Origin of the sequence: Streptomyces sp. NPDC006314 (genome assembly GCF_040613075.1) — a bacterium.
Lineage (GTDB): Bacteria > Actinomycetota > Actinomycetes > Streptomycetales > Streptomycetaceae > Streptomyces.
In genome coordinates, this window is the sequence record NZ_JBEXRL010000005.1 from 286,832 (window position 1) to 343,659 (window position 56,828).

Genomic DNA, 56,828 nt, shown 5'->3' on the forward strand with positions numbered 1-56,828 from the left:
CGGCCGCGGGCCGCGCGCCGGGAGGGACCTGCGCCGGGCCCGCAGCCACATCGGCATGGTCTTCCAGCACTTCAACCTGCTGTCCTCACGGACCGTTCAGGACAACGTCGAGCTGCCGCTGGAGATCCTCGGCAAGTCCGGCGGGGAACGCTCCCGCAAGGCGCTGGAGTTGCTGGACCTGGTCGGCCTCGCCGACAAGGCCAGGGCCTACCCCGCCCAGCTCTCCGGCGGTCAGAAGCAGCGCGTCGGCATCGCCCGCGCCCTCGCCGGCGACCCCGAGGTGCTGCTCTCCGACGAGGCCACCAGCGCCCTCGACCCCGAGACCACCCGCTCCATCCTCCAGCTGCTGCGCGACCTGAACCGGCAGCTGGGCCTGACCGTCCTGCTCATCACCCACGAGATGGATGTCGTGAAGTCGATCTGCGACTCCGCCGCCCTGATGGAGAAGGGCCGGATCGTGGAGTCCGGCACGGTCGGCGAGCTGCTGGCCACCCCGGGCTCCGAGCTGGCCGCCGCGCTGTTCCCGGTGGGCGGCCAGGCCTCCGGTGCCGACCGGACCGTCCTCGACGTCACTTTCCACGGCGAGGCCGCCACCCAGCCGGTCATCTCCCAGCTCTCGCGCACCTACAACATCGACATCTCGATCCTCGGCGCCGCTATCGACACCGTCGGCGGCCTCCAGATCGGCCGCATGCGCATCGAACTGCCCGGCCGCTACGAGGACAACGTGGTCCCGATCGGCTTCCTGCGCGAACAGGGGCTGCGGATCGACGTCGTCGGCCGCGAGGGCGAGGAGCCCGTGCTGGTCAAGGAGGGTGCGAAGTGACCTGGTCCGAGAAGTGGGAGCTGCTCCAGCCGGAGTGTTGGAACACCCTCTACATGGTCGGGTGGTCCACCTTCATCGCCGTCATCGCCGGTCTGCCGCTCGGCATCCTGCTCGTCCTCACCGAGCGCGGTGGCCTGCTCCAGAACGTCGTGGTGAACAAGGTCCTCGGGCAGGTCGTGAACATCACCCGCTCGATGCCGTTCATCATCCTGATGGTCGCGCTGACGAACTTCACCCGGCTCGTCACCGGGACCAGCATCGGCCGTGACGCCGCCATCGTGCCGCTGGCCATCGGCGCCATCCCGTTCTTCGCCCGGCTCGTCGAGACGGCTGTCCGCGAAGTGGACGGCGGGCTCGTCGAGGCCGTGCAGTCGATGGGCGGCAATACCCTCACCATCGTCCGCAAGGTCCTGGTCCCGGAGGCCCTGCCCTCGCTGATCGCCTCGACGACCACCACCGTCGTGGCCCTCATCGGCTACTCCGCGATGGCCGGCACCGTCGGCGCCGGCGGCCTCGGCGACCTCGCCGTCCGCTACGGCTACCAGCGCTTCGAGACCGGGCTGATGTGGGTGATCGTCGCGATCCTCGCCGTCGTCATCACCGTCATCCAGTTCGCCGGCGACCTCGCGGCGCGCTCGCTGCACAGCCGCGGCGCCCGCTCCGGTCCCGCGCCCAGGCTCCGCCTGCTCAAGGCCAAGGAGCCCGCGGCGGCCGACATCGGCAAGGTCGCGTAAGCACCTCACGGACTCCCCGTACGCCCACCCGGCGCCCGGCCACCACCCCCCAACGACGGCGCTCCGCGCCGACGCCCCGAGATCCGGGGTCGCACCACCCTTAAGGAAAGGCACTTTTCGTGCGTAACACCGCCAAGCTCGCCACCGCCGTCCTCGCCGCCGGAGCCCTCACCTTCGGGCTGACCGCCTGCGGCTCGGACAAGGACTCCGGCTCCTCCGACACCAGCGGCCCGCTGGTCGTCGCCGCGAGCCCGACCCCGCACGCCGAGATCCTGGACTTCGTCAAGAAGAACCTGGCGAAGAAGGCGGGCCTCGACCTGGACGTCAGGGAGTTCACCGACTACATCACGCCGAACACGGCGACCGAAGACGGTGACGTGGACGCCAACTACTTCCAGAACCAGCCCTACCTGGACGACTTCAACAAGAAGCGCGGCACCCACATCGCGCCCGTCGTCACGGTGCACCTGGAGCCGCTCGGTCTCTACTCCCACAAGGTGAAGAAGGCCGACGCCCTGAAGAGCGGTGCGACGATCGCCGTCCCGAACGACTCCGTCAACGAGGCCCGCGCCCTGAAGCTGCTCGCCGCCGACGGGCTCATCACCCTCAAGGACGGCGTCGGCACCGAGGCCACCCCGCGGGACATCGCCAAGAACCCCAAGGACCTCAAGTTCAAGGAGGTCGAGGCGGCCCAGACCCCGCGCTCCCTGGACGACGTGGACGCGGCCGTGGTCAACGGCAACTACGCCATCTCCGCGGGCCTGAAGCCCGCCAAGGACGCCCTCGTCCTGGAGTCCGCGAAGAACAACCCCTACGGCAACTTCCTCGCCGTGAAGAAGGGCGACGAGAAGGACCCGCGGGTGACGAAGCTCGCCAAGCTCCTCACCTCGCCCGAGGTCAAGAAGTTCATCGAGGACAAGTACCAGGGCTCGGTCATCCCGTCGTTCTGATCCGGACGGGAGACCGAACACCTGCGCACGTCCGTCATCGCGACAGCGGCCCCGGTCCTCGGGCTGACCGACTGCGGCTCGGCAGGATCGGTGGCAAGGACGACACCCTCGTCGTCGGCGCCACCGCCGTTCCGGCCGGCCTGAAGCCGGGGACCGGGGAGTTCACGGACCACGTCCCCTACACGGCGTTTCACGACGCACGGGGTCCACTCCCTCAGCGGGTGCGGGGCACCCCCACGCCCTTCGGGCAGTGGGGGAGGGCCCCGTCGTGCGATTCAGTGGTTTCATGCTGCATGCTGGGCAGTTCAGCAGGGCCGGCCCCGAGGTCCTGATGGACTATCAACGTTTTCCGAAGGTTACGGAGCGGCGCATGACTAGCACCTTCCCCAACATCTCCATCAGCACGGAGCGGTTGGTGCTGCGTCCCCTCGACGAGGACGACGCGCCCGCCCTGGCCGAGATGATGAACGACGAGCAGGTCGGTGCCTGGACCGAGGTGCCCCAGCCCTTCACCCAGGACCAGGCCCGCCACTGGATCACCGAGTACGCCCCCGCCGAGCGCACCGCGGGCCGTGGCCTCGACCTGGCGGTCACCGAGTTCCTCACCCAGCGCCTGGTCGGCATCGTCCAGCTGGCCAAGACCAACTGGCACGTACGGTCCACCGAGATGTCGTACATCATCGCCCCCTGGGCCCGCGGCGAGGGGTACGCCTCCGAGGCCGCCCTCGCCACCGCCCAATGGCTCCTCGGCGACCAGAAGTTCGAGCGCATCGAACTGCGCACCGCCGCCGACAACACCGCCTCCCAGCAGGTCGCCCAGAAGATCGGCTGTATCAGCGAGGGTGTCCTGCGCAACGCCTGCATAGCGCACCACCGCACCGAGGACGGCACCTGGACCGACGTGCGCACCGACTACATCGTGTGGAGCCTCCTGCCGGAGGACCTGGAAGGCGCCGACGAGCAGCTCGCCGACACCGGCGGTTTCGCGTCGTACCGCGACTGGAACTGACGCCCACCGGAACGCGGGCTCGGCCCCGGCGCGCGTCCGGCAGTCCCACCGGGTAGTCTCACGGAGCCAGCCCAAGGGCTCCTGCCCCTGACGACCTGCGGAATCCTGGAGACACACGACGATGGCCGACCGGGTCACGGTGATCGGCTGGGACGGCTCGCCGCTGACCGCCGCGGCACGCTCCGCCCTCGGCGCCGCCACACTCGTGGCGGGCGCGGCCCACCACCTGGCGCTGCCCGAGATCCCGCCCGCCGCCGAGCGCGTCCGCCTCGGCAGTGTCGCCCTGGCCGCCCGCCGCATCGCCGCCCACCGCGGCACCGCCGTGGTCCTCGCCGACGGCGACCCCGGCTTCTTCGGCGTCGTACGCACCCTGCGCGCACCGGAGTTCGGCCTGGAGGTCGAGGTCGCCCCCGCCGTCTCCTCCGTCGCCGCCGCCTTCGCCCGCGCCGGCATGCCCTGGGACGACGCCCAGGTGGTCGTCGCCCACCCGCGCACCCTGCGCCGGGCCGTGAACGTCTGCCGCGCCCACACCAAGGTCGCCGTCCTCACCGCACCGGGCGCCGGCCCCGCCGAACTCGGTCTCCTCCTGGAGGGCGTCCACCGCACCTTCGTCATCTGCGAGGAACTGGGCACCGACCGCGAGCAGGTCACCGTCGTCACCTCCGACAAGGCCGCCGACCACAGCTGGCGCGACCCGAACGTCGTCATCGTCATCGGCGGCCCGATGGGCGCTGCCGAGGGCGGTGGCTGGTTCGCCGGGCGCGACCCGGGCGCCGGCCCGCGCGGCTGGGTGCAGCCCGACGAGACGTACGGGGGCGGTCTGGGCGAGGGCGAGACCGAGCTGCTCCGCGCCGCCCAACTCGCCCGTCTCGGTCCCCGGACCGGTGATCTCGTCTGGGACATCGGCTGCGGCGGCGGTGCGTTCGCCGCCGAGGCCGCGCGCGCCGGAGCGGCCGTCATCGCGGTCGACCACGACCCGGGTGCATGCGCCCGGACCGAGGGCGCCGCACGCCGGTACGGCGTACAACTGCACGTGGTGCGGGGCACCGCCCCGCACGTCCTCGAAAACCTGCCCGAGCCGGACGTCGTCAGGGTCGGCGGCGGGGGAGCGGCCGTCGTCTCCGCGGTCGCCGACCGGCGCCCGCAGCGCATCGTCACGCACGCAGCGACCCGTGACGCGGCCGAACTCGTCGGCCGCGACCTGACCGAACACGGATACCGGGTCGAGTGCGCCCTGCTCCAGTCCGTCGAACTCGACACCCGGGCCTGGACCGAGACCGAGCGGAACGTAGCGTTCCTGCTCAGCGGGGTTCTGCCGGATCGCGCCCCGTGATCCTGTTGTCGTACCGCGCGCGGTAGGCTGGCCGATCGTTGTACCGCACCGGTGGCCCGGAACTTCGTTCGCCAATGTCCGGAACGCGCGCCCGTTTTGGGGTGGGTGTGGTACGGCGGAACCGGAGGACGCGCAACGTGGCGCAGTCCACAGCGGGCTGTCGCGGATCATGCTGTCGCGATGGCCCAACGGCCGGGACAATGCCACTGAATGGCTTTGTCGCCTTTTCCGGGCGGGTCGTTCGTGCCGCTGGGCGCGGACGCTCGTTCTTCACTACGGGGCGGTCGGTGCGCCGTTCCGGGTGAGCTGGTCGTAGAAGCACTAACCAATGGGCGAGGGGTACGCATGACGGACACCGGCCAGGTCCCAGGCGAGGGGCAGCCGGAGAGCGCAGGCATGGTGGAGCAGCCGGGCGTCCCCGCGCACGGCGCGTACACCTACCTCTCCGAGGCGCCCGCCGAGGACGAAGACCTGCTGCTGCCGGGTGCTCAGGGCGCATGGGGCAACGAAGTGCCGCCACCCGCCCCGGAACCGGTCGTCGAGGCCGTCCACGAGCCTGGCCCGCACGAGACGGCCGGCCGGGACAGCGGCTCGGTCGACCTCAGCGGCGTCCGCCTGCCCGACCCGGCCCCGGCGTCCGTACCGCCGTCGTCCGTCCCCCCGGCCGCGCACGACCCGGCGGTCGCCCCGCAGCCGCCGCGCCGTCCGCTGCACCTCGGCCCGCCGATCCCCGACGCCTCCGCGAGCCCGGTCCGCTCCCTCGCCGACCGGGGCCCCGCCGGAGCGCCGGTACGGCAGCCCGGTCCGCCGGCCCCCGGCCCCGAGTACCTCGACGCGCAGCCCCTGTACGACATGGCCCCGCAGAGCGCGGCCCCCTGGGGCGCGACGCCGGCCGCGGTGGCGCAGGCCGGTGCGCCGGCACCGGCTGCCGAAACGGTTGATCCGGCCAGCGGTCCGGTGGCGGACACCTTCGCCGAACCGGTCGATCCGTCCGGCGCCGCCCAGGCCACCCTCGCCCGCCTGGCGACCCAGGCGGCCGCGCAGGCGCCGGCCCCGGTTCAGGTGGTGCACGGTCACGACGGTGTGCAGCCGGCGCACGGCCACGACGGGGTGAACGCGGCTCCGGCGGAGCAGGGACCCGAGAGCACCCAGGAGGCAGCGCAGGCGGCCGGGAGTGCGGCTGCCGAGGGCGCCCCGGTGGCCGAGGCTTCGGCAGCGGCTGAGGCCGGGCAGTCGGCCGACGGTGCCGTGGCGGCCCCGGAGAGCGGGGAGCCCGGACAGGGTGCGGAGGTTCACGGCCAGGAGACGGACGCGGTCGAGCCGGGTTCCGTTCAGGAAACGGTGGTCCAGCAGGCTCCGGGTGGTGCCCTCGCGGACCGGACGCCGGACGCCGGGCAGGTCACGGACAGCGCCGAGGCGGCCGGGTCCGCTCAGCAGCCCGAGGCGGCTCCGGAGGCGGCTCAGCCGGGCGAGGGCCCGGAGCAGGGCGGGACCGCGCAGGAGGCCGCGGGCGCGGAGACCGCCGACGCGGCGCAGGCTCCTGCGGTCGCCGAAGGGGCTGTGCCGGGCCAGGACGCGGCCGAGACCGAAGCCGCCGTTCCCGCGGAAGCGGTTGCGGACGCGGTTACGGACGCCGCCCAGGTTGCGGCCGAGACCGAAGTCGCCGTTCCCGCCCAGGGTGTGGACGAGGACGCAGCCCAGCCGCAGTCCGACCCGCACACCGGCGGCGTGGCGCAGGCTCAGCCCGGCGTCGCGGAAGCCGAGACCGGAGTCCCGGAGGCTCAGCCCCCGGCTGCGGAGACGGCACAGCCCGGTGCCGCGGATGCTTCGTCCGTCGCAGCGGATGCTCCGCCCGCCGACGCTCAGGTGGCGACCGGCGCCGAGGCTCAGCCCGGCGATGCTCGGTCCGTGCCCGGCGAGGCTCAGGTGGTGCCCGGCGCTGAAGCCCGGGCCGCCATGCAGGCCGCCCCCGCTGACGTGCAGGTGACCCCCGTCTCCGAGGCCCAGCTCTCCGCTGCTCAGACCGCGCCCGACGCCGGGGGCCAGTCCGCCGACGCTCGGTCCGTGCCCGCCGATGCTCAGGTGGTGCCCGGCGCTGAAGGTCAGCCCGCCGCCATACAGGCCGCCCCCGCTGACGTGCCGGTGACCCCCGTCTCCGAGGCCCAGCTCTCCGCGGGGCAGGCGGTGCCCGGCGCCGAGGGCCAGTCCGCCGACGCTCAGTCCGTGCCCGCCGATGTTCAGGCCGCGCCCGGCGCCGCCCAGCTCTCCGCGGCGCAGGCGGTGCCCGGCGCTGAGGCCCAGGCCCCCGCCGCTCAGTCGGCGCCCGCCGATGTTCAGGCGCCCGGCGCCGAGGCCCAGCCCGCCGCCGCGCACGCCGCGCCCGGCGATGCTCAGGCCGTGCCCGGCGCCGAGGCCCACATCGCCGACGCTCAGTCGGTGCCCTCCGACGCTGAGGTGGCGTCAACCGCCGAAGCCCAGCCCGCGCCCGACACCGAAGCCGTGCAGGCACCCGTGGCGTCAACCGCCGAAGCCCAGCCCGCGCCCGGCACCGAAGCCGTGCAGGCACCCGCGTCGGCAGAGGCTCCCGAGTCCCTCACCCCCGGTGCCGTACCGGACGCGGCGGAAACCGGGGCCTCCGCGGCCCAGGACGGCGTACAGGCCCCGGCCGCCGCTGAAGGCGACCACACGCCTGAGCCGCACCTCCCGGCTCAGGGCCCGCAGTTGGCCGGGCCCGCACTGTCCGCCGAGTCCGTACCCGGCGCGCCGCAGGCCCAGCCGCCGGCCCACCCGGAGCCTCAGGCCCAGGCCCAGCCCGAGCCGTCGGTCCAGGACGGCCCCCACCAGACGGCCCCGGAGGCCGAACCGGCCCCGGCCACCGGACCCGGCGTACCCGCGGGTCCGCAGGTGCAGCCCGCCGAGCCCGCCCCCGGGCCGGCCGGTGCCGAAGCCGCGGCCACGCAGCCGGAGACGGCGCCGGCCGGCGCGGCCACCGGACTGCCGGGGGCAGCCGGGCAGCCGGCCTCCGCCGGTACCACCGAGACGCTGCCGTCCGGCGTTCCGCTGGAGCCGCACCCGGAGCAGCCGCTCGGGCAGTTCGTGCCGGTGGACGGCCAGGTGCCGACCACTCCGCATCTCGCGCCGACCCCGCCGCAGCCCCTCGTCCTGCCCGCGGAGGCCCTTCAGGGCCCCCAGGACCCGCAGGGGCCGCAGGCCTCCCGGGAACAGCCCGAGCCGGTGGCCACGGTGCCCGCCCCGCGCGAGGCCGAGCCGGCCACCGTACCGGCCGCGAGCCCCACCCCCGATGTCGTACAGCACGCGGAGGACCTGCAGACCAGGGCCGCCGACCAGGAAGAGAGCACGGCCGAAGTGGCAGAAGCACAGCAGTCCACCGGCCCGGCCGCGCCCGGCTACGCCGACGCCGAACGCGAGGCCGTCCTGAAGGTCATGCGCGAGCGCCGCGACATCCGCAACGGCTTCCGCGGCGACCCGATCCCGCACGAGGTGCTGCTGCGTGTCCTGGAGGCGGCCCACACCGCGCCCTCCGTGGGCCACTCGCAGCCCTGGGACTTCGTCGTCATCCGGTCCGCCGAGACCCGGCGCGCCATGCACGAACTGGCCATGCGCCAGCGCGAGGCGTACGCCAAGTCGCTGCCCAAGGGCCGGGCGAAGCAGTTCAAGGAACTGAAGATCGAGGCCATCCTCGACACCCCGGTCAACATCGTCGTCACCGCTGACCCCACCCGCGGCGGCCGTCACACCCTCGGCCGTCACACCCAGCCGCAGATGGCGCCCTACTCCTCGGCGCTCGCGGTGGAGAACCTCTGGCTCGCCGCCCGCGCCGAAGGCCTCGGCGTCGGCTGGGTCAGCTTCTTCGACGAGCGCGAGATGGTCCGCACGCTCGGCCTGCCCGAGCACCTTGAGGTCGTCGCGTACCTGTGTGTCGGGTACGTCGACGAATTCCCGGACGAGCCCGAGCTGATGCAGGCCGGCTGGTCCAAGCGGCGCCCCCTGTCCTGGGTGGTGCACGAGGAGACGTACGGCCGCCGCGCCCTGCCCGGAGAGGACCCCCACGACCTGCTTGCCGAGACCGTCGCACAGATCCGCCCGCTCGACGCCAAGGCGCTCGGCGAGGCCTGGGAGCGTCAGAAGCGCATGACCAAGCCGGCCGGCGCGCTCGGCATGCTGGAGATCATCTCCGCGCAGCTGTCCGGGCTGTCCCGGCAGTGCCCGCCGCCGATCCCCGAGCCCGCCGCCGTCGCGATCTTCGCGGGGGACCACGGTGTGCACGCCCAGGGCGTCACGCCGTGGCCGCAGGAGGTCACCGCCCAGATGGTGGCCAACTTCCTGGGTGGGGGCGCGGTCTGCAACGCCTTCGCCAACCAGGTCGGCGCCGAGGTGTGCGTCGTGGACGTCGGTGTCGTCGCCGACCTGCCGGCCACACCCGGTCTGCTGCCCCGCAAGATCCGCGGCGGCACCTCCGACATGACCACCGGCCCCGCGATGACCCGCGAGGAGGCCAAGGCGGCCATCGAGGTGGGCATCGAGACCGCCCGTGACCTGGTGGCGGCCGGCAACAAGGCGCTGCTCACCGGTGAGATGGGCATCGCCAACACCACGGCGTCCGCCGCGCTGATCTCCGTCTTCACCGGCGCCGACCCGGCGGAGGTGACCGGTCGCGGCACCGGCATCAACGACGAGACCCTGGCCCGCAAGACCGAGGTCGTCCGCCGGGCCCTGGAACTCCACCAGCCGGACCCGGCCGACCCCATCGGTGTCCTCGCGGCCATCGGCGGCTTCGAGCACGCGGCCATGGTCGGACTGCTGCTCGGCGGCGCCTCGCTGCGTACGCCGGTCATCCTGGACGGCGTCAGCGCCGGCGCCGCGGCCCTCGTCGCCCGGGCGATCGCCCCCGAGGTCCTCGCGGCCTGCATCGCGGGCCACCGCAGCGCCGAGCCCGGCCACGTGGCCGCCCTCAACAAGCTGGGCCTGCGTCCCCTGGTCGACCTCGACCTCCGCCTCGGCGAGGGCACGGGCGCGCTGCTCGCCCTGCCGTTGGTGCAGAGCACGGCGAGGGCGATGCACGAGGTGGCCACGTTCGATTCGGCGGGTGTCACCGAGAAGTAGGCGTCCCGAAAGGGGTGGTCCGGTGTCCAGCCGCCGGACCACCCCTGCCGTCCGCCCTGCTCACCGCTTAAAATCCGCACGTCAGGGCCGCTCCGAAGGTGCAGCGTGCCCACCGCACAGCTGCACGAGGAGTCGCCCCTCATGGCCGAACACCCCGCCTACCCCGTAGGCCTCCGCCTCTCCGGCCGTCGCGTGGTCGTCCTCGGCGGCGGTCAGGTGGCCCAGCGCCGCCTCCCCGCACTGATCGCGGCAGGCGCGGACATCGTCCTCGTATCACCGGAAGCGACCCCGTCCGTCGAGGCGATGGCGGACGCCGGCGAGATCACCTGGCAGCGGCGTCCGTACACCGACGGTGACCTCGCCGAGGCCTGGTACGCGCTCATCGCCACCAGCGACGCCGAGGCCAACGCACAGGCCTCCGCCGAGGCCGAGCGGCAGCGCGTCTGGTGCGTGCGCTCCGACGACGCCGACCAGGCGACCGCCTGGACCCCGGCGACCGGCCACAGCGAGGGCGTCACCGTCGCCGTGCTCACCACGGACGCGCGCGGCCGCGACCCCCGCCACACCGCCGCCATCCGGGACGCGGTCGTCGAGGGCCTGCGCGACGGCACCCTCGTCGCCCCGCACCACCGCACCCGTACCCCTGGCGTCGCCCTGGTCGGCGGCGGGCCCGGCGACCCGGACCTGATCACCGTCCGCGGCCGCCGGCTGCTCGCCGAGGCGGACGTCGTCATCGCCGACCGGCTCGGCCCCCGCGACCTGCTCGCCGAACTCCCGCCGCACGTCGAGGTCATCGACGCGGCGAAGATCCCGTACGGCCGTTACATGGCCCAGGAGGCCATCAACAACGCGCTGATCGAGCACGCCAAGCAGGGCAGGTCGGTCGTCCGGCTCAAGGGCGGGGACCCGTTCGTCTTCGGCCGCGGCATGGAAGAGGTCCAGGCGCTCGCGGAGGCCGGGATCCCGTGCACGGTGGTCCCCGGCATCTCCAGCTCGATCTCGGTGCCGGGCGCGGCCGGTGTCCCGGTCACGCACCGGGGCGTGGCCCATGAGTTCACCGTGGTCAGCGGTCATGTCGCCCCCGACGACGCGCGCTCCCTGGTCGACTGGCCGTCGCTGGCCAAGCTCACCGGCACGCTCGTGATCCTGATGGGCGTCGACAAGATCGGGAAGATCGCCGAGACGCTCGTCGCGCACGGCAAGTCCCCCGAGACCCCGGTGGCCCTGGTCCAGGAGGGCACCACGGCCGCCCAGCGTCGGGTCGACGCCACCCTCGCCACGGTCGCCGAGACCGTGCGCGCCGAGGACGTGAAGCCCCCGGCGGTCATCGTCATCGGCGCGGTGGTGAACGTCGGTCCGGACACCCCCGCCTGATCGCGCCTGGCTTGATCTCGCGTAACCCGGGGTAACACACCCGTTCCCAGCCGTTGGCACCACACCCAGGACAAGGCAGTATCACCCTGTGGCCGATCTCATCACCGTCGAGGACCCCGACGACCCCCGCCTCTCCGACTACACGGGCCTGACCGACGTCGAGCTGCGCCGCAAACGCGAGCCCGCCGAGGGCCTGTTCATCGCGGAGGGCGAGAAGGTCATCCGCAGGGCCAAGGAAGCGGGCTACGAGATGCGCTCCATGCTGCTCTCGGCCAAGTGGATCGACGTCATGCGCGACGTCATCGACGAGCTCCCGGCCCCGGTGTACGCCGTCAGCCCGGAAATCGCCGAACGGGTCACCGGCTACCACGTCCACCGCGGCGCCCTCGCCTCCATGCAGCGCAAGCCGCTGCCGACGGCCGCCGAGCTGCTCCGCTCCGCGCGCCGGGTCGTGGTGATGGAGTCGGTCAACGACCACACCAACATCGGCGCGATCTTCCGCTCGGCCGCGGCCCTCGGCATGGACGCGGTCCTGCTGTCACCGGACTGCGCCGACCCCCTGTACCGCCGCAGCGTCAAGGTCTCCATGGGCGCGGTGTTCTCGGTGCCGTACGCGCGACTCGAGTCCTGGCCCAAGGACCTGGAGTCGGTCCGCGAGGCGGGCTTCACCCTCCTCGCGCTCACCCCGGACGAGAAGGCACGCACCCTGGACGAGGCCGCCCCGCACCAGATGGACCGGGTGGCGCTCATGCTCGGCGCCGAGGGCGACGGGCTGTCCACGCAGGCCCTGGTCGCCGCCGACGAATGGGTCCGCATCCCCATGTCCCACGGCGTCGACTCACTCAACGTGGGCGCGGCGGCAGCGGTGGCCTTCTACGCGGTGGCCACCGGCCGGCCGATGTCCTGAGCCCCCCGCTCGGCGCTCACTTCCCGACGGCTCAGCGACGGCTCGTGCCGGTCGGCCATCGGCTTGCCGCTGGCCAGCGGCGTGAGGTCCGGCTGCGCGTGCCGCTGTCGCTGGACGCCGTCGTCACCGCCGAGCCCGCGTGCCGGACCCTGGCAGCCCTGCGCCACCGCGATACCGAGCGCCACGAGCAGCGTCACCACCACGAAGACGAACAGCCGCTGCCGCAGCAGCCGCGGATTGGCCGGCCGCCGTCCGGTCCCCGTCGCACGCTGCCCCGGCCGCCCGGAACCGCCGCGCGGAGCGGGCCGGCTCCCGCTGCCGGAGCGCGGGGCACCGCCGCGCGGCACCGGGGTCGGGCGTGCCGTACCCGGCCGGGAGGCGACACTCCCGCCGCGCGAGCCGCTGCCGCCCCGCGAGGGCACCCCGCCGCGCGACGGCGCACCACCACGGGAAGGGGCACCTCCCCGCGGCACCGGTGTGCCGGGGGAGGCGCGCCGCTGGATGCGCTGCTGTTCGGGGTAGGTCTCGACGAGACGTCCGGTGGGTCGGTCCGCCTCGGCGGCGCGCGGCACCGGCGGTCGTACGTCGGGCAGGCCCTGCGCCTCGCGGGCGGCGATCTCCTTGAGCCGCAGCGACAACTGCAGCGTGCTGGGCCGGTCCTCGGGGTCCTTGGCCAGGCAGGCCCGGATCAGCGGGGCGAGCGCGTCGGGTACGCCGTGCAGTTGCGGCTCCTCGTGCACCACCCGGTACAGCATCACCTCGGAACTGCCGTGCCCGAAGGGCGAGTCGCCGGTGGAGGCGTACGCCAGGGTCGCGCCCAGCGAGAAGACGTCCGTCGCGGGGGTGACCGCCGCACCGCGTACCTGCTCCGGGGCGAGGAAGCCGGGGGAGCCGACCGCGGTGCCCACATGCGTGAGCGTGGAGGCGCCGGTGGCCCAGGCGATGCCGAAGTCGATGATCCTCGGTCCCTTGGGAGACAGCAGGATGTTGGACGGCTTCAGGTCGCGGTGGACGACGCCGGCCTCGTGCACGGCGACCAGCCCCTCGGACAGGGCCGCGCCGACCGCAGCCGTGTCCGCCGCACCGAGCGGGCCCTCGTCGGCGACCTTGTCGTGCAGGGACGGCCCGGGCACGTACTGGGTGGCGAACCAGGGCCGCTCGGCCTCCAGGTCCGCGGCGACCAGCCGGGCCGTGCACCCTCCCCGGATGCGCCGGGCCGCCGAGACCTCGCGCGCGAACCGGGACCGGAACTCCTGGTCCTCCGCGAGGTCGGGCCGGATCACCTTGAGCGCGACCCGCTGGCCCTTCTTGTCGGAGCCGAGATAGACCACGCCCATCCCGCCCGCGCCGAGCCGTCGGTGAAGCCTGAACGAGCCGACGACGCGCGGGTCCTCGCGCCTCAGGCGCATCATCGCCATGTTCATCCCCGCTGCCCGGTCCCTGTGACGTGGCCCAGCTTACGTTTCCACGGCCGCCTGCGCGCAGAGGCCGCGCCCTCTCGGGCGGATGGATTGTGCGGGCCGGGCGCAGGAGGTGAAATAGGGTCAGGAACCCGTGGCGGGCGACGCCTTTGAACCACCGGTGCCCTCAACCAGGCGACAGAAAAGGCCGGTTGGGCTCGGGAAGGGTGCACGCGGGCCGGGCTCCGTGTCCGCCGTGCCGCCGCCGCGAACGGCCAGCGGGGCCCGGCGCGGAGCGGATCACCCACCGCACGCGGCACCCCTCCCGCCGGCGGCGAAGGTGATCGAAGTCACTCCGCCCGACCTGTCGGACGCTTCCGAAATGACGGGACACAGCGGGCGTCCCCTCCGGGAAGACCCCGAGACGTAGGACCGTTTCTCCACCCAGGGGAGTAGTCCGCAGGTCATGGCTCATCCTCCGGGAGGCCCGGCAATCGGTACGAGGGCATGACGCCCGCCGCCCGCCCCACGCCTAGATTTGAGGTCAAGCGGCGGGTGCAGCACTCGTCCCCCGAGGTCAGACACTCGCCGCTGCAGAACGGCAACCGACACGGTCAGGAGAGGGACCATGGCCCACACGGCACCGCGACGCACGGCGTTCGCCCCCCGCCGCACGGGCCGTCGCCACCCGCTGGTGGCGACGCTCATGGCCCTTCCCCTGGCGGGCCTGCTCCTGGTCGTCTTCGACGGCTGGGAGACGGTGGCGACACAGGCGTCGTCCGTGGGTGTGATGCTGGGGCGCTGAGCGGCGACCCCAGGCCCGGAAGAGCGGTCCGGGCGGGAACATCCATCCATGAAACCCCGTGGGGACGGGGGTGCGGCGGACGGCACAGATGCCGGCGCAGCTGGGGAGCTGCGCCGGCATTGCGCCGTGTACGGGGGACTGTGCACCGTGGCCTTGTCGGTGGCGGGTGCGACACTGCGGCGCATGTCCCTTGCTGATCTCACGCTCGCCGAGTGGCGGACCTTCGACACGGAGACCGCGCAGCGCGTCGCCCGGGAAGCCGGGGACCTGGTGAGCGGCCGCCTCACCGGCGTCGACACCGTCGAGCACCTCGGCGCTCCGCTGCACCGGGTCCGCATCGAGCGGAACGGGCAGGAGTTCGCCCTGATACCGGGAGGCCGGGTGTCCGTCGGCTTCGACCTCGACGGCTGGCAGCCGACGCCCGGGCAGAGCGCCGACTACGCGCGCAGTGCCGAATGCGGCTACGGATACGGCAAGGATCTGCGGGACCACCTCGCGCGGGTGCTCAGTCCCCGCCGGGACGTCGTCCTGGAGACCGTCCTCATGGCCGTGGAGAGCGAGGCCCTCACCGAGCCGCCCGCCGGCATGCCGGCCGCCCTCGCGGCCCGCGGCCTGCGCCTGCCGACCCCCGACGAGTGGGAGCACGCCTGTGGTGCCGGCGCCGGCACCCTGTTCCGCTGGGGCGACACGTGCCCCCTCGACCGCGTTCCCTACGACGACCGCACCGGACCGCATCGCGAGCGCAACGCCTTCGGCCTGCACATCGCCTACGACAGCTACAGCACCGAGCTGAGCACCGACCCCCACGCGGTCCACGGCGGAGACGGCGGCGAGTCGGTCTGCGGCGGCTACGGTCACCTGCTGGGCTGGCTCCCCCTGGCCACCGCCAACCGCAACCCCTCCATGGCGGAGTTCGTCCACGGCCCCGACGGCGAGGACATGTCCGAAGACTTCTCGACCCGCCCCGTCCTGCCCCTACGCCCCTGCCCACCCCAGCCCACCCGGTGAGCCCACGATGACCACGGGCACACCTTGCCACTGGGGCGGCACCCACCCGGCAGCGGCAGCCGTGCCGCAGGGGCGGCGCCCGTCCGGCTACGGCCCCGCATCCGCCGTAGCCGCGGGCCGCCCTGCTCGCCTGGTTGCGGGCAGTAGTGCTGACAGGGCCGAAGCTCGCCCGGCAGCGGCCCCGCATCCGCCGTAGCCGCGGGCTGCCGTGCCGCTGGAACGGCAGCCCTCCCAAGCAGGGCGGCGCCCCGCCGGCGCGGGCGAGCGAGCCCACCCACCGCCCGGCCCCGGTGCCGAGCACCAGCGCGACCCCGAACCGGCAACCAGCGACCCGGCGGTCCCCACCCGGCCCGAGGACCCGGGGGCTGCGACCAGGACCCGCAGCCCACCCGCGTACGCTCAGCCCGCGCCCCCGACCCCCCGAGGCCTCTCGTGAACCTCCTCCCCGCACTCACCGCGAAGGTCAGAGCCGCCGCCCACCCGGAAGCCGGCGGAGCTGCCTGCGCGTGCGGCACGCCCACCCCCCTCGCCGACCGCTCCGACGCCACCGTCGTACGCCACGCCGGCACCGTAGCGAAGGCCCACGCCCCCGGTACCGACCCCACCGAGCTGAGCCTCCGCCTGGCCACGGCAGCACGCCTCCCCGGCATCCTCCTGGCCCCGCTCACCCCGGCTCCCACGCCTCTGCACGACCGCCTGGTGACCTTCTGGCCGTACGGCACCCCCGTGGACCCCGACGACCCGGACGCGGTCCCCTGGGAGGCCGCCGCGACACTCCTGGCCCGACTCCACAGCGCTGACCCCCTCCTCGGCGGCGGCCCCCTCCACAGCGTGGCTCCACCCCCCAGCGAAGAAGTCCTTCACAGCGTGGCTCCGCCCGGCACCGCGGCCCGGCTCTCCAGCGCACAGCCCATTCCCAGCGTGGCCCCGCCACACGGCGCAGAGCCCCTCCCCAGCGTGGCGCTGCCCCTCCCCAGCGGGGCCCCGCCCCACAGCGCGGCCCCGCTCGGCCCCCTGCCCCCCATGCGCGGTCCCGCCAAGGCCGCCCGGGCCGTCGCCCGGCTCCACGCGGCCCTGGACGGTTCGCCCCACCAAGCCGCCCGCTTCGTTCTCCGGGCCTGGGCCGCGCTCCCCGCCTGGGCACGCGCCGAGGCCCCCATGCCCGGGCCACCGGTCCTCTGCCACGGTGACCTGCATCTCGGCCAGCTCGTCCGGTACCCGGCGCCGGACGGCCCCTGGCTGCTGATCGACGTGGACGACCTCGGCGCCGGCGTCCCGGCGTGGGACCTCGCCCGCCCCGCCGCCTGGTACGCCTGCGGACTCCTGCCGCCCGACGAGTGGTCCCGCTTCCTGACCGCCTACCAGCGGGCCGGCGGCCCGGCCGTGCCCCCGGACGGTGATCCCTGGCCGGCACTGGACGTCCCGGCCCGCGCGCTCACCGTGCAGACGGCCGCCCTGGCGATCACCAAGGCGCTCGCCGCGGACCGCCCGCTGGACGAGGTGGAGCAGGCCCTGATCGACGCCTGTGCCCGAATGACATCCGCCCCCGACCAGTTGGCGTGCGGTTTCCCGGACTAGGCTGCAACCGCCCGGGGCCGGACGGAGTCTGTCCTGGGGAAACGCGAAGCAAGACCGACCGGCGAGGAGTTGAGCCGACCATGCAGTGTCCGAAGTGCCATGCGCCGATGCACACCTACAACCGCAATGGCGTCCAGATCGAGCAGTGCAGCGGCTGCCGCGGCATCTTCCTCGACTACGGCGAGCTGGAGGCGCTGACCCGCCTGGAGTCCCAGTGGTCCCAGCCGGCGCCGCCGCCCCCGCCGGCCCCGCAGGCCTACCCGGCTCAGCCCGCGCCCGCCTGGGGCGCCCCGCAGGGCGGCCACGGTCACCACGGGCACCACCGTCACAAGAGCTTCGGTCACATGCTGTTCTCCAGCTGAGCACGAGCGCACGAAGAAGCCCCCGGCCGTTCGAGACGGCCGGGGGCTTCTTCGGTGTGTGGACGATACTGGGATTGAACCAGTGACCTCTTCCGTGTCAGGGAAGCGCTCTCCCGCTGAGCTAATCGTCCGCGGGCTGTGACCCGAAGACCACAGTCTGTGCGCGATACTGGGATTGAACCAGTGACCTCTTCCGTGTCAGGGAAGCGCTCTCCCGCTGAGCTAATCGCGCGGGTGCGGATCTTCGAAGAAGATCCTCGGACCTTCGAAGAAGATCCAGTGGACGATACTGGGATTGAACCAGTGACCTCTTCCGTGTCAGGGAAGCGCTCTCCCGCTGAGCTAATCGTCCTTGGAGGTGGAGACGGGATTTGAACCCGTGTAGACGGCTTTGCAGGCCGTTGCCTCGCCTCTCGGCCACTCCACCAGGAGTGTAGGGGATCGGGATGACCCCTTCTTCCTACGAGCGGACGACGAGGCTCGAACTCGCGACCTCAACCTTGGCAAGGTTGCGCTCTACCAACTGAGCTACGTCCGCCTGTCGTTTCGGCCCGCTTCCGCGGCCCGGCGACGTGTTGAACTCTAGCGGATTCCCGGGCCAGTACAAAAACGCGTTTGCGCAGCGTGCTGCGGTGCGCCTGGCGGACCCGGTGGTCAGGGGCCCCTCCGGGACATCCCCGGGCCACCTGCCGGACGCCCGCCCTAGACTCGACCATGTGCTCCACCACCCTTCCGGACCCTCTCCTCTGGCCCGCTTCGGCGACCGCGCCGCCACCGGCCTCCTCGATGTCACCAGCGATCCGGCCGCTCTGGACTCCACCGGCTTCTGGGCCGTCTGCGCGGACTTCGAGGGCCGGCTGACCTGCGCACGCTTCGCGCACGTACGGCGGGAGCCGGTGCCCGCCCCCGTGCCGGGCGGCTGGCGGGGCCCGGCGGTGGGGGCGTGGACCTCCTCCCTGGACCGCGGCGCGTACACGGCGGCCGTCCGCCGGATCCGCGAACACATCGCGGCCGGCGACGTGTATCAGGCCAACCTCTGCCGGGTACTCAGCGCGCCCGTCGCCCCCGACGCCGACGTGGACGCCCTGACCGCGCTGCTGGCCCGCGGCAACCCCGCGCCGTACGGAGGAACGATCCGCCTGCCGGAGCACGGCGTGGAGATAGCCACCGCCTCGCCCGAGCTGTTCCTGCGCCGGGACGGCCGGATCGTGGAGTCGGGGCCCATCAAGGGCACCGGGCGCACCGAGGCGGACCTCCTGGAGAAGGACTACGCCGAGAACGTGATGATCGTGGACCTCGTCCGCAACGACATCGGGCGCGTCTGCGCGACCGGCAGCGTCACGGTCCCCGACCTGTGTGCCGTGGAGAAGCACCCCGGCCTGGTCCACCTGGTGTCCACGGTCCGTGGCGAGCTGCGTGCCGGGGCCGGGTGGCCCGAGCTGCTCGCCGCCGCCTTCCCGCCGGGCTCGGTGACCGGCGCGCCGAAATCGAGCGCCCTGAGGATCATCGAGGCACTGGAGACGGCCCCGCGTGGGCCGTACTGCGGCGGCATCGGCTGGGTGGACGCCGACCGGGGCACCGGCGAGCTGGCGGTGGGGATCCGCACCTTCTGGATCGACCGCGCCGAAGGCGTCCTGCGCTTCGGCACCGGCGCCGGCATCACCTGGGGGTCCGACCCCGAGGGCGAGTGGCGGGAGACCGAGCTGAAGGCGTCCCGGCTGCTCGCGGTAGCGTCGGGGGCGTACGAGAAGAGCGGAAAGGCGTTCGCATGAGAATCTGGCTGGACGGCGGGCTGCGGGACCTGGAGTCCGCCCATGTCTCCGTCTTCGACCACGGACTGACGGTCGGCGACGGCGTCTTCGAGACGGTGAAGGCGGTCGACGGCAGGCTCTTCGCGCTCACCCGCCACCTCGACCGGCTGACCCGCTCGGCCCGCGGCCTCGGCCTGCCCGACCCCGACCACGACGAGGTCCGCCGCGCCTGTGCGGCCGTGCTGGAGGCCGATCCGATGCCCCTCGGCCGGCTGCGGATCACCTACACCGGCGGCTACGGCCCGCTCGGCTCCGACCGGGGCGACCAGGGCCCCACCCTGGTGGTCGCCCTCGGCGAGACCACCCGCCGCCCGGACTCCACCGCGGTGATCACCGTCCCGTGGACCCGTAACGAGCGGGGCGCCCTCACCGGCCTGAAGACCACCTCGTACGCCGAGAACGTCGTCGCCCTGGCCCGCGCCCACCAACACGGCGCGTCCGAGGCGCTGTTCGGCAACACGGTCGGACAGCTCTGCGAGGGCACCGGCTCCAACGTCTTCGTCGTCCTGGACGGCGAGATCCACACCCCGCCGGTCGCCTCCGGCTGCCTCCCCGGCATCACCCGCGCCCTGACGGTCGAGTGGACGGGCGCCAAGGAGACGGACCTGCCGCTGGACGTCCTTCAGCGGGCCGACGAGGTGTTCCTGACCTCCACGCTGCGGGACGTGCAGGCGGTGCACCGGGTCGACGACCGGGAACTGACCGGCACCCCGGGCCCCGTGACCGCCAAGGCGATGCGGATCTTCGACGAGCGCTCCGGTCAGGACCTGGACCCCTGAGCCCGGCGAACGGGGCCGGTGTGAGCGACCAGGCCGACGCGGCCGGACGGGCCGCCGTGAGCGCGGAAAACGGTCTGAGCGGCGGGTCGCCGTGGGTAGAACACCGGTGATGACCACGACCCTGCGGCCGACCGAGCCGCTCCGGCACCACTCCGACGGAACCCTTTCCCGCCGCTATCAGGTCTGCGTGAACAGCCGTCCCGTAGGCGAGATCCACCTCGGCACCTCACCGTCCCTCGGCGACTCGGTGGCCCGCGTCCTCGAGTTGCGGATCGACGAGCCGGACCGGCGGCGCGGCCGGGGCACGGTGGCCGCGCTCGCCGCCGAGGAGGTGGCGCGCGGCTGGGGCTGCAGGCAGATCGAGACGCTCGTCCCCGCCGCGGCGGATGCCGCCCTGCGGCTGTTCGGCGCCCTCGGCTACACCGTGCGCAACCGCGGCATGGAGAAGCGCCTCGGCGCCACCCCGCCCGCACTGCCGCCGGGCAGCCACGCACGGCCCATGACCGAGGGCGAGTTCGACGCGTGGCGGGAGTACGAGGGCGAGCGCCACGCGCGCATGTGGATCGAGCGGGGCGTCCCCGAAGCCGCGGCCCGCGCCAAGGCGGCCGAGGACCATGCGCGGCTGCTGCCGCACGGGCTCGCCACCGACGGCATGATCTTCAGCGTCCTGGAGCACGAGGGCACCCGGGTGGGCACCGTATGGCTGGCCCTGGAGGACGTCAGGGCCTACGTCTTCGACGTCGGGACCGACACGGCCCACCGCGGTCGTGGGCATGGCCGTACGCTCATGCTGCTGGCGGAACGCCAGGCGATCGGGGCCGGCGTGCCGGTCCTCGGCCTGAACGTGTTCGCGGGCAACGCCCCGGCCGAGCGGCTGTACGCGTCGCTCGGCTACGAGACGGTGACCCACTCCCTCTCCAAGCCCTTGCTCTAGGACAGCCGGTCCGAGCACCCGCCTCCAGGACATCCAGCCGCCGGGACGCGCCGCCCGGCTCACGCCTCCCGTTCGGCCAGCAGCCGGTCGGCGATCTCCTCGATCCGCTCGCGCAGCCCCTCCTGGCTCTTGCCGCCGTCGAGACGTTCACCGCCGATGACGTACGTCGGGGTGCCGGTCACACCGATGGCCTTGCCCTCGGCCTGGTCGGCGTCGACGATCAGGATGTGCCGCCCGTCGATCAGCGCGGTGTCGAACTCCTCGGCGTCCAGCCCCAGTTCCCGGGCCACCTCGACCAGGAAGGGTTCCCCCTCACGGTCCAGCTCCGCCACCCGCTCCAGCACGGCCTCGACGTACGGCCAGCCCTTGCCCTGCTCCAGGGCCTCCTCGGCGGCCTGGGCGGCGGCGAAGGCGTGCTTGTGCTTCTCCAGCGGGAAGTGCCGCAGGCGCAGCTCCAGCCGGTCGCCGTAGCGGGCGCGCAGCGCGCGGACGTCGTCCAGGGCGGTGCGGCAGTCGGGGCACTGCAGTTCGCACCAGACGTCGAGGACGAGGGCATCGGTGCGTGCGGGGGAGGAGTCGCTCATGCGCCCCAGTCTTCCAGGCCGGGCGCGGGCGACCCAATCGGGACGCCAAGGGCGCCGCAGGCCAGGGCGGGTCCCCGGTGCACCGGCACTCCAGGAGGAGGCGACCCGGAGATGTCCCTGATGTCCGCCGGGACCGTGGCATGACGAGGACCGGGCGGTGCAGGATGGAAGGGACGAAGCGCACCTCGCGGCAACCGGTGCGTCCCTGCCCGCTCCCGCCACCCGCCCAGCCCGCCCAGCCCGCCCAGGAGGACCGGATGATTGCCGAGACCGTCTGTTCCGCCGTGTCCGCCGCGGGCCTGGGCATCGCGGTGGTCACGGCCTACCGCAAGCGTTTCCTGGCGGCGGCCCGGATCGCGGCCTACTCGCTCGTGCCGGTCGGGCTGGTGATGACCGGGGTCGTCGGCTGGCTCGCCGACACCGCGTTCAGCCCCACCGCCTGGGCGGGCTTCGGAGTGCTGGGCGCGGCCTGGCTGCTGTTCGCCGGTACCCGCGCCGTGGAGCGCCGACGCGGCGGCGAGGGATCCGAGCGCAAAGCGGCCAAGGCGGCGGGGCGCGGGGCGGTGGCACCAGCGGCCTCGGCGCCTTCCCTGGGCCAAGGGGCCCGTCCCGGTGCGCGGCCGGCGGCAGCGCCCCGGGACGCCGACCCGGCCGACGACTTCAGCGACATCGAGGCCATCCTCAAGAAGCACGGCATATGACAGTCATACGACTCGCTGAAACGACACAGTGAGTCCCGGGACGTCCGGATTCGTTCACCAGCCGAACGAGAGATCACGCCAATCGGTGCACTCCCGCAAGATCCTCGGGTGGTGATCGCGCAGGCCAGGCCGGGTGGGCCATCATCGGCCGCGAGATGCTGGACACGAGACAGAGCGAGGCCGCGCCGCCGAAGGACGAGCCGCGCGGGTGCCTTTTCGCCCTTTCCCAGCCACCGCTGATGATCTTCCTTGCGGTGATCGGGTGTCTGCTCCTCATGGCTGCGCTGCACGACCTGCTGTTGCTGTGAGCCGTACACGTCCGTCCCGGCGCCACCCGCCGGGGCCGACGTCGCCACAAGAGCGCGAGTGGTAGCGGCCGGAGCCCGGTGGTGTCAGCCCGTCGCTTCCTTGCGCCGGGCCCGGTAGGCGGCGACATGCAGCCGGTTCCCGCAGGTGCGGCTGTCGCAGTAGCGGCGCGAGCGGTTGCGGGAGAGATCGACGAAGGCGCGCCGGCAGTCCGGTGCCTCGCAGCGCCGCAGCCGTTCCTGCTCCCCGGCCACCACGAAGAAGGCGAGCGCCATCCCGCAGTCGGCGGCGAGATGGTCGGCCACGGAGGCACCGGGCGCGAAATAGTGCACATGCCAGTCGTAACCGTCGTGGTCCGTCAGGCGCGGGGTGGTGCCCGCCGCGGCGACCAGTTCATTGATCATCCCGGCGGCGGAGCGGGCGTCCGGGGCCGCGAAGATCCCCGCGAACCGGCCCCGGACCTTGCGCACCGCCGAGAGGTCGAACTCGGACAGTACCCCGACATCACTGATGTCGTGGTTTCGTACGAAATCGGCGAGAGCCGCGACATCCGGCAGTCCATCCGCCGCCGTCTCGTCCTCCGGCACGGTGTTCACCAGATCCACCACCGTGTCGAGGGCGCACCGGGTGTCGTGGGTGATCAGCACGTTCTGCTCCCTGGCCTGGGGGTCGGGCGGGCGTCCGCCCGATGCTGGCCGATGGTAGCGACAACCGCGCCCACCGCACCCGCCGCCGCCCGACCACGATTGCCGGTAGAACGCCTCCGTGCGCCGGGTGGTTCCCGATTCCGCCGACGAGGGCCGCGAAAACGCCGCCACCGGCCTGCGCCAGGCCGACGCCGCCCCGTGAGCGCTCACGGTGACGGCGTCGCTCTGTGCCCTATGCGGTTGCCTTGGCCCGAGCCGTCTCCCCGAGTGGACGGCGCCGGGCTGCTTCGAGGGGCCGCGACCTAGCTCTCCGCCAGGATGTGCGAGAGCTCCTGATCCAGGTCGAAGTGGCGGTGTTCCGTGCCGGGCGGCACGGCGGCGTCGGTTCGCTTCAGGAAGGACTCCAGGGCCCGCGCCGGGGCCTCGAGCAGGGCCTCCCCCTCCGGGGAGCTGAGGGCGATGCACACGACGCCCTGACCATGACTGCGGGATGGCCAGACGCGGACGTCGCCGGTGCCGGTGGGCCGGTGGAGCCCCTCGGCGAGGAGGTCGCGGGCGAACACCCACTCGACGGTCTCCTCGGCTCCGGTGTGGAAGGTGGCGTGCACGGCGTAGGGGTCGGCCGTGTCGTACCGCAGGCCTGCGGGGACAGGCAGGGAGGACTCGCTCGACACAACGAGGCGCAGGTGCAGCTCGCAGCTGACCGTGGTGTTCATAAGCGCCAGGGCCTTTCGCTCAGTGTGCGCTCGGGGATTCGCACGTCGGCGAAATCGACATGCCACCTACGGTGCCGTTGTAAACCCCTCTGAGGGTTTTGCGTGCCTTTACGTAACTCTTCCGGCGGAGAACTCGTACCAGACCTACGGCCATTTCAGTGACCGGATTCACTCCGGTAGGGTTTGTCTGTATGAATACGGGGAGTGACCGGCAGGGCGAGTTCGCCGTGACGGCGGACGAGGCCTTGGCGGCGGACGAGACGAAGGCGGACGGGCGAGTGGGCGAGGAAGGTGCCGAGCGCGGTCTCGGCTCGCGCGCGCCGGAATACATCAAGGCCCGCCGGGCCCTGCACCTGAGCTGGCAGGTCGGCGTCTTCGTGGTCGGCCTGGCGGTCGTCGCCGCCGGCATCGTCATGCTGCCGTTGCCGGGCCCCGGCTGGGTGGTGATCTTCGGTGGCATGGCGATCTGGGCGACCGAGTTCGTCTGGGCCCAGCTCGTGCTCCGCTGGACCAAACGCAAGGTGACCGAGGCGGCTCAGCGGGCTCTCGACCCCAAGGTGCGCCGCCGCAACATCACCCTTACCGTGATCGGGCTGGTGATCGTGGGAGCGCTGGCCGGGTTCTACCTGTGGAAGTTCGGCCTCGTGATGCCGTGGAAGATCAAGGACCAGTGATCCGCTCCCGGGGCCCGGCCGCCCGCCGGCCCGGCCCCTGGTCTCACGCACGCCCTGACATGGGGTAATGTTCTTCCTGCGCCCGGGCGATTAGCTCAGTGGGAGAGCGCTTCGTTCACACCGAAGAGGTCACTGGTTCGAACCCAGTATCGCCCACCCGGACCGACGGCCCACCTGTGAGAGCAGGTGGGCCGTCGGCGTATGCGCCGCGGTTCCGCAGAGGGCCGCGACCCTGTGCCCGGAGAGCGGCGCCGCGTCCGCCGGAGAGCCGTCTCCCCGCTGCGTAGGCCGCTGCCGAGCACGGGCGCGCACGCCAGGTGCGTCGGGCATCGAGCGTCCTCACCCGCCTGTCCGCCGGTTCGGGCGCCCTGAGTCCTCGAACGGACCGGTACCAAGAACGTGCGCTTCCGCCGAACCGGCGGCAAACCCTGGCCCGCCAGGTCGTGCCACGGACCTCCGCTGATGCCTCTCGCTCGGGCCTCCAGCGCGCCACGGGCCGACGGCTGCCGCGTGATGGCCGGCGGCGGCCAGGACCAGCGACCGAGGCCGCCAGGCGTTCCACGGCGCCCGGAACCCGCTCCTCCAAGCCGGCGGCCGTGGAGGTGTGCCGGATACCCGACCTGGTCGCGGACAACGTCGCCGTGGTGGAGGCCCTGGGGGAGGAGTCCGCGGTGATCGTGGGGCACGACTGGGGTGCGACCATCCGCCGGTCCGCGCTGACCAGGCCCGATGTGTTCCGCGCTGCGGGCCTGCCGGACGTGCCGTACACCCCGCCCGCCGGGCCGCGGCCCTGCCTCCGGCGGCCGGGCCAGGCGGAGGCGCGGGCCGACTCGATGTGTGCGGCCGGCGCCGGCTTCCATGCGATGCCCGCGCCGGGCGTCCCGGACCCGCACTTCGTCGGCCGTGGCGGCGCCCTGCGCGAACGTTTCCCCGCCGGTACGCGGCCGGCCCTGGGGGAGAACCACCTCCACGTCCACACGGGGTGTTCGAGCGGACTGCCGCCGAGCCGTATCCCGAGACGCTTCCCGGCCTCCTCGGTTCGCGCGTCCTCGACGGTTGCGGCCATGTCGTCCAGCAGGAACGCCCGGGCGACACGAACCGGATCCACGTCGACCGGCTCGCTTCGCTGGCCGCCCGAGTACGCGTTCGGCTTGTCGATCCCACCCCGTTCACCTGCGAGAACCGCCGACAGGCCGGCGCCCGGCCGCCACCGCCCGCAAGAAAATCCCGTTCGAATGATTGACGCACTCCGGGCCCCTCCGTGACGTGTGTCGGCAAGCGCTTACTCGAAACGATTCATGACGGCGGCGACGACGCTGCGGGGAGGCCCGGCTGTGGGGACGAGGAATCTTGAGAGGCGTACGATCCTGAAGGCGGCCGGCGCCTCGGCCGCCGGACTCGGGCTCGCCGCGACGACCGGGTGCGGGGGCGAAAGCGGCTCCGGGGCGGAACGGTGACGATCCGTTACTCCTGGTGGGGTCCGAGGAGCGCGCCAAGAAGATCAATCGGGCCATCGCGATCTTCGGGAAGAAGTACCCGAAGATCAAAGTCAAGACCGACTTCCAGACATACCAGTCCTTCTGGGAGAAGTTCCAGACGCAGGCCGCGGGCGGAAATCCCCCGGACGTTTTCCAAAGCGCCGTCACCTTTCTTCGTACGTACGACAAGCGAGGAATTCTCCCCGACCTCAAGCCCAGGTGGAGGCGGGAAATCTGAGCCTGGATCACTTCCGCGCCAACGTCACGAAGGTCGGCGCGGTCGGCGGCAAGCAGCTCGGAATTCCCGTCGGTTCCAACACCATGGCACTCGTCATCGACAAGAAGGTCTTCCAGAAGGCGGGGGTCGAACCGCAGCAGGGCTGGACCCGGGGCGAATACCTCAAGGCCCTCAAGACCATTCACGACAAGACGAAGATCCCCGGGGACACCGGCTACTTCACCATCATGTACCTGTACGACCTCTATCTGCGGCAGAACGGCAGGGCGTTCTTCACCGGGGACGGACTCTGCTTCGACAAGCCCGATCTGACGGAGTGGTGGACCGACGGCTACAACCGCGTCAAGGCGGGCATCGTCACCGGCCCGAAGGCCGTCTCCCAGGATCAGCCGAAGTCCTCCCTCTCCGCCCTCTTCTGGGCCCACGGGTCCACGCCCGGCGCCGGCACTCTCGCCGACCAGGTGAAGGCCGTACGGACACCGCCGCAGCTCGCGCGCCACCCAAGCAGCTCAGGAAAGCCAGGGTCTTCGGTCCGGGCCCCTGGTCGAGGGCCGCGAAGCGAGCTGGGTGTCCACCGACGACACCGCCCTCTACGGCCTCGCGGCCATCGAGAACCTCGCCCTGCTCGGCGACAGGATGCCGTCGTAGCAGCTGAGGAGGAGCGCCGACGCACGTGCGACGCCGCTCGCCACCCGGGTGCGGCCCGTGTCACGGCGCGGCACATGAGGACGCGTAGGCAGATCGACGCGTCCGCCCGGGCAGACTCGCCCCATGGACTGGAACCACTACCGTTTCCTCAGCCTGTGGTCCCTGCCCGCCCCGCCGACCGCCGTCTACGCGGTCCTGGAGCGGCCCGAGGACTATCCCCGCTGGTGGCCGCAGGTGCGGGCGGCGACCCGGCTCGACGACGGCACCGGCGTCATCACCATCCGCTCCGTGCTGCCGTACGACCTGACCTTCACCGCGCTCCAGACGCGCCGCGATCCGGCCGTCGGCGTCCTGGAGGTCGCCCTGTCCGGGGACATCGAGGGCTGGGCCCGCTGGACCCTCACCGTCGCCGGACCCGGCACCCTCGCGCGGTACGACCAGGAAGTCGACGTCCGCAAGCCGCTGCTCAGACGGCTCGCCGTACCCGGACGACCCGTCTTCCGCGCCAACCACCGGCTGATGATGCGGGCGGGACGACGCGGACTGCTGCGCCACCTGCAAGCGGTTTGAACGAACGGCGCGGGGACCTGTATTGTTCAGTGCGTTCCCGGGCGATTAGCTCAGTGGGAGAGCGCTTCGTTCACACCGAAGAGGTCACTGGTTCGAACCCAGTATCGCCCACCGGGAAAGAGCCGGTCCGCCCAGCGGACCGGCTCTTTTGATGCCTGGGGGCGTCTTGGGCAAGGAACAGCGCGGGGGGAGACCGAGAGCCGGCGCGGGAGCGCGTCGGCGCCGGGTCCGGAGCCTGATCGGGTCTCGTCCTCGGGGGTGCCGACCACGCTCCGCCCCTGCGGCGCCGCGGCAGGGGCGCCGGATCGAACGACCCGGTCACCAGTGAGGTTCTGCGCTCCATGTTCGCGGGCCGCGCGGAGATCACCCTGGGCCAGTACGACTCGTCCTTCCAGACGGGCTGGCAGGCACTCGCCCGCCACCTGAAGGAATGGCAGGCCGGCTCCGGCCTGTGGGACACGGCCGCCGTACGCCGTGCCCGCGCCGGACGGCCCGTGGGCATCGCCGCCACCCTGCTCGGACTCGTCGCCACCGTGGTGGGCGCCGTCCTCGGAGGCGGCCGTCATGCGGCCGGAGGGGCGGTGCTCACCGTGGGCGCGATCGTCTTCGGTATCGGCCTCGCGCCGTGGCGCCGCGCCTGGGAGCTGCACCGGCGCTCCCCCGAGGGCAGCGCCCAATGGCTGCGGGTCGAGTCGTTCCGGCGCCGGCTCGCCGATCCGTCCGCGTTTGCCGACGCGGAACCGCTCGACGACGACCAGGTGCGGCGCTGCACGGCGTGGGCGGTCGCCCTCGGTCTGGGCGACACCTGGCGGCGGAAGGTCGAGGCGTCCGCCGTGCCCACCCGGCGGCCCGCCTCGCCGGCCGTGCGGTTCGGGCCGGCGCTGGCCCTCGGACTGGTCGTCACCGCCGCGTTGTCGTCCAGGTCGCCGTCCTCCGGTGGCTCCGGAAGCTCCGGCGGTGGCGGTTCTTCCGGCAGCGTCGGCGGGGGAGCCGGCGGCGGGGGCGGCGGCTCCTGGTGAACTCCCCGGCCCCCAAGGGCATTACGCCGCCGCCGGCAGCTCCGGCCGCAGTGGCCACGCCGTGCTGACGATCTCCTCCGAGCCGCTGCGCGCGAACCACGCCTGAAGACCACGTGCCTGCGCCGCGTGCCAGTTGGCCTGGAGCGTGTGCAGTTCGGCGGGGGAGAGACGCTCGAGGCGGGTGGCGAAACGGCGGCCCAGGGCCCGGACGACGTCCAGCGCGGCCAGTGCGTCCGCCGCCGCGTCGTGCGCGTCCCGCAGCGTCACGTCGTAGTGCGCGCACAGGTCGGTCAGCGTGCGGCGGCCTTTGCGATAGCGGTCCAGGTGCTTGTCCAGCACGCGCGGATCCAGCACGCTGAGCGGCACCGACTCGAACCAGCGGTCCAGCGGCGATGCCCGGTGCCGGCGCAACTCCCGATCCAGCAGCGTCAGATCGAACGGCGCGTTCATCACCACCAGCGGCCGGCCCATCGCCGCGTGCTCGGCCAGCTGCTCGGCTATCTCGTACATCACCGGCGCCGGCCAGCGGCCGTTGTGCCGAAGGTGCTCCTCCGTCAGCCCGTGCACCGCCGTCGCCGCCTCAGGCACCGGCACGCCCGGGTTCACCAGCCAGCGGGCGATCCGCGGCCGGGTGCCCGGCGCGTCCTGGACGACGACGGCGGCCGACACGATCCGGTCCGTCTCGACGTCCACGCCCGTCGTCTCCGTGTCGAAGGCGGCCAGCGGCCCCTCGTACCAGGTCGTCATCCCACCCAACTCCTCGCTCCGCTATAACAGGTGACGTTCCGTCTTCTGCCCGTTTGGTGATACCCGGGTCGTTTGCGCCGTACGCCGGAAGGACACAACAGGGGTACGGGTCCTCGCAGTTCAGCGGCCCGCAGCGGGGAAACCCCTGGGTTGGAGGGCTGTTGGTCATGGCCATAGCGCAGCCCGAGCGGGGCGGGCTGCTGCCCGACCGCACGGGCCCCTTTCGCGGCACGCTCGCCACCACCGCCTGCATGGAGACACTGCAGGTCGGCTATCTGCACGCGGTCGCCGCCGCGGCCGGCTGCTCGCTGTCCCAGCCCTTCCCGGACAACGGCATCGACTGGCACGTCAGCCACAGCGCGCCCGGCCACACCGTCGACGACGAGGTCACCATCAAGGTGCAGCTGAAGTGCACCTACCAGATCGCGCCGAACCCGCCGGGCCGCTTCTTCTCCTTCACGCTCGACAACGACCACCTGCGCAAGCTCGCCCGCACTCCCGTCTCGGTGCACAAGATCCTGGTCGTCATGCTCGTGCCGCGCTCCCAGGACGACTGGCTGCGCGCCGCCCACGACCGGCTCGACCTCAGGCACTGCTGCTACTGGGTCAACCTCGCCGGCCACCCCCTCACCGGCCGGCACCGGACCACCGTGCGGATACCGACCTCGCGCATCTTCGACGACCGGGCGCTCTGCGAGATCATGACGCGGGTCGGAACGGGAGGCAGGCCATGAGAAGCCGTCCGTACGACGAGCCGGCCCGGCAGATCCGGCCGCATCCCGACGGCCTCCCCTGGAGCCGCCCGCCGGAGCCCGCCGAGGTCGACCCCGCCGTGCTCTGTGCCCTGCTGCTCCGGCACGGCTGGCAGCGGCGCGGGGGAGCGGCCGGACGCTACGGCCGTTGGACCCCGCCGGGGCCGGGCGGCGGCGGGACCAGCCTGCTCGTGCCGGAGAGCCGCGCCTTCCCGGACAGCGACGATCTGCTCGGCGAGGCCCTCGACGCCCTCGCCCGCAGCGACACCCCCTCCGCGCGCGAGGTGCTGATCTCCCTCGCCGTACCGAGCGACGAGATCCGCTGGTGGCGGGAGACCCCGAGCGGACCCGTCGGCACCGCGCCCTGGGCGGCCGACGCGCAACTGCGCGGCGCCGCCGGCCAGATGCTGCTCGCCGCCGCACTCGCCACGCGCGCACGCGCCGGCTACCACGGCGCCCGCCACCGCGGGCCTGCCTCCGCGCTCCTGGAGGAGGTCCTCGTCGCCCCCGCCGCCGGGGGCCGCACCCTCGCCGCCTTCGTACCCGTGTCCACCGGCCGCGCCCTCGCCGTCCGTCTCCACCAGGCCCTGTACGCCGCACGCGAGGCCATCGACTACCGGCGGGCCACCGGCGGCATGGACGCCTTCGACGGCGCCGTCGAGGCCGGCGTCAGCCGCGAGCTGACCGAGGCGCTCACCGCCCTCGTCCGGGGCACCGAGGGCGCCCGTGTCGCCGTCGCCTGGGCCCCCGGCGCCGGCGTCCCCGAGGGCTGCGCCGGCTCCGCCGAACCCGTCGAGTTCTCACCCGGCGACCTGCCCGTCCTGCGCGAGGCAGCGGCCCGCTACCTGCACGACGAGCCCTCCGTGCCGGTCAGGATCACCGGCGCCGTCGTCCGCATGCGCCGCTCCGGACCCACCGGCGAGGGGACCGTACGCCTGCGCGTCCTCGCCGGCGCCGAGGTCCCGCACATCCGCGTCACCCTGGACGAGGAGGACTACCGCGTCGCCGGCCATGCCCACCTCGTCGGCCTCCCGGTGCGCGTACAGGGCCGACTGGAGCGCCGGGGCGGCTTCCGCAGGCTCACCGGTGCCTGTGGGGTCGTACCCGTGCGGGTGGACGACGCCGAGCGGGAGCGGCTGATGAAGTCCCTCCAGGAGACCGACAAGGAAGACGCCTACTTCGAGAAGGCCTGCGGGGAGGTGTACGGGGACGGGGACCGAGGGTGACCGTTTCGCGGTCGGTGCCGTCGGGTCGGTACGATCGCCTGTGCGCGCGCTCCTGGTATGGCGCCGCACCCCACCTTCAGTCAGGAGAGACCGGTGTCAGACGTCCGTGTGATCATCCAACGCGATTCCGAGCGGGAAGAACGCGTGGTGACGACGGGCACTACGGCCGCCGACCTCTTCGCGGGCGAGCGCTCGATCATCGCCGCACGCGTGGGCGGCGAGCTGAAGGACCTTGCGTACGAGCTGTCGGACGGTGACGAGGTCGAGGGCGTCGGGATCTCCTCCGAGGACGGCCTGAACATCCTGCGCCACTCCACCGCGCACGTCATGGCGCAGGCCGTGCAGGAGCTGTTCCCCGAGGCCAAGCTGGGCATCGGCCCGCCCGTCAAGGACGGCTTCTACTACGACTTCGACGTCGAGAAGCCGTTCACGCCCGAGGATCTCAAGGCCATCGAGAAGAAGATGCAGGAGATCCAGAAGCGCGGGCAGAGGTTCGCCCGCCGTGTCGTCACCGACGAGGCCGCCCGCGAGGAGCTGGCGGACGAGCCGTACAAGCTGGAGCTGATCGGCCTCAAGGGCGCGGCGTCCAGCGACGACGGCGCGGACGTCGAGGTCGGCGCCGGCGAGCTGACGATCTACGACAACCTGGACGCCAAGACCGGCGAGCTGTGCTGGAAGGACCTCTGCCGCGGTCCCCACCTGCCCTCGACCCGGCTGATCCCGGCGTTCAAGCTGATGCGCAACGCGGCCGCCTACTGGCGCGGCAGCGAGAAGAACCCGATGCTCCAGCGCATCTACGGCACCGCCTGGCCGTCCAAGGACGAGCTGAAGGCCTACCTGGACTTCCTCGCCGAGGCCGAGAAGCGCGACCACCGCAAGCTGGGCAACGAGCTGGACCTGTTCTCCATCCCGGAGCAGATCGGCTCCGGCCTCGCCGTCTTCCACCCCAAGGGCGGCGTCGTCCGCCGCGTGATGGAGGACTACTCGCGGCGCCGCCACGAGGAAGAGGGCTACGAGTTCGTCTACACCCCGCACGCGACGAAGGGGAAGCTCTTCGAGACGTCGGGCCACCTGGACTGGTACGCCGAGGGCATGTACCCGCCCATGCAGCTCGACGAGGGCGTGGACTACTACCTCAAGCCCATGAACTGCCCGATGCACAACCTGATCTTCGACGCGCGCGGCCGCTCCTACCGCGAACTGCCGCTGCGTCTCTTCGAGTTCGGGACCGTGTACCGGTACGAGAAGTCGGGCGTCGTGCACGGGCTGACCCGCGCCCGCGGCTTCACCCAGGACGACGCGCACATCTACTGCACCCGTGAGCAGATGTCCGAGGAACTGGACAAGACGCTCACCTTCGTCCTCGGCCTGCTGCGCGACTACGGCCTGACCGACTTCTACCTGGAGCTGTCCACCAAGGACCCGGAGAAGTTCGTCGGCTCCGACGAGGTCTGGGAGGAGGCGACGGAGACGCTGCGCCAGGTCGCCGAGAAGCAGGGCCTGCCCCTCGTTCCGGACCCGGGCGGCGCCGCCTTCTACGGCCCGAAGATCTCCGTCCAGACCAAGGACGCCATCGGCCGCACCTGGCAGATGTCGACCATCCAGCTGGACTTCAACCTGCCCGAGCGCTTCGACCTGGAGTACACCGGCCCCGACGGCGCCAAGCAGCGCCCGGTCATGATCCACCGCGCGCTGTTCGGCTCCATCGAGCGCTTCTTCGCGGTGCTCCTGGAGCACTACGCGGGCGCCTTCCCGGCGTGGCTGGCCCCCGTCCAGGCGATCGGCATCCCGATCGGCGACGCGCACGTGGAGTACCTGGAGAAGTTCGCGACCGCGGCCAGGAAGCAGGGCCTGCGCGTCGAGGTGGACTCCTCCTCGGACCGCATGCAGAAGAAGATCCGCAACGCCCAGAAGCAGAAGGTGCCCTTCATGGTCATCGCGGGCGACGAGGACATGTCGAACGGCTCGGTGTCCTTCCGTTACCGCGACGGCTCCCAGGAGAACGGCATCCCGTTCGACGAGGCCATCGCGAAGATCGCGAAGGTCGTGGAGGAGCGCACGCAGGTCTGAACCGCCTGAGCACCAGGGGCCCTCGGGATCACCGTCCCGGGGGCCCTTTGCGGTCGCCCTCCCGGGAGAACGTCTGCATCAACCAGGACGAGAACGATCCCGTCACCGCGCCGAGGAGGGCCAGCCCGCAGACCATCATCCCGGTGGCGATGACCCGCCCGAGCGCGGTCACCGGGGTGATGTCGCCGTAGCCGACGGTGCTGAGGGTCGAGGCGGCCCACCACACGGCGTCACCGAACGTCCGCATGGTGGCGCCGGGCGCCCCGCGCTCGCACTGGTAGACCGCGAGTGCGCCGGAGAAGCCGAGCAGCAGGGTCGACAGACTCGCGTAGGACATCACGCGTGCGTGCAGGGAGAGCCGGGGCTCTCCCTGCCGGCGCTGGATGACATCGTAGAGCGGGACGATCCGCAGCGGGCGCAGCAGCGGCAGGACGACCACGACGGTGTGCAGGAAGTGCGAGGCGGCGAAGCGCAGGAAGCGCTGGCCGCCGAGCCGCCACCGCACCGCGTAGTCCGCGGCGAACACCACCCAGAGGGTGAGCATCGCGAAAGCGCAGAGGTCCCGCCAGCCGGACGGCAGGCCGACCGCCAGTACCCGGGTGGCATAGGCGGCCGTGAACACCAGCGACGCCATGAAGAGCGGGATCTCGGTGCGCTGCTCCCAGCGGGCCACGCGGCTGTCGTCGTCCACCGGCCAAGCTTGGCCGGAGACCGCCTCCCGGCCGCCCCGGCGACACGCCGGGAACGGGCGAAGCCATATGCTGCCTAGCATGACGAGTGAGCCGGAACAGCAGATCGGAGTGGGGACGCAGGACGCGTTCCAGCGCCTGTGGACGCCCCACCGGATGGCCTACATCCAGGGCGAGAACAAGCCGACCGGTCCGGGGGCCGACGACGGCTGCCCCTTCTGCTCGATCCCGGCCAAGTCCGACGAGGACGGGCTGATCGTGCGTCGCGGCGAGCAGGTGTACGCCGTCCTCAACCTCTACCCGTACAACGGCGGCCACCTGATGACCGTGCCCTACCGGCACGTGGCCGACTACACCGACCTGACCGGGCCGGAGACCGCCGAACTGGCCGAACTGACCAAGCAGGCGATGACGGCCCTGCGCAACGCCTCCGGCGCGCACGGCTTCAACATCGGCATGAACCAGGGCACAGTGGCGGGCGCCGGTATCGCCGCCCACCTGCACCAGCACATCGTCCCGCGCTGGGGCGGCGACACGAACTTCATGCCGGTGGTCGGCCACACCAAGGTGCTGCCGCAGCTGCTGGCGGACACGCGGAAGATGCTGGCGGAGGCGTGGCCGGCGTAGGCCCGGGGTGCCCTCTGCCGAGGGCACCGCTCACGCGTCGTACAGGTCGGCCTTCCTCGGCGTCGGGTCCTGGACGTTGCCGCTGAGGAACGCCGAGCGGGCACCGAACTTCTCCGTGTCCACGCCGTTCTCCTCCAGTACCTTGATCGCCGCCGAGTGCACCACCCGCAGCACCGGCGTGGCCGCGCGCAGCGCGTCGTCGGCCATGAAGCGGTGCCGCCACGGCTGGTCGGCCCAGGCATGCCGCAGACCGAACGGCTCGGGCAGGCCGAGCGAGCCGCCCAGCCACTTGAGCAGCGGCGGGTACCAGGTCAGCGGGGCGCGCGCGGCGAGCCGTACCACCTCGTCGGTGCCGACCAGCGGCAGCTTGATCGTGCGGTTCTCCCACGGCTTGAAGGACTTGGCGACCTCCCTGGTCGGCGCCTCCGGCTTCGTGGTGAACAGCGGGTTCACCGGCCCCAGCGCATGCCCGGTGACCTCGATGCGCAGCGTCTCGTGCAGCACGGTCACCGTGATCAGCATGGTGATGACCAGCTGGCCGTCCCACAGCGTCCACTGCACGCCCAGGTAGTGCCGGTCGCCGCTGCCGAACTGCTGCTTGTTGCAAATGTCCTGTATGGCGTGCGGCTTGACCTGGAAGGCCTCCACGTCGGTGCCCTCGGGCCGGGACACCGCCGTGGCCTTCTCGCCGATCGGCGTGACGATCCAGTGCCGTATCGACGGCTTCGGGAAGCCGCCGGTGTTCAGCGGGCCGCGCTCCAGCAGGGTCAGCTGATCGTGGATCGCCCGGATGACGTCCCAGCTGCGGAAGGGGTGGATCTCCCGGGTGGCGTCGGCGGGCACCAGGTCCTCGGCGAGCTGCCAGGCGCCCCAGCGGGTGCCCATGCCGAGTATGCCCTTGGGGCCGGCGTAGAAGACCGCGTTGGACTGCTGCTCGGCGCTCAGCCGGGCCAGTGACTGGCGCAGCTCCTCGGCAGCGGTCTGGCCGGGGCCGCGCGGCACCGCCTCCGGGACCTTCGCGCCGACACTGGTGCCCGAGAGCAGGCCGTCCCAGCGGGCCCGCAGATCCTTCGCGGTGCTCTCGCAGATCTGCTTGGCCCAGAACCAGCCCAGCACGGGCAGGACGACGGCCGCGCGGGCATACCACGCCCAGAATCCGCCGAACGGCATCTTGACCAGGAACAGCGCGGCGAGCACGCCGACGCCGACCAGCAGGGCGGTGGCCAGCGGCCCGGCGCGCTTGTCATCGCGCCTGGCGACGAACATGCGCAGCTGGAAGACGAGCAGCCAGCCGATCAGCCCGGGCAGGAAGAGCAGACCGCACAGGACCGTGGCGGCCGTCAGCCGGTTGTCGCGCTCACGGCGGATGTTGTTGGCCGCCAGGCAGTGCTCCACGACGAACTGGGGCTCGGAGCCGAAGGACTGGATGAGCGGCGCCCGGCCGGGCGCGAGCATCCGGTCGACCACGGCCCGCGAGAACGCCTCACCCAGATTGGGCCGGAACAGCTTGATCCTGCCGGGCTTGACGGCCGACTGGTGCCACTCGTTGTCGGCCTTCTTGATCTCCTCGAGCGGGCTGTCCCGGTACGCCGCGGAGGCCAGCGCGGAGGTCGCCGCCTGACTCTCGTCGCCCGAGACGGGCACCTGGGGCCCGTCCCACTCCGTTCCAAACGACATTCCCGCCCCCATCGCCGCCGGCGTCGCTCCTGCGGCCTTCCCGACTTCCCCGCCCCGCACACCTGTTGGACCGGCCGTCGTGCCGAAACCCGACCGCTGCCGGACGGCTGCGGCACCACGTGATCAGGTGATCAGCGTATCCGCCGCCACCGACAACCCGCGGGCGGACGGCCAAAGCCGCCCGCCCGCGGGCGGGACCCGGCACCGCGGAACTACCCGCCGTCCCCGGCCTGTTCCCGGATCCGCTCGGCGATCTGCGGCGGCATCGGCTCGTGCCGGGCGTAGGCCCGGTCGAAACGGGCCGTGCCGTGCGACAGCGAGCGCAGGTCGACGGCGTACCGGCCGATCTCGAACTCGGGCACCTCCGCACGGATCAACGTCCGCCCGGAGCCCACCTGTTCGGTGCCGAGCAGCCGGCCGCGCCGGCTCGACAGGTCGCTCATCACGGCGCCCACGTACTCGTCGCCCACCAGCACGGTCACCTCGGCCACCGGCTCCAGCAGATGGATCTTCGCCTCCGAGGCGGCCTCGCGCAGCGCCAGGGCGCCCGCGGTCTGGAAAGCGGCATCGGAGGAGTCCACCGAGTGCGCCTTGCCGTCCACCAGCGTGACCCGGACGTCGATGAGCGGATACCCGGCGGCGACGCCCTTGGCGGCCTGCGCCCGTACGCCCTTCTCGACGGACGGGATGAACTGCCGGGGCACCGCGCCGCCGACCACCTTGTCCACGAACTCGATGCCCGAGCCGCCCGGCAGCGGCTCCACCTCGATCTCGCAGATCGCGTACTGCCCGTGCCCGCCGGACTGCTTCACATGCCGGCCACGCCCGGCGGCCTTGTTCGCGAACGTCTCCCGGAGGGAGACCCGGTGCGGGACGACGTCGACCTGGACGCCGTAGCGATGGCGCAGCCGTTCCAGGGCGACGTCCGCGTGGGCCTCCCCCAGGCACCACAGGACCACCTGATGGGTGTCCTGGTTCTGCTCCAGGCGCATCGTGGGGTCCTCGGCGACCAGGCGGCTCAGCCCCTGTGAGAGCTTGTCCTCGTCGGCCTTGCTGTGCGCCTGGATGGCGAGCGGCAGCAGCGGATCGGGCATCTGCCAGGGCTCCATCAGCAGCGGGTCGTCCTTCGCGGAGAGCGTGTCGCCGGTCTCGGCGCGGCCCAGCTTGGCCACGCACGCCAGGTCACCCGCGACGGCGTGCGTCACCGGCCGCTGCTGCCTGCCGAAGGGCATGGACAGCGCGCCGATCTTCTCGTCGACGTCGTGTTCCTCGTGCCCGCGGTCGGCCAGGCCGTGCCCGGAGACGTGCACCGTCCGGTCGGGGCGCAGGGTGCCGGAGAAGACCCGGACGAGGGAGATGCGGCCCACATAGGGGTCGGAGGAGGTCTTGACGACCTCGGCGACCAGGGGGCCGTCCGTGTCGCACGGCTTCAGCTCGCGCGTCCTGCCGTCGATGGTGGTGACCTTCGGCAGGGGATGCTCGAACGGGGTCGGGAACCCGCCGGTGATCAGCTCCAGCAGCTCGACCGTGCCGAGGCCCTGCCTGGCACCCTCGGCGGCGGGCGCGGCGGCCAGGACGGGGAAGAAGCTGCCGCGGGCGACGGCCCGCTCCAGGTCCTCGACCAGCGTCTTCATGTCGACCTGCTCGCCGCCCAGATAGCGGTCCATGAGGGTCTCGTCCTCGCTCTCGGCGATGATCCCCTCGATGAGCCGGCTGCGGGCCTCCTCGATGTCCGGCAGCTGGTCCTCGCCGGGCTCGGACTCCTTGCGTTCGCCGGTCGAGTAGTCGAACAGTTTCTGCGACAGCAGCCCGGTCAGCCCGGTCACGGGCGCGTGCCCGTCCGGGCCCTCGGGGCCGCGCAGCGGCAGGTACAGGGGGAGGACGGCGTCCGGGTCGTCGCCGCCGAAGGCCTCGGCGCAGATCCGGGTCATCTCCTCGAAGTCCGCGCGCGCGGCCTCCAGGTGGGTGATCACGATCGCCCGGGGCATGCCCACGGCCGCGCACTCCTCCCACACCATCCGCGTCGAGCCGTCGACCCCGTCCGAGGCCGAGACGACGAAGAGGGCCGCGTCCGCGGCGCGCAGACCGGCCCTGAGTTCCCCGACGAAGTCCGCGTACCCGGGGGTGTCGAGGAGGTTGACCTTGATGCCGTCCCATTCGACCGGCACCAGCGAGAGCTGTACCGACCGTTGCTGCCGGTGCTCGATGTCGTCGTAGTCCGAGACGGTGCCGCCGTCCTCGACGCGGCCCGCCCGGTTCACCGCCCCCGCGGTCAGCGCGAGGGCCTCCACCAGAGTCGTCTTGCCCGATCCGCTGTGGCCGACCAGCACCACGTTCCGTACGGACGCGGGATGGTCGGCCGCCAGAGCCCTGCCGGCGGCTCCGGGGTGTGTCTGTGCCTTGTCGCCCATGATTCTGCCTCCCGTGCACGGTGAGGTCACTGTGGGCGCGGACACGCGGGACCCGCGTGCACTGTGGCGGCTCCGGCGACGCCCGCGGTTATTCGAGCTTTCCACTCCCGCCATGCCGCGTCCATACGAAGGACCGCGAAGGGTGCGCGGAGGGACCCATCGCGCCCCGTGGGCCCCGCTCTCGCGCCGCGCACGCCGGTTGGCGGCGTGAGTGCGGGTGCCCGCCCGCCGCGCACGCACGCGCGTGGCTACGATGGGCCAGCCGGCAGCCACCAGGGCCGCGGCGACACCGACCGTCGGGAAGGCCATGCTGAACAAGTACGCGCGTGCATTCTTCACGCGTGTCCTCACACCGTTCGCCGCGTTTCTCATCCGCCGGGGCGTGAGCCCCGACGCGGTCACGCTCATCGGCACGGCCGGTGTGGTCGCCGGCGCGCTGGTCTTCTACCCCAGGGGCGAGTTCTTCTGGGGCACCGTCGTGATCACCCTGTTCGTCTTCTCCGACCTGGTCGACGGCAACATGGCCCGCCAGCTGGGCCGCTCCAGCCGCTGGGGTGCCTTCCTGGACTCCACGCTCGACCGGGTCGCCGACGGCGCGATCTTCGGCGGCTTCGCGCTCTGGTACGCGGGCAACGGGAACAACGATGTCCTGTGCGCCGTCTCGATCTTCTGTCTGGCCAGCGGCCAGGTGGTCTCGTACACCAAGGCACGCGGCGAGTCGATCGGGCTGCCGGTGGCCGTCAACGGGCTCGTCGAGCGCGCCGAGCGGCTGGTGATCTCGCTGGTCGCGGCCGGTTTCGCGGGCCTGCACAAGTTCGGCGTACCGGGCATACAGTGGCTGCTGCCGATCGCCCTGTGGATCGTCGCCGTGGGCAGCCTCGTCACGCTGATCCAGCGGGTCGTCACCGTCCGCCGCGAGTCCGCCGAGGCGGAAGCCGCAGCCGCCCAGCAGAACACGGCCCAGGGGAGTGAAGCGGCGAAGTGAGCACCGCCGACCGGCTCACCGACGCGCTGTACGGCCTCGGCTGGAGCACCGTCAAGAAGCTTCCCGAGCCCGTCGCGGCCCGCCTCGGCCGCACCATCGCCGACCTCGCGTGGAAGCGGCGCGGCAAGGGCGTGCAGCGGCTGGAGTCGAACTACGCGCGCGTGGTCCCCGACGCCGGCCCCGAGCGCCTCGCCGAGCTCTCGCGCGCGGGCATGCGCTCGTACCTGCGCTACTGGATGGAGTCCTTCCGTCTCCCGGCCTGGAGCCCCGAGCGCGTGAGGGCCGGCTTCGTCCCCACGGACCTGCACCACCTGACCGATGGGCTCGCCTCCGGCCGGGGTGTGATCCTCGCCCTGCCGCACCTGGCCAACTGGGACCTGGCAGGCGCCTGGGTCACCACGGCGCTGGAAACGCCGTTCACCACGGTCGCCGAGCGCCTGAAGCCCGAGACGCTGTACGACCGCTTCGTCGCCTACCGTGAGGGCCTCGGCATGGAGGTGCTCCCGCACAGCGGCGGCTCCGCCTTCGGCACCCTGGCCCGGCGGCTGCGTGACGGCGGCCTGGTCTGCCTGGTCGCCGACCGCGACCTGTCCGCCTCCGGTGTCGAGGTGGACTTCTTCGGCGACCGCGCCCGGATGCCCGCGGGCCCGGCCCTGCTCGCCCAGCAGACCGGCGCCCTGCTCCTGCCCGTCACCCTCTGGTACGACGACTCGCCCGTCATGCGGGGCCGGCTGCATCCCCCGATCGAGGTACCGCAGTCGGGCACCCGGGCCGAGAAGACATCCGTCATGACACAGGCGCTGGCCGACGCCTTCGCCACCGGGATCGCCGACCACCCGGAGGACTGGCACATGCTCCAGCGCCTGTGGCTCGCCGACCTCGACCCCGCGAAGGGACCCTCGTGAGAATCGGGATCGTCTGCCCGTACTCCTGGGACGTGCCCGGTGGCGTCCAGTTCCACATCCGGGATCTCGCCGAGTACTTCATCCGGCTCGGCCACGAGGTGTCCGTCCTCGCCCCGGCCGACGACGACACGCCCCTGCCGCCGTATGTCGTCTCGGCCGGCCGCGCGGTCCCGGTGCCGTACAACGGCTCGGTGGCCCGCCTGAACTTCGGCTTCCTGTCGGCCGCACGGGTACGGCGCTGGCTGCACGACGGGGCCTTCGACGTGGTCCACATCCACGAGCCGACTTCGCCCTCGCTGGGCCTGCTCACCTGCTGGGCCGCCCAGGGCCCCATCGTCGCCACCTTCCACACCTCCAACCCGCGCTCGCGCGCGATGATCGCCGCGTACGCGATCCTGCAGGCCGCCCTGGAGAAGATCAGCGCGCGGATCGCGGTCAGCGAGTACGCCCGCCGCACCCTGGTGGAGCACCTGGGCGGGGACGCGGTGGTGATCCCCAACGGCGTCGACGTGGACTTCTTCGCCGAGGCGGACCCCAAGCCGGAGTGGCAGGGCGACACGATCGGTTTCATCGGCCGCATCGACGAGCCCCGCAAGGGCCTGCCGGTTCTGATGAACGCCCTGCCGAAGATCCTGGCCGCCCGCCCGCAGACGCGGCTGCTGGTCGTGGGGCGGGGTGACGAGGAGGCGGCCGTCGGGGAGCTGCCGAAGGAGCTGCGCTCGCGCGTCGAGTTCCTCGGCATGGTCAGCGACAAGGACAAGGCGCGTCTGCTGCGCAGCGTCGACCTGTACGTCGCACCCAACACCGGCGGTGAGAGCTTCGGCATCATCCTGGTCGAGGCGATGTCCGCGGGCGCCCCCGTCCTCGCCTCCGACCTGGACGCCTTCGTGCAGGTCCTCGACCAGGGCGAGGCGGGGGAGGTCTTCCCCAACGAGGACTCGGACGCGCTGGCCGAGGCGGCTGTACGACTGCTGGCGGACCCGGCCCGGCGGGCCGAGCTGTGCGAGCGCGGCAGCGCCCATGTGCGGCGCTTCGACTGGTCGACGGTGGGCGCGGACATCCTGTCGGTCTACGAGACGGTGACGGCCGGCGCGGCGGCGGTCGCGGCGGACGAACGGACGACGGGGCTGCGGGCCCGGTTCGGGCTGGCGCGGGACTGACCGGCGGGGCGCCGGGCGCCGGGCCGCCCACGGGCGCGGTCGGGCCGGCGTGGGGGCGTGAGCACGCCGGGCCGGCCCGGCGAGCGGGGCGGAGCAGGCTGCGTGGGGCCGGCCCGGCGCGGGCCCGCGCACGCTGTGGGGCCGACCCGGTGCGGCTGGACGAGTGGACCGTCCCGATAGCCTTCGGCCGTGACCGCAACCCTCATCTGGATCCTTGTCGCACTCGTGGCGATCGGCCTGTACCTGAGCTGGACGGCCGGGCGGCTGGACCGGCTGCACGTACGAATGGACGCCACCCGGGCCGCGCTCGACGCCCAGCTGCTGCGGCGGGCCTCCGTGGCGCAGGAACTGGCGACCTCGGGCGTGCTGGACCCGGCCGCCTCGATCGTGCTGTACGAGGCCGCGCACGCGGCCCGGCAGGCCGAGGAGGAACAGCGGGAGGTCGCCGAGAGCGAGCTGAGCCAGGCATTGCGCGCGGTCTTCGCGGATCCCGCGCAGGTGGAGGCAGTGCGGGAGGCCCCGGGCGGTGAGGAGGCGGCCCATGAGCTGGCGGAGGCCGTCCGCCGGGTCCCGATGGCCCGCCGCTTCCACAACGACGCCGTAGGGGCCGCCCGCAGGCTCCGCGAGCACCGCAAGGTCCGCTGGTTCCGGCTGGCCGGCCACGCCCCGTTCCCCCTGGCCGTCGAGATGGACGACGAGCCGCCGACGGCCCTGGTGGAGCGCGTCTCCTGACCGGCTTCCCGGCGGACTCGGAGCCAAAAGGATCCACCGGCTTCCCATTGGCCCTTGCTGTGGCCTGGTCCACTCGCGTTTCCTCGGTGAAGCAGAAACCCTCTTTCACATCAGTGAGGTCACCCGTGTCCACCATCGAGAACCAGGCTCCCGAGACCGGCACCGCCCGCGTGAAGCGCGGTATGGCCGAGCAGCTCAAGGGCGGCGTGATCATGGACGTCGTCACGCCGGAGCAGGCGAAGATCGCCGAGGACGCGGGCGCCGTCGCCGTCATGGCCCTGGAGCGGGTCCCGGCCGACATCCGCAAGGACGGCGGCGTGGCCCGTATGTCCGACCCGGACATGATCGAGGGCATCATCGACGCCGTCTCGATCCCCGTCATGGCCAAGTCCCGCATCGGCCACTTCGTCGAGGCCCAGGTCCTGCAGTCCCTGGGCGTGGACTACATCGACGAGTCCGAGGTCCTCACCCCGGCCGACGAGGTCAACCACTCCGACAAGTGGTCCTTCACCACTCCCTTCGTCTGTGGTGCCACCAACCTGGGCGAGGCCCTGCGCCGCATCGCCGAGGGGGCCGCCATGATCCGCTCCAAGGGCGAGGCCGGCACCGGCAACGTCGTGGAGGCCGTCCGCCACCTGCGCCAGATCAAGAACGAGATCGCCAAGCTGCGCGGCTTCGACAACCACGAGCTGTACGCCGCCGCCAAGGAGCTGCGCGCCCCGTACGAGCTGGTCAAGGAGGTCGCCGAGCTGGGCAAGCTCCCGGTGGTCCTCTTCTCCGCCGGCGGCGTGGCCACCCCGGCCGACGCGGCCCTGATGCGCCAGCTCGGCGCCGAGGGCGTGTTCGTCGGCTCCGGCATCTTCAAGTCCGGTGACCCGGCCAAGCGCGCCGCCGCCATCGTCAAGGCGACCACCTTCTACGACGACCCGAAGATCATCGCGGACGCGTCCCGCAACCTCGGCGAGGCCATGGTCGGCATCAACTGCGACACCCTCCCCGAGACCGAGCGGTACGCCAACCGCGGCTGGTAAGCGACCTCCTAGGACTGCACCCACATGACTGACGCACCCGTCATAGGCGTCCTGGCCCTCCAGGGCGACGTACGGGAGCACCTCATCGCCCTGGCCGCGGCCGACGCCGTGGCCAGGGCGGTGCGGCGCCCCGAGGAACTCGCCGAGGTCGACGGTCTCGTCATACCCGGCGGCGAGTCCACCACCATCTCCAAGCTGGCCGTGCTCTTCGGAGTGATGGAGCCCCTCCGCGCGCGCGTGCGCGAGGGCATGCCCGTCTACGGCACCTGCGCCGGCATGATCATGCTCGCCGACAAGATCCTCGACCCGCGCTCGGGTCAGGAGACCATCGGCGGCATCGACATGATCGTGCGCCGCAACGCCTTCGGACGGCAGAACGAGTCGTTCGAGGCCGCGCTCGACGTGAAGGGTGTCCCGGGGGATCCGGTGGAAGGCGTCTTCATCCGCGCCCCCTGGGTCGAGTCCGTGGGCGCCGGGACCGAGGTGCTCGCCGAGCACGACGGCCACATCGTCGCCGTCCGTCAGGGCAACGCGCTCGCCACGTCGTTCCACCCGGAACTGACCGGCGACCACCGCGTCCACTCCCTGTTCGTCGACATGGTTCGCGCGAACCGGACACCCGAGTCCTTGTAGGATCTCTGGCGTTCGTACAGAGCTGGGTTACGCGAAGGAGACAGGCAGATGTCCGGCCACTCTAAATGGGCCACGACGAAGCACAAGAAGGCCGTGATCGACGCCAAGCGCGGCAAGCTCTTCGCGAAGCTGATCAAGAACATCGAGGTCGCGGCGCGGATGGGCGGCGCGGACCCCGAGGGCAACCCGACGCTGTACGACGCCATCCAGAAGGCGAAGAAGTCGTCGGTCCCGAACAAGAACATCGACTCGGCGGTCAAGCGCGGCGCGGGCCTGGAGGCCGGCGGCGCCGACTACGAGACGATCATGTACGAGGGTTACGGCCCCAACGGTGTCGCGGTGCTCATCGAGTGCCTCACCGACAACCGCAACCGCGCCGCCTCCGAGGTCCGCGTCGCCATGACCCGCAACGGCGGCTCCATGGCCGACCCCGGCTCGGTGTCCTACCTGTTCAACCGCAAGGGCGTCATCATCGTCCCCAAGGGCGAGCTGACCGAGGACGACGTGCTCGGTGCCGTCCTCGACGCCGGTGCCGAGGAGGTCAACGACCTCGGCGAGACCTTCGAGGTCATCAGCGAGGCCACCGACCTGGTCGTGGTCCGCACCGCCCTCCAGGAGGCCGGCATCGACTACGACTCCGCCGAGGCCAACTTCGTCCCGACCATGCAGGTCGAGCTGGACGAGGAGGGCGCCAAGAAGATCTTCAAGCTCATCGACGCGCTCGAGGACAGCGACGACGTGCAGAACGTCTTCGCCAACTTCGACGTGAGCGACGAGATCATGGAGAAGGTCGACGCGTAACGCACGCAGCTGGCGACGGGCCGACGGGACACGCCCCGTCGGCCCGTCGCGTTGTCGGGCGCTGGTGCGAGGCGTTGTCGGTGGCACCCTATAGCGTGCACGAACTGGGGGTACCGCCCAGCGGTGGCTGAGGGATCGAAGGGAGGGGCGCGTGCGGGTACTGGGGGTGGATCCCGGGCTGACGCGGTGTGGTGTCGGCGTCGTCGAGGGGGTCGCGGGCCGGCCGCTCACCCTGCTCGGTGTGGGTGTCGTACGCACGCCCGCGGACGCCGACCTCAGTCACCGCCTGCTCGCCGTCGAACAGGGCATCGAGGAATGGCTGGACGAGCACCGGCCGGAGCTCGTCGCCGTCGAGCGCGTCTTCAGCCAGCACAACGTCCGTACCGTCATGGGCACCGCTCAGGCCAGCGCCGTCGCCATGCTGTGTGCCGCCCGGCGTGGCATCCCCGTGGCCCTGCACACCCCCAGCGAGGTGAAGGCCGCCGTCACCGGCAGCGGCCGCGCCGACAAGGCGCAGGTCGGGGCCATGGTCACCCGGCTCCTCCGGCTCGCCGCGCCGCCCAAGCCGGCCGACGCCGCCGACGCCCTCGCGCTCGCCATCTGCCACATCTGGCGCGCCCCCGCCCAGAACCGGCTCCAGCAGGCCGTCGCCCTGCACACCGCCAACGCAACGAAAGGCCGTACGGCATGATCGCCTTCGTCAGCGGCACGGTCGCCGCACTCGCCCCCGACGCCGCGGTCGTCGAGGTCGGCGGCGTCGGCATGGCCGTCCAGTGCGCGCCGAACACCCTGTCGACGCTCCGCATGGGCCAGCCCGCCAAGCTGCACACCTCCCTCGTCGTCCGTGAGGACTCGCTCACGCTGTACGGCTTCGCCGACGACGACGAACGCCAGGTCTTCGAGCTGCTGCAGACGGCGAGCGGCGTCGGCCCGCGCCTGGCCCAGGCCATGCTGGCCGTGCACACCCCGGACGCACTGCGGCGCGCCGTCGCCACCGGTGACGAGAAGGCCCTCACCGCCGTACCCGGCATCGGCAAGAAGGGCGCCCAGAAGCTCCTGCTGGAGCTGAAGGACCGCCTCGGCGAGCCCGTCGGCGCCCCCGCGATCGGCGCCCCGGTCAGCCAGGGCTGGCGCGACCAGCTGCACGCGGCCCTGATCGGCCTCGGCTACGCCACCCGCGAGGCCGACGAGGCGGTGACCGCCGTAGCCCCGCAGGCCGAGGCGGCCGGGGGCACACCGCAGGTGGGCCAGTTGCTCAAGGCCGCCCTGCAGACCCTGAACCGCGCCCGCTGACCTGCGCCACCCAGCTAGGAGAACTTCGTGAACTGGGACGACACGACCGACACCTCCGCCGAGGAGCGGCTCGTCGGAGCGTCCGCCGACCGGGAGGACCAGGCCGTCGAGGCCGCCCTGCGCCCCAAGGACCTCGGCGAGTTCATCGGCCAGGAGAAGGTCCGCGAACAACTCGACCTCGTCCTGCGCGCCGCACGCGCACGGGGTGCCACCGCCGACCACGTGCTGCTGTCCGGCGCCCCCGGCCTCGGCAAGACGACCCTGTCGATGATCATCGCGGCCGAGATGGGTGCCCCCATCCGCATCACCTCCGGCCCCGCCATCCAGCACGCCGGCGACCTCGCCGCGATCCTCTCCTCCCTCCAGGAGGGGGAGGTCCTCTTCCTCGACGAGATCCACCGCATGTCCCGGCCCGCCGAGGAGATGCTGTACATGGCGATGGAGGACTTCCGGGTCGACGTCATCGTGGGCAAGGGCCCCGGTGCCACCGCCATCCCGCTGGAACTGCCCCCGTTCACCCTGGTCGGCGCCACCACCCGCGCGGGTCTGCTGCCGCCCCCGCTGCGCGACCGTTTCGGCTTCACCGCGCACATGGAGTTCTACGAGCCGCACGAGCTGGAGCGCGTCGTGCACCGCTCGGCGAACCTGCTGGACGTCGAGATCGAGCCGGACGGCGCCGCCGAGATCGCGGGCCGCTCCCGCGGTACGCCCCGCATCGCCAACCGCCTGCTGCGCCGCGTCCGCGACTACGCGCAGGTGAAGGCGGACGGCCTGATCACCCGGGACATCGCCGCCGCCGCCCTCGCCGTGTACGAGGTCGACGCACGCGGCCTGGACCGGCTCGACCGGGCCGTGCTGGAGGCCCTGCTGAAGCTGTTCGGCGGCGGTCCGGTCGGCCTCTCCACGCTCGCCGTCGCGGTGGGGGAGGAGCGGGAGACCGTCGAGGAAGTCGCCGAACCGTTCCTGGTCAGGGAAGGACTGCTGGCCCGCACCCCGCGCGGCCGTGTCGCCACGCCCGCCGCGTGGGCACACCTCGGCCTGACCCCGCCCCGCCCGCCGGCGGGAAGCGGGCAACAGGATCTCTTCGGTACCTGACGGCGACGTGATCGTTTCGTGACGGCGAGGCCATTGGCCGGGGCAGGAACCAAGGTGCCATGCTGGGCGTTGTTCCATGCGCGCGGACTCGCTTAGACTCCGCCGATGCCGCCCTTGCGGGCGGCGCCGACCACCCCCATCCAAAAGGCCGCTCTCCGTCGCGGTCGCGCGAAGGAAACCCCGTCCCGTGAATGCCTTTACCCTTCTCCCCTTCATCGTGCTCATCGCGGCCATGTTCCTGATGACGCGATCGGCCAAGAAGAAGCAGCAGCAGGCTGCCCAGATGCGGAACGAGATGCAGCCCGGCTCCGGTGTCCGCACGATCGGGGGGATGTACGCGACGGTCAAGGAGGTCAATGAGGACACGGTCCTCCTCGACGCCGGGCCCGGCGTCGAGCTCCTCTTCGCCAAGAACGCCATCGGCGCCGTGCTCAGCGACGACGAGTACAACCGCATCGTGCACGGCATCGAGCACGACCTGAAGTCCGACGCCGCCGTCGTCCCGGACGACGCCTCCTCCCTCACCGAGACCGACGAGACCGACGGGCCCGCCGCCGCTGCCGCCGCCTCCGACGACAAGATCGACCTCGGTAAGCAGGACGCCGCCGAGCGCGGGACCGACGCGATCCAGGCCGCCGAGGACAAGGCCGAAGCGGCCCAGGCCGCCGAGGCCGCGGCGAAGGACGAGCCGAAGAAGACCGACGGCGACTCCGACGCGAAGTAGTCGCGCCCCGGGGTGCGCGGCGGCGGCATGATGACGCCCTGCGCACCCCGGGCGCGTCTGTATCCCGCAGGGGAGCCCGACACCATGTCATGGCCGACCGCGCCGACCGGGCGCGGGGCGGCCCGAGAGGGAGTACGAGAAGGTGGCAGCACCTAAGAGGGGCCGAAGTGCGAGCGCCCAGAGCAAGCCGGGGCGCTCGCTGGCCCTCATCCTGATCGCCATCGTGGCGATGACCGGAGGGATGTTCGCCTCCGGGCACACCACTCCGCGTCTCGGCATCGACCTCGCCGGTGGTACGAGCATCACGCTCAAGGCGAAGGCCGACCAGGGGGCCGCGATCAACAAGGCCAACATGGACACCGCGGTCGACATCATGAACCGCCGCGTCAACGGCCTGGGCGTCTCCGAGGCGGAGGTGCAGACCCAGGGGACCGACAACATCATCGTCAACATCCCCAAGGGCACCAACTCCAAGGAGGCCCAGCAGCAGGTAGGCACCACCGCCAAGCTGTACTTCCGCCCGGTCCTGGCCAGCGAGCCCACCGGCTCCGCGGCGCCGAGCCCCTCGCCGAGCGCGTCCTCCAGCGGCAGCTCCTCGCCGAACCCGAGCGCGAGCCCGTCGGTGAGCGCCTCCTCCTCGCAGAAGGCGTCCTCCTCCGGGTCCGCGTCCCCCACGGCCACGGCGACCTCCCAGGGCCGTGCCGTCACCGACGCGCTGAAGGCCGACTCGACCCCGTCGCCGAGCGGGTCCGCGTCCGGCGGCTCCAAGCCGTCGGCCACGCCCTCGGCCTCCGCCACCGGTGGTACGGACACCTCCCAGCTCCAGGCCCGCTACGCGGCCCTGAACTGCGCCAAGCCCGCGGACCGCGCCAACGCCGGCAAGAAGGCCAAGCCCGGCGAGCCCACCGTGGCCTGCGGAGAGATCGACAAGGTCTGGTACAAGTACCTGCTCGGCCCGGCCGCCGTCGACGGCACCGAGGTGAAGAAGGCGCAGGCCGTCTTCGACACCCAGGGCGCCTCCGGCTGGCAGGTCCAGATGACCTTCACCTCCAAGGGCGCGAAGAAGTTCGCGGACATCACCGGTGAGCTGGCCCAGAAGCAGCGGCCGCAGAACGAGTTCGGCATCGTGCTCGACGGCGAGGTCGTCTCCAGCCCGTTCGTGCAGCGGCCCATCACCGGCGGCCAGGCGGAGATCTCCGGCAGCTTCCAGCAGGAGGAGGCCCAGAACCTCGCCAACATGCTGTCGTACGGTGCGCTGCCGCTGTCCTTCAAGGAGGACACCGTCACCACGGTGACCGCCGCGCTCGGCGGTGAGCAGTTGCGCGCCGGTCTGCTCGCGGGCGCGATCGGCCTCGCGCTGGTCGTGATCTATCTGGTGGTGTACTACCGCGGCCTGTCGATCGTGGCCATGGCGTCCCTGATGGTCTCCGCGATGCTCACCTACGTGATCATGTCGCTGCTGGGCCCGGCCATCGGCTTCGCGCTGAACCTGCCGGCCGTCTGCGGTGCCATCGTCGCGATCGGTATCACCGCGGACTCGTTCATCGTGTACTTCGAACGCATACGGGACGAGATCCGCGAGGGCCGCTCGCTGCGCCCCGCCGTGGAGCGGGCCTGGCCGCGTGCGCGCCGCACGATCCTGGTCTCCGACTTCGTGTCGTTCCTCGCCGCCGCCGTGCTGTTCATCGTCACCGTCGGCAAGGTGCAGGGCTTCGCCTTCACGCTGGGCCTCACCACCCTGCTCGACGTGGTCGTCGTCTTCCTCTTCACCAAGCCGCTGATGACGCTCCTCGCGCGCCGCAAGTTCTTCGCGGACGGCCACAAGTGGTCCGGACTCGACCCGAAGAGCCTGGGCGCCAAGCCTCCGCTGCGCCGCACCCGCCGTCCCGCCGGTCCCGCCGCCGGCCCCGTCGACCCGAAGGAGGCGTGAGCGATGTCGAAACTCGGCAACCTCGGCGCTCGACTGCACCGCGGCGAGATCTCCTACGACTTCGTCGGCAAGCGCAAGATCTGGTACGGCATCTCGATCCTGATCACCATCACGGCCATCGTGGGCCTGGCGGTGCGCGGCCTGAACATGGGCATCGAGTTCCGGGGCGGCGCGGTCTTCACGACGCCCACCAAGATGAGCACGTCGGTGGCGCAGGCGGAGCGGTACGCCACCGACGCCTCCGGCCATGAGGCGATCGTGCAGAAGCTGGGCAACGGCAGCCTGCGCATCCAGATCGCCGGCATCGACACCGACCAGTCCGACAAGATCAAGCAGGAGCTGGCCGAGGACCTGAAGCTCGACCCCGAGAAGCTCGCCGCCGACCTGGTCGGCCCGAGCTGGGGCGAGCAGGTCGCCAAGAAGGCATGGGAGGGCCTGGCGATCTTCATGGTCCTCGTGGTGATCTACCTGGCGATCGCCTTCGAGTGGCGCATGGCCGTCGCGGCGCTGGTCGCGCTGATCCACGACATCACCATTACGACCGGTATCTACGCCCTGGTCGGCTTCGAGGTCACGCCCGGAACGGTCATCGGCCTGCTGACCATCCTCGGTTACTCGCTCTACGACACGGTCGTCGTCTTCGACAGTCTCAAGGAGCAGACGAGGGACATCACCAAGCAGACCCGGTTCACCTACGGCGAGATCGCCAACCGGTCGATCAACGGCACGCTGGTCCGCTCCATCAACACCACGGTGGTCGCACTGCTGCCGGTGGCGGGCCTGCTGTTCATCGGCGGCGGCTTCCTCGGCGCCGGCACGCTGAACGACATCTCGCTGTCGCTGTTCGTCGGCCTCGCGGCCGGTGCGTACTCCTCGATCTTCATCGCCACACCGCTCGTGGCCGATCTCAAGGAGCGCGAGCCGGCGATGAGGGCCCTCACCAAGCGCGTGCTCGCCAAGCGCGCCCACGCGGCCACGGAGGAGGACCTCGTGGCGGACCGCTCCACCGGCGGTGACGACTCCGACGACGCCGCTCCCGCCGTCGTGGGCCCGCGCAACCAGCCCGCGTCCCGCAGCCGGGGCCGTGGCCGACCGTCGGGGAAGCGTCGATGACGGACATTCAGGAGCTGCTGCTCAGCCGTATCCGGGATGTCGCCGACTACCCGGAACCGGGCGTGATGTTCAAGGACATCACCCCGCTCCTGGCGGACCCGGGCGCGTTCACGGTCCTCACCGACGCCCTGGCGGAGATCGCCGCGAACACCGGCGCGACCAAGGTCGTCGGCCTGGAGGCCCGGGGCTTCATCCTCGGCGCCCCGGTCGCCGTCCGCGCGGGTCTGGGCTTCATCCCGGTCCGCAAGGCGGGCAAGCTGCCCGGCGCCACCCTGCGACAGGCCTACGACCTCGAGTACGGCTCGGCCGAGATCGAGGTGCACGCCGAGGACCTGGCGTCCGGCGACCGCGTCCTGATCGTGGACGACGTCCTGGCCACCGGCGGCACCGCCGAGGCCGCGGTCCGGCTCATCCACCGCGCCGGGGCAGAGGTCTCCGGTGTCGCGGTGCTGATGGAACTGGGCTTCCTGGGCGGCCGCACCCGGCTGGAGCCGGCCCTGGACGGGGCACCGGTGGAGGCCCTGCTCCAGGTCTGACCTCGGCACGCACAACGAACGGCCGTCCCGGTACCACCGGGGCGGCCGTCGCCGTACGACCCCTGGCGCATCGCCGTACCGACGCACACCGCACGCCCCCGGGACCCCCGAGGACACCCGCCGGAATCCCAGGGAAGTCTCCCGCGTTACAGGCGGTAGACGGTCCTCACATCCGCCTGAAGGCGATGACTGGGCGCAGGATCGCTACCATGGGGTTTCCGGAGCCTGACCGGGGGACCCGGATCGCGCACGAGGAGCCCTCTTGCCAGACGAGGCCCAGCCCCTGACCGCCGCCAAGCCCGAGCCCGCCTCGGCGCCCGCGGCCAAGCCCGCGCCGAACGCGTCGCACGCCAACGCGAAGAACGCCGCTCGCGGGCCGGTCGAGCACGCCCAGTCCGCGCCCGTCGAAAAGGGCGCCGAGGCCTCGCGACCCAAACCGGCCCCGGCCGAGCGTCCGGTGCAGCCGCCCGTCGTGCGCCAGCCCACCCCCCAGCCGGCCCGCAGCGGCTCCTCCAACCGCGTCCGCGCCCGCCTCGCCCGTCTCGGCGTCCAGCGCGCGAACCCCTACAACCCGGTCCTGGAGCCGCTGCTGCGGATAGTCCGCAGCAACGACCCCAAGATCGAGAACTCCACGCTGCGCCAGATCGAGCGCGCCTACCAGGTCGCCGAGCGCTGGCACCGCGGCCAGAAGCGCAAGAGCGGCGACCCGTACATCACGCATCCGCTCGCCGTCACCACCATCCTCGCCGAGCTGGGCATGGACCCGGCCACCCTCATGGCGGGGCTGCTGCACGACACCGTCGAGGACACCGAGTACGGCCTGGAGGACCTGCGCCGGGACTTCGGCGACGTCGTCGCCCTGCTCGTCGACGGCGTGACCAAGCTGGACAAGGTCAAGTTCGGCGAGGCCGCGCAGGCCGAGACCGTGCGCAAGATGGTCGTCGCCATGGCCAAGGACCCCCGCGTCCTGGTCATCAAGCTCGCCGACCGCCTGCACAACATGCGCACCATGCGCTACCTCAAGCGGGAGAAGCAGGAGAAGAAGGCGCGCGAGACCCTCGAGATCTACGCGCCCCTCGCCCACCGCCTGGGCATGAACACCATCAAGTGGGAGCTGGAGGACCTCGCCTTCGCGATCCTCTACCCCAAGATGTACGACGAGATCGTACGGCTGGTGGCCGAGCGCGCCCCGAAGCGTGACGAGTATCTGGCCATAGTGACCGACGAGGTCCAGGCCGACCTGCGCGCCGCCCGCATCAAGGCGACCGTCACCGGCCGCCCGAAGCACTACTACAGCGTCTACCAGAAGATGATCGTGCGAGGCCGCGACTTCGCGGAGATCTACGACCTGGTGGGCATCCGCGTCCTCGTCGACACGGTCCGCGACTGCTACGCCGCCCTCGGCACCGTGCACGCGCGCTGGAACCCGGTTCCCGGCCGGTTCAAGGACTACATCGCGATGCCCAAGTTCAACATGTACCAGTCGCTGCACACGACGGTCATCGGGCCCAACGGCAAGCCGGTCGAGCTGCAGATCCGCACCTTCGACATGCACCGCCGCGCCGAGTACGGCATCGCCGCCCACTGGAAGTACAAGCAGGAGGCCGTCGCCGGTGCCTCCAAGGTCCGCACCGACGTGCCGAAGGCGTCCGGCAAGGACAAGGACGCCATCAACGACATGGCGTGGCTGCGGCAGCTGCTGGACTGGCAGAAGGAGACCGAGGACCCCAGCGAGTTCCTGGAGTCCCTGCGCTTCGACCTCTCCCGCAACGAGGTCTTCGTCTTCACGCCCAAGGGCGACGTGATCGCCCTCCCGGCCGGGGCGACGCCGGTGGACTTCGCGTACGCCGTGCACACGGAGGTCGGCCACCGCACCATAGGAGCGCGGGTCAACGGCAGGCTCGTACCGCTCGAATCCACCCTGGACAACGGCGACCTGGTGGAGGTCTTCACCTCCAAGGCGTCCGGCGCCGGCCCGTCGCGCGACTGGCTCGGTTTCGTCAAGTCGCCGCGCGCCCGCAACAAGATCCGGGCCTGGTTCTCCAAGGAGCGCCGCGACGAGGCGATCGAGCACGGCAAGGACGCGATCGTGCGGGCCATGCGCAAGCAGAACCTGCCGATCCAGCGCATCCTCACCGGCGACTCGCTCGTCACGCTCGCGCACGAGATGCGCTACTCGGACATCTCCGCGCTGTACGCGGCGATCGGCGAGGGCCATGTCTCCGCACAGAACATCGTGCAGAAGCTCGTCCAGGCCCTCGGCGGCGAGGAGGCAGCCACCGAGGAGATCGACGAGACGGTCCCGCCGTCCCGCAGCCGGAGCCGGAAGCGGCGCTCGAGCGCCGACCCCGGTGTCGTCGTCAAGGGCGTCGACGACGTGTGGGTCAAGCTCGCCCGCTGCTGTACGCCCGTACCCGGCGACCCGATCATCGGCTTCGTCACGCGCGGCAGTGGCGTATCGGTTCACCGCAGTGACTGCGTCAACGTCGACTCACTGTCCCGCGAGCCGGAGCGCATCCTCGACGTCGAGTGGGCGCCCACCCAGTCGTCGGTCTTCCTGGTCGCCATCCAGGTCGAGGCGCTGGACCGCTCCCGGCTGCTGTCCGACGTCACGCGCGTCCTGTCCGACCAGCACGTCAACATCCTCTCGGCGGCCGTCCAGACCTCCCGTGACCGGGTGGCCACCTCCCGGTTCACCTTCGAGATGGGCGACCCGAAGCACCTCGGCCACGTCCTGAAGGCCGTACGCGGTGTCGAGGGTGTGTACGACGTCTACCGCGTGACGTCGGGTCGCAGCCGGTCGTAAGCCCGAGCGGACATGAGAAAGGGCCCCGTACGTCTCGTACGGGGCCCTCACATGGGGGTCGCGTATCCGGGGCCCGGTCAGCCGCCGAACTCCTGAAGGCCCTTCAGAGCCTGGTCCAGCAGCGCCTGGCGGCCCTCCAGCTCCCGCTCCAGCTTGTCGGCCCTGGCGTTGTTGCCCTGGGCGCGTGCCTGCTCGATCTGCGCCCTCAGCTTGTCCACGGCCGCCTGCAGCTGACCGGTCAGACCCTCGGCACGCGCGCGTGCCTCCGGGTTGGTCCGGCGCCACTCGGCCTCCTCGGCCTCCTGGATCGCCCGCTCGACGGTGTGCATCCGGCCCTCGACCTTGGGACGTGCGTCCCGCGGCACATGGCCGATGGCCTCCCAGCGCTCGTTGATCGAGCGGAAGGCGGCCCGGGCGGCCTTGAGTTCCGTGATCGGCAGGAGCTTCTCGGCCTCCTCGGCCAGCTCCTCCTTCAGCTTCAGGTTCTCCGACTGCTCGGCGTCCCGCTCGGCGAACACCGAGCTACGGGCGGCGAAGAACACGTCCTGGGCGCCGCGGAAGCGGTCCCACAGGTCGTCCTCGTGCTCGCGCTGGGCACGGCCCGCGGCCTTCCAGTCCGCCATCAGCTCGCGGTAGCGGGCCGCCGTCGGACCCCAGTCCGTGGAGCCGGACAGCGCCTCGGCCTCGGCTACCAGCCGCTCCTTCGTCTTGCGGGCCTCCTCGCGCTGCGCGTCCAGCTGCGCGAAGTGCGCCTTGCGCCGCTTGGAGAACGCCGACCGGGCGTGCGAGAAGCGATGCCACAGCTCGTCATCGGACTTGCGGTCCAGCCGCGGCAGCCCCTTCCAGGTGTCCACCAGTGCCCGCAGCCGCTCACCGGCGGCCCGCCACTGGTCGGACTGCGCCAGCTGCTCCGCCTCCGAGACCAGTGCCTCCTTGGCCTTGCGGGCCTCGTCGGACTGCTTGGCCCGCTGCTGCTTGCGCTCCTCGCGGCGCGCCTCGACGGTTTCCACGAGCTTGTCCAGCCGCCCCCGCAGCGCGTCCAGGTCGCCGACCGCGTGGTGCGCGTCCACCTGCTCGCGCAGGTGGTCGATCGCGGCCTGGGCGTCCTTCGCCGACAGGTCGGTGGTCCGTACCCGCTTCTCGAGGAGGCCGATCTCGACAACCAGGCCCTCGTACTTGCGCTCGAAGTAGGCAAGCGCCTCCTCAGGGGAGCCGGCCGCCCAGGAACCGACGACCTTCTCGCCGTCGGCCGTACGCACGTACACGGTCCCCGTCTCGTCGACGCGGCCCCACGGGTCGCTGCTCACAGCGCCTCCTCCACATGATGCCTGCGGGGGGCCTCAGCACCCCCGGGCATCGTCCACAGTTTCGTCACGGCCAACATAGGCGACCAGCGGGTTGCCTGTCCGCATCCAGCGCGACCGAAATTGCGTCGTTGACCGGTCGCGGGTTCCGGCGGCGTCAGGACTTGGTGACGGTGGCCTTGTCGATCACGACGGTCGCGTTCGGAGCGGTGTTGTTGGTCGCCGGATCGGGGGCCTGGGCACCGGCCGCCGCGATCTTCTTGAGTACCTTCATACCGGCGTCCGAGATCGTACCGAACGGGGTGTAAGAGGGAGGAAGCGGACTGTCCTTGTACACCAGGAAGAACTGGCTTCCGCCGGTGTGCTTCTGTCCCGTGTTCGCCATCGCGACCGTGCCCGCCGGGTAGGTGTTGCCCTTGAGGCTCTCGTCCTTCAGGTTCTCGTCCGGGATCGTGTAGCCGGGGCCGCCGCTGCCGCTGGCCGTCGGGTCCCCGCACTGCAGGACGAAGATGTCCTGGGCGGTGAGCCGGTGGCACTTGGTGTGGTCGAAGTAGCCCTTGCCCGCGAGGAACTCGAACGAGTTCACCGTGTGCGGGGCCGCCGACGCCTTCAACGCGATGTCGATGTCACCGCACGTCGTCGCCAGCTTCATCGTGTACTTCGCCGACGTGTCGACCGTCATCGCCGGCTCCTTCTTCCAGCTCAGCTTCTTCACCGAGCCGGCCGCCGCCTTCTCGCACGGGTCCGGCGCCTTGCTGGTCGGCGTGGCGCTGGGCGTGACCTCGGCACCGGCGTTGGCCTTCTTGTCGTCGTCCTTCAGCACGCCGGTCGTGTACAGCGCGACGCTGCCGATCACGACCACGCCGAGGACCGACGCGATCACGGAGTTGCGCAGGCGGGCCTTGCGTCGCGCCTGGGTGCGCCGCTGCTGCTGCCGCAAGAACTTCTCCCGGGCGAGCTGACGCCGCCGCTGCTCCTGGCTGACCACCGGGTTGTCTCCTCATGCGTGTCGTGGGTCGGGCGGTACGCGTGCGTCCTCGAGCCGACCGCTGCGTGTAGCCCCGTA

At 71.9% G+C, this 56,828-nt stretch carries 50 protein-coding genes, 7 tRNA genes and 1 pseudogene (1 of these 58 cut by a window edge); 43 read left to right on the plus strand and 15 right to left on the minus strand.

The genetic code is table 11. The annotated features are described in order from the left end of the window. The 8 genes from ABZ079_RS11705 to ABZ079_RS11740 all read left to right on the plus strand — a co-directional run. Positions 1-826, plus strand: the 3' portion of a protein-coding gene (locus ABZ079_RS11705) for an ATP-binding cassette domain-containing protein (RefSeq protein ID WP_356939241.1). Its footprint begins 218 nt before the window's first position; the window shows 826 of its 1,044 coding nt (coding positions 219-1,044); the start codon falls outside the window, past its left edge; it ends in the stop codon at positions 824-826. Beyond that, positions 823-1,560: a methionine ABC transporter permease gene (locus ABZ079_RS11710; protein ID WP_356939242.1), complete on the plus strand. Its 738-nt coding sequence runs from the start codon at positions 823-825 to the stop codon at positions 1,558-1,560. Before ABZ079_RS11705 ends, ABZ079_RS11710 begins: the two co-directional genes overlap by 4 nt. Positions 1,561-1,679: 119 nt before the next feature. Next, positions 1,680-2,510: a MetQ/NlpA family ABC transporter substrate-binding protein gene (locus ABZ079_RS11715; RefSeq protein ID WP_356939243.1), complete on the plus strand. Its 831-nt coding sequence runs from the start codon at positions 1,680-1,682 to the stop codon at positions 2,508-2,510. Positions 2,511-2,880: 370 nt separating this feature from the next. After that, positions 2,881-3,519 (plus strand): GNAT family N-acetyltransferase, encoded by a 639-nt coding sequence (locus tag ABZ079_RS11720; protein ID WP_356939244.1) that lies wholly within the window; start codon positions 2,881-2,883, stop codon positions 3,517-3,519. 121 nt (positions 3,520-3,640) lie between these two features. Further along, positions 3,641-4,852 (plus strand): precorrin-6y C5,15-methyltransferase (decarboxylating) subunit CbiE, encoded by a 1,212-nt coding sequence (cbiE, locus tag ABZ079_RS11725; RefSeq protein WP_356939245.1) that lies wholly within the window; start codon positions 3,641-3,643, stop codon positions 4,850-4,852. A 345-nt stretch (positions 4,853-5,197) separates the two neighbouring features. Further along, the gene (gene cobT, locus ABZ079_RS11730) at positions 5,198-9,976 is read left to right on the plus strand and encodes a nicotinate-nucleotide--dimethylbenzimidazole phosphoribosyltransferase (RefSeq protein ID WP_356939246.1); all 4,779 of its coding nucleotides are present in this window, start codon (positions 5,198-5,200) and stop codon (positions 9,974-9,976) included. Positions 9,977-10,117: 141 nt separating this feature from the next. Beyond that, complete coding sequence (gene cobA / locus ABZ079_RS11735) at positions 10,118-11,350, plus strand: uroporphyrinogen-III C-methyltransferase (RefSeq protein WP_356939410.1); 1,233 nt, start codon at positions 10,118-10,120, stop codon at positions 11,348-11,350. 88 nt (positions 11,351-11,438) lie between these two features. Continuing rightward, positions 11,439-12,257, plus strand: a complete 819-nt coding sequence (locus ABZ079_RS11740; protein WP_356939247.1) for an RNA methyltransferase — start codon at positions 11,439-11,441, stop codon at positions 12,255-12,257. Here ABZ079_RS11740 and ABZ079_RS11745 read toward each other — a convergent pair. Next, positions 12,224-13,681: a protein kinase gene (locus tag ABZ079_RS11745; RefSeq protein ID WP_356939248.1), complete on the minus strand. Its 1,458-nt coding sequence runs from the start codon at positions 13,679-13,681 to the stop codon at positions 12,224-12,226. The genes ABZ079_RS11740 and ABZ079_RS11745 overlap by 34 nt on opposite strands. A gap of 604 nt (positions 13,682-14,285) precedes the next feature. On the opposite strand from ABZ079_RS11745, the gene ABZ079_RS11750 reads away from it, so the two are divergent. From ABZ079_RS11750 to ABZ079_RS11765, 4 genes are all read left to right on the plus strand, one after another. After that, complete coding sequence (locus tag ABZ079_RS11750; RefSeq protein WP_356939249.1) at positions 14,286-14,462, plus strand: hypothetical protein; 177 nt, start codon at positions 14,286-14,288, stop codon at positions 14,460-14,462. Positions 14,463-14,645: 183 nt separating this feature from the next. Then, positions 14,646-15,470, plus strand: a complete 825-nt coding sequence (locus ABZ079_RS11755; RefSeq protein ID WP_356939250.1) for a hypothetical protein — start codon at positions 14,646-14,648, stop codon at positions 15,468-15,470. Between the two features lie 432 nt (positions 15,471-15,902). Beyond that, positions 15,903-17,048 carry a phosphotransferase gene (locus ABZ079_RS11760; protein WP_356939251.1) on the plus strand — a complete coding sequence of 382 codons (1,146 nt, stop codon included), beginning with the start codon at positions 15,903-15,905 and terminating at the stop codon, positions 17,046-17,048. 80 nt (positions 17,049-17,128) lie between these two features. Further along, positions 17,129-17,410, plus strand: coding sequence for a zf-TFIIB domain-containing protein (locus tag ABZ079_RS11765; protein ID WP_356939252.1), 282 nt, complete (start codon positions 17,129-17,131; stop codon positions 17,408-17,410). Between the two features lie 59 nt (positions 17,411-17,469). Here ABZ079_RS11765 and ABZ079_RS11770 read toward each other — a convergent pair. The 5 genes from ABZ079_RS11770 to ABZ079_RS11790 form a co-directional block, all read right to left on the minus strand. Next, a tRNA-Val gene (locus tag ABZ079_RS11770) sits at positions 17,470-17,541 on the minus strand. A gap of 29 nt (positions 17,542-17,570) precedes the next feature. Next, a tRNA-Val gene (locus ABZ079_RS11775) sits at positions 17,571-17,642 on the minus strand. Positions 17,643-17,690: 48 nt separating this feature from the next. Further along, positions 17,691-17,762 (minus strand) — tRNA-Val (locus tag ABZ079_RS11780). A 1-nt stretch (position 17,763) separates the two neighbouring features. After that, positions 17,764-17,837 (minus strand) — tRNA-Cys (locus ABZ079_RS11785). A gap of 38 nt (positions 17,838-17,875) precedes the next feature. After that, positions 17,876-17,948, minus strand: a tRNA-Gly gene (locus ABZ079_RS11790). Between the two features lie 178 nt (positions 17,949-18,126). Here ABZ079_RS11790 and ABZ079_RS11795 point away from each other — a divergent pair. The 3 genes from ABZ079_RS11795 (at position 18,127) to ABZ079_RS11805 (ending at position 20,934) form a co-directional block, all read left to right on the plus strand. Further along, positions 18,127-19,182, plus strand: a complete 1,056-nt coding sequence (locus ABZ079_RS11795; RefSeq protein WP_356939253.1) for a chorismate-binding protein — start codon at positions 18,127-18,129, stop codon at positions 19,180-19,182. Then, positions 19,179-20,000: an aminodeoxychorismate lyase gene (locus tag ABZ079_RS11800; protein WP_356939254.1), complete on the plus strand. Its 822-nt coding sequence runs from the start codon at positions 19,179-19,181 to the stop codon at positions 19,998-20,000. Before ABZ079_RS11795 ends, ABZ079_RS11800 begins: the two co-directional genes overlap by 4 nt. Before the next feature lie 109 nt (positions 20,001-20,109). Next, positions 20,110-20,934 (plus strand): GNAT family N-acetyltransferase, encoded by an 825-nt coding sequence (locus ABZ079_RS11805; RefSeq protein ID WP_356939255.1) that lies wholly within the window; start codon positions 20,110-20,112, stop codon positions 20,932-20,934. A gap of 59 nt (positions 20,935-20,993) precedes the next feature. On the opposite strand, the gene ABZ079_RS11810 is transcribed toward ABZ079_RS11805, so the two are convergent. Next, a complete protein-coding gene (locus ABZ079_RS11810; protein WP_356939256.1) occupies positions 20,994-21,518 on the minus strand; it encodes a DsbA family protein in 525 nt (174 codons plus the stop codon). A gap of 257 nt (positions 21,519-21,775) precedes the next feature. On the opposite strand from ABZ079_RS11810, the gene ABZ079_RS11815 reads away from it, so the two are divergent. Further along, on the plus strand, positions 21,776-22,219 hold the full coding sequence (locus tag ABZ079_RS11815; protein ID WP_356939257.1) for a hypothetical protein: 444 nt from the start codon (positions 21,776-21,778) through the stop codon (positions 22,217-22,219). 155 nt (positions 22,220-22,374) lie between these two features. Beyond that, positions 22,375-22,527 carry a hypothetical protein gene (locus ABZ079_RS11820; RefSeq protein ID WP_165289388.1) on the plus strand — a complete coding sequence of 51 codons (153 nt, stop codon included), beginning with the start codon at positions 22,375-22,377 and terminating at the stop codon, positions 22,525-22,527. Between the two features lie 84 nt (positions 22,528-22,611). Here the strand turns inward: ABZ079_RS11820 and ABZ079_RS11825 are convergent, their stop codons facing one another. Further along, complete coding sequence (locus ABZ079_RS11825) at positions 22,612-23,172, minus strand: CGNR zinc finger domain-containing protein (protein ID WP_356939258.1); 561 nt, start codon at positions 23,170-23,172, stop codon at positions 22,612-22,614. Positions 23,173-23,474: 302 nt separating this feature from the next. Next, a complete protein-coding gene (locus tag ABZ079_RS11830) occupies positions 23,475-23,888 on the minus strand; it encodes an SsgA family sporulation/cell division regulator (protein ID WP_004002642.1) in 414 nt (137 codons plus the stop codon). Between the two features lie 191 nt (positions 23,889-24,079). On the opposite strand from ABZ079_RS11830, the gene ABZ079_RS11835 reads away from it, so the two are divergent. The 7 genes and pseudogenes from ABZ079_RS11835 (at position 24,080) to ABZ079_RS11865 (ending at position 28,515) form a co-directional block, all read left to right on the plus strand. Beyond that, positions 24,080-24,562: a TIGR02611 family protein gene (locus ABZ079_RS11835; RefSeq protein ID WP_356939259.1), complete on the plus strand. Its 483-nt coding sequence runs from the start codon at positions 24,080-24,082 to the stop codon at positions 24,560-24,562. Between the two features lie 84 nt (positions 24,563-24,646). After that, positions 24,647-24,718, plus strand: a tRNA-Val gene (locus tag ABZ079_RS11840). Between the two features lie 1,142 nt (positions 24,719-25,860). Beyond that, positions 25,861-26,688, plus strand: a pseudogene (locus tag ABZ079_RS11845) (extracellular solute-binding protein); the annotation flags it as partial. Between the two features lie 157 nt (positions 26,689-26,845). Then, positions 26,846-26,926, plus strand: a complete 81-nt coding sequence (locus ABZ079_RS11850; RefSeq protein WP_356939411.1) for a hypothetical protein — start codon at positions 26,846-26,848, stop codon at positions 26,924-26,926. 123 nt (positions 26,927-27,049) lie between these two features. Then, positions 27,050-27,496: an SRPBCC family protein gene (locus ABZ079_RS11855; protein WP_356939260.1), complete on the plus strand. Its 447-nt coding sequence runs from the start codon at positions 27,050-27,052 to the stop codon at positions 27,494-27,496. A 39-nt stretch (positions 27,497-27,535) separates the two neighbouring features. Then, a tRNA-Val gene (locus ABZ079_RS11860) sits at positions 27,536-27,607 on the plus strand. Between the two features lie 167 nt (positions 27,608-27,774). Then, a complete protein-coding gene (locus ABZ079_RS11865) occupies positions 27,775-28,515 on the plus strand; it encodes a hypothetical protein (protein ID WP_356939412.1) in 741 nt (246 codons plus the stop codon). Between the two features lie 21 nt (positions 28,516-28,536). Here the strand turns inward: ABZ079_RS11865 and ABZ079_RS11870 are convergent, their stop codons facing one another. Beyond that, complete coding sequence (locus ABZ079_RS11870) at positions 28,537-29,262, minus strand: 3'-5' exonuclease (protein ID WP_356939261.1); 726 nt, start codon at positions 29,260-29,262, stop codon at positions 28,537-28,539. Between the two features lie 167 nt (positions 29,263-29,429). Between ABZ079_RS11870 and ABZ079_RS11875 the strand changes: the two genes are divergently transcribed. The 3 genes from ABZ079_RS11875 to thrS all read left to right on the plus strand — a co-directional run bounded on the left by ABZ079_RS11875 (position 29,430) and on the right by thrS (position 33,310). Continuing rightward, complete coding sequence (locus tag ABZ079_RS11875; RefSeq protein ID WP_356939262.1) at positions 29,430-29,996, plus strand: DUF4365 domain-containing protein; 567 nt, start codon at positions 29,430-29,432, stop codon at positions 29,994-29,996. Beyond that, positions 29,993-31,240: a hypothetical protein gene (locus tag ABZ079_RS11880; protein ID WP_356939263.1), complete on the plus strand. Its 1,248-nt coding sequence runs from the start codon at positions 29,993-29,995 to the stop codon at positions 31,238-31,240. The genes ABZ079_RS11875 and ABZ079_RS11880 overlap by 4 nt, the downstream gene beginning before the upstream one ends. Positions 31,241-31,333: 93 nt before the next feature. After that, positions 31,334-33,310: a threonine--tRNA ligase gene (gene thrS, locus ABZ079_RS11885; protein ID WP_356939264.1), complete on the plus strand. Its 1,977-nt coding sequence runs from the start codon at positions 31,334-31,336 to the stop codon at positions 33,308-33,310. 28 nt (positions 33,311-33,338) lie between these two features. Here the strand turns inward: thrS and ABZ079_RS11890 are convergent, their stop codons facing one another. Next, entirely contained in the window at positions 33,339-34,001 is a 663-nt protein-coding gene (locus ABZ079_RS11890) for an ion channel (protein WP_356939265.1), read from the minus strand. Positions 34,002-34,068: 67 nt separating this feature from the next. On the opposite strand from ABZ079_RS11890, the gene ABZ079_RS11895 reads away from it, so the two are divergent. Then, complete coding sequence (locus tag ABZ079_RS11895) at positions 34,069-34,626, plus strand: HIT domain-containing protein (RefSeq protein WP_356939266.1); 558 nt, start codon at positions 34,069-34,071, stop codon at positions 34,624-34,626. Between the two features lie 30 nt (positions 34,627-34,656). Here the strand turns inward: ABZ079_RS11895 and ABZ079_RS11900 are convergent, their stop codons facing one another. Both ABZ079_RS11900 and ABZ079_RS11905 read right to left on the minus strand, forming a co-directional pair. Further along, a complete protein-coding gene (locus ABZ079_RS11900) occupies positions 34,657-36,303 on the minus strand; it encodes a hypothetical protein (RefSeq protein ID WP_356939267.1) in 1,647 nt (548 codons plus the stop codon). Between the two features lie 212 nt (positions 36,304-36,515). Then, positions 36,516-38,714: an elongation factor G-like protein EF-G2 gene (locus tag ABZ079_RS11905; RefSeq protein WP_356939268.1), complete on the minus strand. Its 2,199-nt coding sequence runs from the start codon at positions 38,712-38,714 to the stop codon at positions 36,516-36,518. A gap of 253 nt (positions 38,715-38,967) precedes the next feature. Here ABZ079_RS11905 and pgsA point away from each other — a divergent pair, with 253 nt between their 5' ends. From pgsA to ABZ079_RS11980, 15 genes are all read left to right on the plus strand, one after another. Next, a complete protein-coding gene (gene pgsA, locus ABZ079_RS11910) occupies positions 38,968-39,699 on the plus strand; it encodes a phosphatidylinositol phosphate synthase (protein WP_356939269.1) in 732 nt (243 codons plus the stop codon). Further along, positions 39,696-40,604, plus strand: coding sequence for a phosphatidylinositol mannoside acyltransferase (locus ABZ079_RS11915; RefSeq protein ID WP_356939270.1), 909 nt, complete (start codon positions 39,696-39,698; stop codon positions 40,602-40,604). Before pgsA ends, ABZ079_RS11915 begins: the two co-directional genes overlap by 4 nt. Then, the gene (locus ABZ079_RS11920; RefSeq protein WP_356939271.1) at positions 40,601-41,764 is read left to right on the plus strand and encodes a glycosyltransferase family 4 protein; all 1,164 of its coding nucleotides are present in this window, start codon (positions 40,601-40,603) and stop codon (positions 41,762-41,764) included. The genes ABZ079_RS11915 and ABZ079_RS11920 overlap by 4 nt, the downstream gene beginning before the upstream one ends. A 189-nt stretch (positions 41,765-41,953) precedes the next feature. After that, a complete protein-coding gene (locus ABZ079_RS11925; RefSeq protein ID WP_356939272.1) occupies positions 41,954-42,496 on the plus strand; it encodes a hypothetical protein in 543 nt (180 codons plus the stop codon). A 125-nt stretch (positions 42,497-42,621) separates the two neighbouring features. Beyond that, positions 42,622-43,527: a pyridoxal 5'-phosphate synthase lyase subunit PdxS gene (gene pdxS / locus ABZ079_RS11930; protein ID WP_201840303.1), complete on the plus strand. Its 906-nt coding sequence runs from the start codon at positions 42,622-42,624 to the stop codon at positions 43,525-43,527. 24 nt (positions 43,528-43,551) lie between these two features. Further along, a complete protein-coding gene (pdxT, locus tag ABZ079_RS11935) occupies positions 43,552-44,160 on the plus strand; it encodes a pyridoxal 5'-phosphate synthase glutaminase subunit PdxT (protein ID WP_356939273.1) in 609 nt (202 codons plus the stop codon). Between the two features lie 48 nt (positions 44,161-44,208). After that, positions 44,209-44,961: a YebC/PmpR family DNA-binding transcriptional regulator gene (locus ABZ079_RS11940; RefSeq protein WP_356939274.1), complete on the plus strand. Its 753-nt coding sequence runs from the start codon at positions 44,209-44,211 to the stop codon at positions 44,959-44,961. A 151-nt stretch (positions 44,962-45,112) separates the two neighbouring features. Next, positions 45,113-45,652 carry a crossover junction endodeoxyribonuclease RuvC gene (ruvC, locus tag ABZ079_RS11945; protein ID WP_356939275.1) on the plus strand — a complete coding sequence of 180 codons (540 nt, stop codon included), beginning with the start codon at positions 45,113-45,115 and terminating at the stop codon, positions 45,650-45,652. After that, positions 45,649-46,254: a Holliday junction branch migration protein RuvA gene (ruvA, locus tag ABZ079_RS11950; RefSeq protein ID WP_356939276.1), complete on the plus strand. Its 606-nt coding sequence runs from the start codon at positions 45,649-45,651 to the stop codon at positions 46,252-46,254. Before ruvC ends, ruvA begins: the two co-directional genes overlap by 4 nt. A 27-nt stretch (positions 46,255-46,281) precedes the next feature. Beyond that, positions 46,282-47,349, plus strand: coding sequence for a Holliday junction branch migration DNA helicase RuvB (ruvB, locus tag ABZ079_RS11955; protein WP_356939277.1), 1,068 nt, complete (start codon positions 46,282-46,284; stop codon positions 47,347-47,349). 187 nt (positions 47,350-47,536) lie between these two features. Beyond that, entirely contained in the window at positions 47,537-48,073 is a 537-nt protein-coding gene (yajC, locus tag ABZ079_RS11960; RefSeq protein WP_356939278.1) for a preprotein translocase subunit YajC, read from the plus strand. 142 nt (positions 48,074-48,215) lie between these two features. Further along, a complete protein-coding gene (secD, locus tag ABZ079_RS11965; protein WP_356939279.1) occupies positions 48,216-50,003 on the plus strand; it encodes a protein translocase subunit SecD in 1,788 nt (595 codons plus the stop codon). Positions 50,004-50,006: 3 nt separating this feature from the next. Then, the gene (secF, locus tag ABZ079_RS11970; RefSeq protein ID WP_356939280.1) at positions 50,007-51,116 is read left to right on the plus strand and encodes a protein translocase subunit SecF; all 1,110 of its coding nucleotides are present in this window, start codon (positions 50,007-50,009) and stop codon (positions 51,114-51,116) included. Continuing rightward, positions 51,113-51,652 carry an adenine phosphoribosyltransferase gene (locus tag ABZ079_RS11975; RefSeq protein WP_356939281.1) on the plus strand — a complete coding sequence of 180 codons (540 nt, stop codon included), beginning with the start codon at positions 51,113-51,115 and terminating at the stop codon, positions 51,650-51,652. Before secF ends, ABZ079_RS11975 begins: the two co-directional genes overlap by 4 nt. A 262-nt stretch (positions 51,653-51,914) precedes the next feature. After that, positions 51,915-54,458 carry a bifunctional (p)ppGpp synthetase/guanosine-3',5'-bis(diphosphate) 3'-pyrophosphohydrolase gene (locus ABZ079_RS11980; RefSeq protein ID WP_356939282.1) on the plus strand — a complete coding sequence of 848 codons (2,544 nt, stop codon included), beginning with the start codon at positions 51,915-51,917 and terminating at the stop codon, positions 54,456-54,458. A gap of 77 nt (positions 54,459-54,535) precedes the next feature. On the opposite strand, the gene ABZ079_RS11985 is transcribed toward ABZ079_RS11980, so the two are convergent. Together ABZ079_RS11985 and ABZ079_RS11990 are read right to left on the minus strand one after the other, a co-directional pair. Next, positions 54,536-55,765, minus strand: coding sequence for a DUF349 domain-containing protein (locus tag ABZ079_RS11985; protein ID WP_356939283.1), 1,230 nt, complete (start codon positions 55,763-55,765; stop codon positions 54,536-54,538). 154 nt (positions 55,766-55,919) lie between these two features. After that, positions 55,920-56,750, minus strand: a complete 831-nt coding sequence (locus ABZ079_RS11990) for a peptidylprolyl isomerase (RefSeq protein ID WP_356939284.1) — start codon at positions 56,748-56,750, stop codon at positions 55,920-55,922. Positions 56,751-56,828: the final 78 nt, after the last annotated feature.

What these genes read in the sequence shown, in the direction of transcription:
- ABZ079_RS11720 (WP_356939244.1), top strand. Translation starts at nt 2,881, where the DNA reads ATGACTAGCACCTTCCCCAACATCTCCATCAGCACGGAGCGGTTGGTG.
- ABZ079_RS11835 (WP_356939259.1), top strand. Translation starts at nt 24,080, where the DNA reads ATGAATACGGGGAGTGACCGGCAGGGCGAGTTCGCCGTGACGGCGGAC.
- ABZ079_RS11745 (WP_356939248.1), bottom strand. Translation starts at nt 13,681, where the DNA reads ATGAACATGGCGATGATGCGCCTGAGGCGCGAGGACCCGCGCGTCGTC.
- ABZ079_RS11755 (WP_356939250.1), top strand. Translation starts at nt 14,646, where the DNA reads ATGTCCCTTGCTGATCTCACGCTCGCCGAGTGGCGGACCTTCGACACG.
- ABZ079_RS11855 (WP_356939260.1), top strand. Translation starts at nt 27,050, where the DNA reads ATGGACTGGAACCACTACCGTTTCCTCAGCCTGTGGTCCCTGCCCGCC.
- ABZ079_RS11805 (WP_356939255.1), top strand. Translation starts at nt 20,110, where the DNA reads ATGACCACGACCCTGCGGCCGACCGAGCCGCTCCGGCACCACTCCGAC.
- cobT (WP_356939246.1), top strand. Translation starts at nt 5,198, where the DNA reads ATGACGGACACCGGCCAGGTCCCAGGCGAGGGGCAGCCGGAGAGCGCA.
- ABZ079_RS11830 (WP_004002642.1), bottom strand. Translation starts at nt 23,888, where the DNA reads ATGAACACCACGGTCAGCTGCGAGCTGCACCTGCGCCTCGTTGTGTCG.
- ABZ079_RS11940 (WP_356939274.1), top strand. Translation starts at nt 44,209, where the DNA reads ATGTCCGGCCACTCTAAATGGGCCACGACGAAGCACAAGAAGGCCGTG.
- ABZ079_RS11880 (WP_356939263.1), top strand. Translation starts at nt 29,993, where the DNA reads ATGAGAAGCCGTCCGTACGACGAGCCGGCCCGGCAGATCCGGCCGCAT.
- ABZ079_RS11905 (WP_356939268.1), bottom strand. Translation starts at nt 38,714, where the DNA reads ATGGGCGACAAGGCACAGACACACCCCGGAGCCGCCGGCAGGGCTCTG.
- ruvA (WP_356939276.1), top strand. Translation starts at nt 45,649, where the DNA reads ATGATCGCCTTCGTCAGCGGCACGGTCGCCGCACTCGCCCCCGACGCC.
- ABZ079_RS11895 (WP_356939266.1), top strand. Translation starts at nt 34,069, where the DNA reads ATGCTGCCTAGCATGACGAGTGAGCCGGAACAGCAGATCGGAGTGGGG.
- ABZ079_RS11870 (WP_356939261.1), bottom strand. Translation starts at nt 29,262, where the DNA reads ATGACGACCTGGTACGAGGGGCCGCTGGCCGCCTTCGACACGGAGACG.
- ABZ079_RS11765 (WP_356939252.1), top strand. Translation starts at nt 17,129, where the DNA reads ATGCAGTGTCCGAAGTGCCATGCGCCGATGCACACCTACAACCGCAAT.
- ABZ079_RS11815 (WP_356939257.1), top strand. Translation starts at nt 21,776, where the DNA reads ATGATTGCCGAGACCGTCTGTTCCGCCGTGTCCGCCGCGGGCCTGGGC.
- cobA (WP_356939410.1), top strand. Translation starts at nt 10,118, where the DNA reads ATGGCCGAACACCCCGCCTACCCCGTAGGCCTCCGCCTCTCCGGCCGT.
- ABZ079_RS11975 (WP_356939281.1), top strand. Translation starts at nt 51,113, where the DNA reads ATGACGGACATTCAGGAGCTGCTGCTCAGCCGTATCCGGGATGTCGCC.
- ABZ079_RS11810 (WP_356939256.1), bottom strand. Translation starts at nt 21,518, where the DNA reads ATGAGCGACTCCTCCCCCGCACGCACCGATGCCCTCGTCCTCGACGTC.
- ABZ079_RS11750 (WP_356939249.1), top strand. Translation starts at nt 14,286, where the DNA reads ATGGCCCACACGGCACCGCGACGCACGGCGTTCGCCCCCCGCCGCACG.
- pgsA (WP_356939269.1), top strand. Translation starts at nt 38,968, where the DNA reads ATGGGCCAGCCGGCAGCCACCAGGGCCGCGGCGACACCGACCGTCGGG.
- ABZ079_RS11820 (WP_165289388.1), top strand. Translation starts at nt 22,375, where the DNA reads ATGCTGGACACGAGACAGAGCGAGGCCGCGCCGCCGAAGGACGAGCCG.
- cbiE (WP_356939245.1), top strand. Translation starts at nt 3,641, where the DNA reads ATGGCCGACCGGGTCACGGTGATCGGCTGGGACGGCTCGCCGCTGACC.
- ABZ079_RS11875 (WP_356939262.1), top strand. Translation starts at nt 29,430, where the DNA reads ATGGCCATAGCGCAGCCCGAGCGGGGCGGGCTGCTGCCCGACCGCACG.
- ABZ079_RS11800 (WP_356939254.1), top strand. Translation starts at nt 19,179, where the DNA reads ATGAGAATCTGGCTGGACGGCGGGCTGCGGGACCTGGAGTCCGCCCAT.
- secF (WP_356939280.1), top strand. Translation starts at nt 50,007, where the DNA reads ATGTCGAAACTCGGCAACCTCGGCGCTCGACTGCACCGCGGCGAGATC.
- ABZ079_RS11900 (WP_356939267.1), bottom strand. Translation starts at nt 36,303, where the DNA reads ATGTCGTTTGGAACGGAGTGGGACGGGCCCCAGGTGCCCGTCTCGGGC.
- pdxT (WP_356939273.1), top strand. Translation starts at nt 43,552, where the DNA reads ATGACTGACGCACCCGTCATAGGCGTCCTGGCCCTCCAGGGCGACGTA.